Below are 44,211 nucleotides of genomic sequence, written 5' to 3'. Positions count from 1 at the left end.
TATAAAGGTAATGCGGAAAAGTTTTTCAAACGTTGGTATTTTTGGGCTACTCATTCTAAACTTAAACCTATTATTAAAGTCGCTAAGATGCTTTATAAAAACATTAAATACATCCTTACCTACTTCGCTCATCGAATCACAAACGCTGGTTCGGAAAGTATTAATTCAAGTATTCAGAAAATTAAATCGAATGCAAGAGGCTTCAGAAATTTCGATTTCTTCCGCGTCGCTATTCTCTTTCATTTAGGCGGTTTGGACGTTTACCCATGATTTTTCCTGAAGGGCCATTTCCGTATAGGCATTCATTGGCTATTGTTTCCCAAAAATCTGAATTAGCAAAATTGTCTTTTCGAGTAGAATCAAAGTATTCCCTAAATTCTTCAGAAAATCTTGTTTTGTTTTGTTGAAGTAAGCGCTCAGTAGGCATGAGCGGTGGAAGATCTCCAGTAAACCCTTCCTGGGAAAAGATTTCTTGAAGTATTCGCCTATCTCGATGTTGTGGAAATGATAACATCCACGAGTAACCTACATTCTTTCGATAATTGTTTTTTGGAGGCAGGAAAAATATAAATCCTTTGCTAGACTTGTTTACCCAAATTTGAGTCTTTTCCCATAGATCATTTAAACGACTGAATTCACTGACAATGCCTAAGATATTTCTCATATTTGCATGAAAATGATTGTCTGGCTCCGGGTATCCATATGAGGCAGCACACGTAAGCCATAATAGTCCAAAGAATGGAGGGGGAGCTTTGCTATCTGTATCCCATTCTTTTTCCGCTAATGAGCAAGCAAATGAGCAGAAGGATTTTTTTTGTCCACTGGACATTTCGAATGTAATGGATTGAATAAAAGTGTTCGCGACTAAATTTTCTTCTGAACTTGCATCAACTAATGAGGCAAGAAAATACATAGACGAGGGGATTCTTAATATCTGTTTTGTTGGTCTTTCAGAGTCTGATATTGCAAAAATTGCATTGCATAGTGTATCATTCCAATCGTAATAAGAATAACTTTGCCAGTTCATTTATTAAAACGTCAAAATATAGAAAATTACCAACTATGAAAAGAATCTTTTAGAGTAAATAGCAATTAACGTATTTTTTATTATCCAAGTATGTCAAATTGGGTTTTGTTTTGATTTTTCTCTTGATATCTTTCAAGCGACATAAAGAATAATTAAACCGGTATGAAGACGAGAGTGGCTGTGGTCGATCTATTTTGTGGAATAGGAGGATTAGCTTTAGGGTTGAAGAATTCTGGGCTCGACATTGTTGCCGGTATAGATTCGGACGAATCGTGCCGCTATGCGTTCGAACAAAATATTAAGAGTTTATTCTTAAATAGAGATTTATCTTTGGCTTCTTCTGAGGAAGTAAAAAATTTATTTCCTTCCGACTCAACGGCAGTGTTAGTTGGATGTGCTCCTTGCCAACCTTTTTCCAAGCATTCGAACAAAATCGCCGATAGAAAATCCGATGAAAGATGGAATTTACTAAAGAGCTTTAAGGAACTCGTTAAAGAAATACAACCAACTATTGTTTCAATGGAGAATGTCCCAGAGTTGGTCAAAGCGGAGATATTTGAAGAATTTGTAAATGCGCTGGAAGAGAACAGTTATTTTGTTTCTTGGGATATTCTTTGTTCAGCACATTACGGAGTTCCCCAAATGAGAAAGCGTTTAGTTTTAATTGCTTCGAAGCTAGGAAAGATTCCCCTACCTGTCTCAACTTACAAAGAGCATCAATTTCGGACGGTTCGTGACGCGATAGGGGGGCGTTCTCTGAAAAATAAATGGAAAAATGATGCACTTCACGTTCCTGGAAAACTTTCTAATATAAATCTAAAGAGGATACAAGTTTCAACTCCTGGTGGAAGTTGGAAGGATTGGCCCGCTTATTTGAAGTTGCCATGTCACCAACGCGCATCGGGGAAATCTTATTCTGCAGTATATGGTCGTTTGGAATGGGATCTACCAGCGCCGACCATAACAACCCAGTTTCATACTTATGGAACGGGAAGGTTTGGTCATCCTGAGGAAGATCGAGCTTTAACTCTACGGGAAGGTGCATTACTGCAAACTTTTCCAAAGACATTTAAGTTTCTTCCGACTGGTCAGAAGCCTATGGTCGGTACGCTGGGGCGGCACATTGGAAATGCTGTTCCGGTAAAGTTAGCATATGCAATTGGTAAAACTATTCTGAAGCATTTAACTGATTATGATAAAATTTAGTATATTGAACTTCCCGAAAAAACGAACATGGTTATGCAGAATTTTTCTTTCGTAACTCGACCGGACTCAGATAGCCTAAAGCCGAGTTGTCTTCTCTGTAGTGTTATAGTATTCACCTAATAGTTAGGTAAAAATCAGTGGTCCCGATACTTCTGAAAGAGAAAATGATATTTACTACCAATTTTGATGTATATATCCCATATGGTGGACCATCAGCAAATCCTTAGTCTGTCCAAAACCAGATAGTATGTTTTGTCCGAAATCAGATAATGAATTCGCCCTCTATCATTTCAATCACAGCCAAGTAAATTATAAAAAAACAGAAGAATGAACTTTCCCGGTAAAAACGATAACGTCTAAAATGTTTCACACATGGCTATTTCTCTTTTTGGATGAGCTATGAATAAAACAACACTTTAAATTATGCAGCCTGTACTTGCAAAAAATTTAGTTATAGCGTTTTTCTTTTCGGAAAATGCATGAATTTTTACAAAAATATTTGACAAAGAATTCACCAAGAGTCTAATAATAGTATGAGTCTTAATGTCCTAAAGCTCCATTTAAAACCTGGAAAAGTTTATAGGCGCAGTGACTTACTTCCTTATTCAAATAGTATAGATCGAGAATTAAAACAACTTGTTAAAGAAGGGTTTTTAAGAAAGCTTAACACTGGACTCTATTCACGACCTAAACCAAGTAAGTTCGGAGAAGTCCCTACTGAATTACCTCTTTTAGTTGAAAAATATCTTAAAACTAAAGACTTTCTTGTGGTCGACCATAATTCTTTGAATGGAATAGGTTTAGGATTAACACAGTTATATAACGAATTTACTGTCTATAACCAAAAAAGGCACGGCAGAGTTGAGCTTGGGGGTATGAAGTTCAATTTCAAACGCAGATCCGGTTATCCGTCTTCCCCAAGCTCGGAATTTCTTCTCGTTGAGTTTATGAACGAACGTAAGACTCTTGCAGAGCATTCGGAAAATTTACCAAAATATCTTCAAAACAAACTCCAATCCCTCAATAAGGCGAAATTAAAAAAATACGCTGAGAGTTTTGGAAAAGTTGCAGTTAAAAAAGAACTCGAACAATTATTATCAAATACGTGATTAAACCCTTTATCCATGAAGATAAGAATTGGAAAGAGCTAATTCAAATAGTATCTGATTCCAAGAAAATTTTACCTACATTAATTGAAAAAGACTACTGGATTATGCATACCCTTTGGTCTTTATCTAACTCCGCTCTAAGCTACTTTATGAAAGGGGGAACTTCACTTTCAAAAGCATATCGAGTTATTGATCGTTTTTCCGAAGATATTGATTTATTAATAGAAGATGAATCTTTACAATCTCAAACGGCAAGAAAAGATACTTCGCCAAGAAATGTAGAAAAAAGAAGACAATTCTTTGACGGACTTACAACTAGAATTCAAGTTCCTGGGGCAGTAAATATTGAACGTCGCAAAGACTTTGATAGTGATCATCTGATTAATGCCGGAATTGTTATATTATACAATTCTTCCAACCAAATCGAAGGCGTTAAGTCAGGAATACTTCTTGAAATAGGTTTTGATAAAATAGAACCTTGGGAAGAAAAAAATATTTCATCGTGGATCATTGACCATTTAGAAAAAAATGAACAATTAAATGATTTTTTCGATAACCGAGCCGTAAACGTAAGATGCTATCGTCCAGAATATACTTTTGTTGAAAAACTGCAAGCAATCTCTACTAAATATCGTCAATTAGCAGAGGGATTAGATATTTCGAACTTTGCACGACATTATTATGATGTGCATAAACTCCTTGAACTACCGAATATTCAAAAATTTATTGGTTCAGAAAAATACATTGAGCATAAAAATAATCGTTTTAAATCTAAGGACGAAAAAGATTTAACCAAGAATGAAGCTTTCCTCTTAAGCGATCCGTATATGTATAAGCAAATTGAGGATCGATACGAAAATACTAAAGCCCTCTATTATGGGAAAATACCATTATTACAAGAAATCATTGCAGGTTTAAAACCATATCTATCAAAAATGTAATGTTTCTATCTTTTTTCATCTTAAGCAGATAATTTTAAAAATCTTTTACTGTTAAAAAACTCTTCGGTCTCCTATCTATTTCGTAAGTTTAATAAATGTTCGATTTCCATAATTGAATGTTTTGTGTAAATATTTCAAATCAACGAGGCAATCTGTTCCTATCAAAATAGTCGAACTCATTATCCGCTTTCGGACAGATTAAAAAACCAAATGAGTTTACAACCCTGTAGAAAAACAGGTTATCCTCCAGCTAAATCTTTACCAATTCCTCTCCAATCTCTTCCGATTCTTCTCAAAACAACGAGCCCAAAGGTCCGTTTCAAATCTGTGTAACTTAGCCCTATTATTTCTAAAACACAAATCCCAACTTGAAAACTCCCTTTCTGGATTCGTGAAATCAGTTCTTAACATTCTCAAATAGTTTCTGCGAGCAGCGACAGTCCAGTTCTTTGGAAAAGTTTGTAGAAACGAAGGATCCAAATCCCGAGCATAACAATTCAATCGGTTTGTTTCCAAATGAACCATTCTAAGCTGAACAGAACTGATCGGATCATAAAGCTCATCCTTTCTAACAAATTGATTCAGGGACTCTGAGATAAACTCAACTCTTCCATCACCTGTTAGAATTCTCGTCACTTTGTTAATCAGACTCGCTGAATCCATTGCTCTAAATTTCCAATGAGGATCTTTCTCAATCTTAATATACTTAAATTGAGTTATGAATGTAAGGAGACTCTTACAAGAGCTTTCGGCTGCTTTACCCCAAGAAACCCAAACATCGGGTTTTCTTTTTTCCCGAAGGAAATATTCATATTTAATATTAAGATTCTGAGATAAGGTCTGAGATAACCATCTTGGGAAAATTCTACTTTCTTCTTCCGTTTGGTCGTTCGAGAATGTATCCATATTTCTCTCCCTTGAATTTGAGAATGTCAGCAGCCATGTGGACAATCTCCTCTTCCGTAAAGTATCGTTTCAGTTTCGCTAAGGGAGAAATCACAAGACAGATATTCTTGAACTCATGTTCTCCACCTTTACGCAGAGGAAGAATGTGTTCATTGAGTGCATCCACTGGATAAACATCCCTTCCGGTAAGAAAACACTTCCCTTTTTGGGATTTTAGAATCTTGTAAAAATCCTCTGCTCGAAACCTGTATTTCAGAATACGACTCTTTTTCTTCATTTGAGTCTCTCCACCAATCCATTGCTTTGCTTCTCCTTGAAATTCGTATATAGCAGATACGGAAATTCTTGAGCCTTCTTCTTAATTCCAAAATCAATAGACCGGTTATACGAGGCTTGGTTGATCCTTCGTTTCTCGATCAATTTTAACTTGAGCCATTTTCTAAGAATCAACATGGCAGAAATTTTGTGAATATTGAGTAAGTTGCAAACTTCGGAAACAGAATAGTAGGATCCATTTTCTTTCCCGTCAGCAATCAAATTCCAGATCTTAGAAGCAGTTTTCTGATGCTTCAATTCCTTCCTTCTCTGAATAGGAGTTCTGCTTTGATCCGACCAAAAAGTATTGTGAGCTTTCATTTCCTTTAAGAGAAGTGAGTTCACATCCTTTAAGGAAGCTGGAGAATTGAGTAAAGAAAATCCTCATTGAAAAACGACATTGTCTTTTGAACTCTCAGTTTCCGGAAAATATTCAAATTCCTGGACTAAAGAATTGAGCCAATTTTTGGAACCCAAATCGTTCTTTCTCAGCGCATATCCCTTCCTTCCGATCCCAACTGCTGGACCTAACGGCCCTCGGGGATCGGAACCAAAGGATGATCTACCCATCTCCCTCTCACCACCAACATCATCAACTTCCCCAGCAAGCACACTTTCATTCTCACAAATCACATCCAAACCAAACACATGAGCATTCTTTAAAAAACTAAACTCATTCAGATAACGAGTTGAATTCTCAGGACGGATGTAACAGTAAGAAGCAAAAGCAGATTTGAGTTTCCGACAAGAACTATCGGAGATAAAATGCGAACCAAGTATCATTTTAAAAACGTTTGTATTTGTTTACTCAGTCAACGGAGATCGGCTTTATATAAAAAAAGGTGTTATCAGCAATCTTGTGCAAATGACTTTCTTTAAAACGAAACCAATCCTAACTCAAGCTTAATCCCTCCCGAATCTTTGCGGGAAGAATTACGACTTCCGGAAAACATTTCTCGAACAATCCATTCGAATCGGATATTTGCGATTTTTGTTTTTTCATAAAAAATATCCGATCTAATTCAAGAGATTACAAGTTCAATTCTCGGATACGCTTCTAAGTTTCATTTAAACAAACGTGAATTCGAACGGTTGAAAGTTTGGGCGAATCCGGCCTTAACGGCCGGACCGCGCTTTCTGCTTTGATCAACAAATTGACGGATCGCTTGAAAAACTAAATTTTTTTGTCGTTCCAATTTGTTGATCTCCCTTCAATCGCTTTCGCATTGGCATTCACTTTAAACAAGAGTCACTTTTCCGTGTTTGTAATCCACGATCACGTTTTGGCCGTCGGAAAACTTTCCATCCAAGATGTAGCGGCTGAGCGCGTTACCTACCTCTCTTTGGATCAAACGTTTGAGAGGTCTTGCTCCATACTCCGCGTCAAAACCGGCTCTGGAAACATAGTCCTTCAGTTCGTTCGTGAACCGAACGTTCAAACCGTTCTCTCCCGCTTTTTGTTTCAATCCTTCCAACTGAATCTCCGCAATCTTATGAATTACGGAATCCGTAATCGAATGGAATAGAATCACTTCGTCGATTCGATTTAAGAACTCAGGCTTGAAGTGTTTTTTCAAACGTTGTTCGACCAATCGCTCTTTCTCTTCGGAACTGTATTCGGAAGAACCCAAAACGTCCGATCCGATATTGGAAGTAAGAATAATCACCGTGTTCTTAAAATCCACGTTACGCCCCTTTCCATCGGTCAATCTACCCTCGTCCAAAATCTGAAGAAAGATATTGAATACGTCCGGATTCGCCTTTTCGACTTCGTCGAAGAGAATCAAAGAATACGGTCTTCTCCTTACGGCTTCGGTGAGTTGTCCTCCTTCGTCGTATCCGACGTAACCGGGGGGAGCGCCGATCAGTCGCGCTACGGAGTGTGCCTCCATATATTCGCTCATATCGATCCGATGCATCGCGTTCACATCGTCAAACAGGAATTCGGCGAGAGCCTTTGCGGTTTCCGTCTTCCCAACTCCCGTCGGTCCGAGGAATAGGAAGGTTCCAATCGGACGTTTCGGATCCGCGATTCCGGCCCTTGATCTTTGTATCGCTTCTGATACGAGTCTGAGTGCGTGATCCTGTCCGATGACCTTTGTCTTCAAAACGTCCTCCATCAGGAGAAGTTTTGCTCTTTCTCCTTGAAGCATTTTGGAGACTGGAATTCCGGTCCAACGAGAGACGATATTTGCAATGTCTTCTTCGGAGACTTCCTCTTTCAAAAGTCGAGACGCGCCTTCCTGTTTTTTTAACTCTTCATTTGCGACTTCAAATTCCTTCTGAAGATCGACTAACTTTCCGTATCGGATTTCCGCGACTCGGTTGATTTCCCCTCTTCTTTCCGCGTCCGCTTCCAAGTTCTTGTATTTTTCAATCTCTTCCTTGATTTGTTTCAAGCGCCCGATTTTGGATTTTTCCAAATCCCATCTCGCTTTTAAGGTTTGAAAATTTTGTTCTTGTTCCGAAAGATCTTTCTCGAGAATTTTCAATCTTTCTTTCGAAGCGGGATCTTGTTCCTTTTTCAAAGCCTCCCTTTCGATCTTTAAGGATTGAATCCTTTTGCTCGCACGATCCAATTCTTCCGGCATGGAATCGATCTCGATTCTCATCTTAGAAGACGCCTCGTCGATCAAATCCACGGCCTTATCGGGAAGAAAACGATCCGCGATGTATCGATTGGAAAGTGTGGCCGCCGCGATCAAAGCGCCATCAAGTATTCTAATTCCGTGATGGAGTTCGTAACGTCCTTTAAGTCCCCGCAAAATCGTAACCGTTTCTTCCACGGAAGGTTCCTTTACGTAAACGGGTTGAAATCTTCTTTCCAAGGCTGCGTCTTTTTCTATGTATTTCTGGTATTCTTTGAGAGTGGTGGCGCCGATACAACGGAGTTCCCCTCTGGCAAGCATCGGTTTGAGCATATTAGAAGCGTCTAATGCACCTTCCGTCGCTCCGGCGCCGACTAACGTATGAATCTCGTCTATAAACAGAATGACTTCTCCGTCCGAGGCCTTGACCTCGTCTAAAAGCGCCTTCAACCTGTCTTCGAATTCTCCCCTGTATTTGGCGCCCGCGATCATGGAACCGAGATCCAAGGTATAAATGGTTTTATTTTTGATTCCTTCCGGAACCTCTCCTTGAACGATCTTATTCGCAAGCCCCTCCACGATCGCGGTTTTACCCACACCGGGTTCACCGATGAGAACCGGATTGTTTTTAGTTCTTCTGGAAAGGACTTGAATCGTTCTTCGAATTTCTTCGTCCCTTCCGATAACCGGATCGAGTTTTCCTTGTTTAGCGAGTTCGTTTAGATTTTTTGCATATTTTGCGAGTGCGTCCGTTTTGCCTTCCGGTGAATCGTCCATGATCGTTTTTCCCTTTCTATTTTCCAAAGTGATCTTGAGTAGTTTAGAATATTCTAATCCTAATTTTAAAAATTCTTCCTTCAGAGGTCCCGCTCCGTTTTTCATGAGCCCCAGAAGAACATGGTCCGTGGATAAATATTCGTCCTTGAGTTCTTTGCGAATTTCTTCCGCGGCTTTTAAGAGTGAAACCGCCGAGCGTGAAAATCCTACTTCGGTAGAAGCTGTTCCTCCGATTTTTGGAAGCCGTCTCAGCGCATCCTCGGTCCTGCCGAGAAAAAATTGCGGATTCAGATTGAGTTTTGAAATCAAAAGCGGAACGAGTCCGTCTGTCTGCGCCAAAACTTCCCTGAGAATATGTTCCTCGCCGATTTCCGGATTTCCCGATTTTTCCGCAGAAACCTGCGCATTTTGTAAGGCTTCGTTCAATTTTCCGGTAAGTTTATCTAGTTTCATTTTCCGATTCTCCAAAGGGAGTATTTACTTTCTCAATTTAGACCCTTCAATCTTGAAAATTTCTCATTTTTTCTGCCATATTGACACTACCTAATACCCTGACATCTGACTCCTATCCACTGATTCCTAATATGCTGATCCCTAACATTTATGTCCCATTTTTTACGAAATCCGTCGCTTTTCCTTTGACAGAGAGGGGTTTGGGCAGTGTTTTGCAAGAAAACATCATGAATCAGGAAACCCCTAAGGAAAGCTGGAAATCCAGAACCGGACTCATCCTCACCGTGGCGAGCGGGGCCATCGGACTCGGAAATTTCATCCGATTCCCAGGACAAGCCGTCGCAAACGGCGGAGGCGCCTTTATGGTTCCCTACATCATCAGCTTCATTCTGGTCGGAATTCCGGTCTGTATCACGGAATGGATCATGGGAAGAATGGGAGGTCGCACCGGTCATAGCGCTCCTTTTTTATTCAAGAGTTTCTTATCCGGATTTCCCCTCAGAATCGTCGGAGCCATCGGAATTACGATCCCGATTCTCATATACGTATATTACGTTTTCATTGAAGCCTGGTGCCTCGCCTACTCTTTTGAATTTTTGACCGGACAAATTCGGTTCAATGCGAGCGGACAAGTACCGGAGTCCCAAATCATTCAGGCGGCGGGCAATTATTATTTGGATCTGACCGGGGCCAGACAAAACGGGGACGCGGTTTCCGGTAAAATCTTTTACGCTACGATCGCTTGTTTCGCTCTCAACTTCGCTTTAGTCTACCGCGGAATTTCCAAGGGAATCGAAACCTTCGCTAAAATCGCGGTTCCTTTGATGTTGGTCTCTTCGGCGGTCATTCTCGTTCGGGTCCTTACGTTAGACGACATCGAGTTAGGTCTCGGGAAGATGTGGAATCCGGATTGGTCCGCACTTTTAAAGTCGGAGGTTTGGATCGCCGCGGCGGGTCAGATCTTTTTTACTTTGTCGGCGGGTTTCGGGATCGCACTCGTCTTTTCGAGTTATCTCAAACGGGATAACGACGTAGTTCTCTCTTCTCTTTCCGCCGCTTCCTTAAACGAATTCGTGGAAGTTGCGATCGGAGGAATGGTTACGATCCCTGTCGCCTTTTTATTCTTAGGCCCTTCGATCAACGACTTCGGTATGTTCGGAATGGGATTTATCGCGCTTCCGTCCGTTTTTTCTTTGATGCCGGGCGGACAATGGTTCGGTGCCATTTGGTTCTTCGTTCTTTTTCTCGCGGCGATCACTTCTTCGGTTACGATGTTACAACCGGGAATTATCTTTTTGGAAGAATCCTTCGGACTCAGAAGACGAACTTCCTGTTCGATCTTATTTTTATTCACCGCGAGTCTTTGTTTTCCGATTCTTTACTTCAATCAAAACTTTCAAGCTCTCGAACTCGCGGACTTTTGGATCGGTACGATTTTGATCTTTATTCTCGCGAGCATTCAAATTTTCATCTTCGGTTGGAAGGTCGGAGCTAAAAAAGGTCTTGAAGAAGGAAACGAAGGTTCCCATCTCGAACTTCCTAAATTCTTTTGGTTCGTGATTCAGTACGTCACTCCTGCGTTTTTGCTCGTTGTATTTATCGCCTTCCTCATCCAAAATCTTCCCGGTCATTTTGAAAGAATGAGCGTTGACACGATGGTCTCCCAAGCGATCGCAAAGGGAATTTCCGTAGAAACGGCTCGTATGAAAGCGCTGATTTCCAGATCCGTTTTTTTCGGAATCCTGCTCGTTTTCAGTTTGATTGTGCTTCTCGTACACTATGCTTTGGAGTACAAGGAAAAGAGAGTACATTCGAAATGATGTTCTTAGCGCAAGAAAGTCTGAATGGGCAGGGAATTTCGATCATGATCCTTTCCCTGTTTTTAGTGGCCGGTCTTTCCGTATTTTGCATTTTCAAACTTTTTAAAACTCGAAACCATTGAACCGTACTTTAGAATACTTTGATAAACTTTCTTCGATCTGGGACGACTTCGAACCCAGAAAAGGACAGATCCAACTTTCTCAAAAAATAGAAGATTCCCTCTTTAACGGAACTCATTTGATCGCCGAAGCCGGAACCGGAGTCGGTAAGTCGCTTGCGTATTTGATTCCCGCGGCCCTCGCCTCGATCGAAAGAGAAGAACCCGTCGTCATTTCCACAGAAACAAAATCCCTACAACAACAGCTTCTCTTAAAAGACATTCCGATGGTTTCCAAAATTTTAGGAACGGATCTAAAAGCGGAAGTCGCAATGGGAGCGTCCAATTACGTTTGCAAACGAAAGATGAATCACGTGTTGCGAGACGGAACCTTCGGCCCGGAAATGATTCCACATCTGGATTCTTTCAACCGATGGATTAAAACCACCGAGTCCGGAAGAAAGCAGGAATTTACAGGAACGGCTTCGTATGATTTTTGGAGCCGAGTTACGAGAGAAGCGGATAACTGCCTCGGAAGAAATTGTCCCAACTTCTCTCATTCTTATTATTTTTTAGAAAGGGAGAAGTGGAAACGTTGTAACATTTTGATCGTCAATCATCACCTTTTGGCGGCGCATATCGCGAGCGATTTCAACATTCTTCCCGAATTCAGTCGCGTGATTTTGGACGAGGCGCATAACTTTCCGGATATCATCGGTTCTTCCTTTCGTCAGGAAATTCGTTCTCAGGAAATTCAAAAACTTCTGCAACAAATTTGGCTCCCGAATAAAAACACGGGGATTGCGGTTTCGATCGGTTCGAGCGCCCTGAAAGAACTCGCGGCAAAGGCTGGAGAGGCTCTGACCGTTTTTTTCAACGCGCTTTCCGGAGAAGTCCCTTTGAATTTTTACAGTCCTCAAAGGATCAAAAGACCTCTGAAGTTGGATCGGGGTGCGTTTGCCGCGATACTCGCCGAGATCGCCGAAATTCTCCAGAAACACCTTTCCAAACTGTCCAAGGACAGCGAGGACGTCGCCGAAAAGGAATCCGCTCTCGTCTTAGAGATGTTAGCCGGTAGGACGAACGAAATCGCGACGGGTCTCGAAACCTTTCGCCAAGTGGACGATCCGAGTCTCGTATATTGGATAGAACCTCCCGATCAAAATTCGAAGGAAATATATTACAAAATTTGCATGGAACCGTTGAGTCCGGACGAGATCATCCGAGACTTGTTCGTTTCCAGAATGCAATCGGTCGTTTTCACTTCCGCAACTCTTTCCACTTCCGGAAGCGATTTTAAATACTTTCAAAAAAAAATCGGCAATCTCCCGACTTCCAATTTTACCGTTCTTTCTCCCTTTCCGTATCAGAAAAACGCGCTTCTGTACGTTCCGAGAGAAATCCGGGATCCGGTAGGAGATCCGGACGGTTATCACGCCGATCTTGCGAAACAAATTCTCTGGCTGATCGAACTGACTCGCGGAAACACATTCGTACTTTTTACTTCTTTTAAGTCTTTGAAACTGGTTTACGAGGCGATTCGTCCCCACACGGATCTTCCCCTTTTCTCTCAATCCGATCTTGGACCGGACGGAGCCAAACAGATGTATCTCGAAACTCCCGACAGCGTTCTTTTCGGAGTTTCCACGTTTTGGCAGGGAATCGATATTCGAGGAGACAAACTCAAATCGGTGATTATCGCAAAACTTCCGTTTCAGGTTCCGAACGATCCGGTTTTGGAAACCAAGAGCGAAAAGTTAAAAGAGTCCGGCGGAAATCCGTTCGCCGAGTTACAACTTCCGTACGCTTGTACGGTTCTCAAACAAGGATTCGGTCGTTTGATTCGCTCCGGAACCGACACGGGGATCGTTTCCATTTTGGACCCGAGAATGTTCACAAAAACGTACGGAAAGGATCTTTTGCGTTCCCTTCCTCCCGCCAAACTGATTCAGAATCGGGAAGATTTGAGAAGAGAATTCGTCAATCTGCCGAAATAAATAGAAGACGCATTTCTATTTTTTGAGAACGCAGATGAATTTTACATTTCGATTTTTTTTAATTCTCCTCTTTTGGATTCCGGTTCAAAATTCATTCTCTTTTGAGAGTAAAGATTTTACGGACACGGTGATCGACTGGAAGAAAGGAGAGGTTCAGAAAATTCTTTCCTTCAAACTTCCGAAACTGACCTACTCCGTGGAGGATCGGGATTGGGGTGCGGAAAACACCGCAAAAAATCTGACCGAAGCGAGAAAGAAAGCTTCCTCAAAAGCGGAAGAAGAATTGAGGAAATTTCTTTTTCGAAAGATAGATACCCTCAAATTGGATTCCGAATTTACTCTGCGTGAAAAGATCAAAGAAGACTCGATGTTTCGAGAGATCTTCAATCAGATCTACGAAATCGAGCCGATTTTTTCCAACGTCGACTTTATCGAAAATCAGGCGGTCGCCAAGGGTCTCGTTCAATTCAAAGGGAAACGGGGAATTTTGAATTACGTTTTCCTTTCCTTCGAGTCTGAAAATTTTCCGGAATATCCGGCTCCGACGTTAACGGCCGAATTCACTTCCCTGATCGTGGACGCGAGGCATCTGAAGTTGGATACGGCCCTCTTCCCCGAAATTCTTTCGGAAGAAGGAAACAGTCTTTATTCTCCTCATTTCGTTTCCAAGGAGAATGTGGTGAAAAGCGGTTACGTGAGTTATATGAAAACGCCGGAAGAAGCGTTTCGTTCTCGGATAGCCGGAACCAAACCGTATTTCGTTACCGCGTTAAGCGTCACAGGTCATTATCCGGTGAACCCTGTGATTGCGGGTGAAGACGCGAGAAAACTCCTTGCCTCTCCGAAAACCAAAACGGCCTTGAAAAATTGCAGAGTGATCATTCTGAAAGATAAATGAGCATTCTAAAAATCTAATATTTTGTAAGAGAACCGGACTTGCCTTTAGTTAACGTGAGTTCGAGATAACAAATGCGAAAGCGATTGTATGTTGCGATCCATAGAGAGCAACTCTTTAGTTTCCATTCGTCCCGATTTTCTTACGCCGAACTCAAGTTAGTTGCGACTTATTCGATTTTAGGGTTTAGGACTTTACATCACTCTAACTCTCGAACCCAACTCAGAATCTTTGAAAGTAACGAAAAAACCAAAGGAGCTTCATACTGAGTCCATTCCACCGGAATTTCTTCCGCAGAATACGAATGCATCCCGTTGCACTCCAGCTTCGCTCGAATCTCTTCAAGAATCGGTCGTTTTTTTTCGGAAAGTTGATAACGAAAATATCTACCACAATCTCCCATTCCTCTGTGTTTGATAAAAGCTATAAACTCTTTTGTCTCCGGCTTATAAAACCGAACGATATGTTGGCTCTCAAAACCGGTCATACGAACCCCATCCGAAACCGCTTCAAAATTATAAGCGGTAAAAGTAAGTACTTTCGTTTTTGCCGGAATCGTTCTTTCATCATAGAGGAAATACACAAAACTATGATTGTAGACGGATACGTCACACACCAGCTCGCCCAAAAATTCTCCTTCGGAAAGCCGAAAGAATCGAATCGGTGAATCACTGCTATACTCCGCTAACCGATGAAAATCGATCAAACCGTCCTCGCCTAACGAGAGATTGTATTCGCAATCTTTCGGAAGTTGTCTTCGCAAAGAATTCAACGCATCCGCGCAAATTTCTTCCGGGTGTTTTTCTTTGTCTTCCGGAGAACGAGCATAATAATCGCAGTCTCCGGGCCAAACGATGGATGATCTCGTAAATCCGGAGTGGAAGGAATTTCTTTCCTGTTGTTTGAAAAGAATCTTGTTTCCTCCGATAAAGTAAAACGCAAAGGAGAGAGATATTACGCAGAAAAGCGCGATCAAAGAGAAAAGAAAACGTTTGAATCGCAATAGATAGGAAATCATTTTTCTAAATTGTACCTCTTAAATAAAATATCTCCGGCGCCATATTTCTGTAAAAAAACGGAATCTTCCAATATCCGCCTTTTTAAGATTCGATTCTAAGGTAGAAAGAATCGCTTAAGACCCCATAACCAACGCCACAAATCAAGTGAAACAAAAAAGATTCAATACGGCAATTTTGCAAGCGTTTCAAGCGGCTAAGAGTTAGGTTTTAGCGCTTAGGACTTTACAACCTGTTATCGCAATTTCTGTGAAAATTTCGAAGAGAACGAGGCTTTTTACTTGAAAAAAGTATGTTTTTCTAATATTAGAAAAGTCTCCCGATCTTCCTACCAATTTCGCGACCTGAAACGCGACCCGTAGAGAGCGAAATAGAGTTTAACCTTTCGCGACCCAAAATTAGGGAAACTCAACACAACGCTTCCTAAGCGGCGCGTTGTGGGGCGTAAGTTTCACAGAAGATTTGTCGTAATTCCGACAGATTTATTTTCAGATCCAGTACTTGTGATCGTTAGATTAACCGTGAGCGGCAACGAGCTCGCTGAAAACCTCTTCCGCCTTCTTGAAGTTTTCCGAAAAAAGATACGCAAATCCCAAGTCGATCAATTCCTGCATTGAAAGGGATTTTCGCTTTGCTTCCATTTTGGGAATACTCGCGATCTTTTCGGAGAATTCTTTTTTCTTTTCGTCGAAGGTGGGAAGTTCCTCGTAACCGGGAATTTTTTCGAGAACCGATTTCGCCTCGTCGAACTTTCCCATATAAACGAGAGCAAGTCCCAATGCACCCATAACGTCTCTTTCTTCCGAAAGACGTTTCGCATTCTCCGCAAAAACCTGAACCGCTTCTTTGTAGTTTCTAAGATGATAATTGGAAAAAAATTCCGCCTTACAAAAGAAATCGTCGGAAAAACGGGACTTGTAAACGGAGATCAAATCCAAAACCGTTTTGAAATCCACCGCGTCCTCGCTTACGAGAATTCCGGTTCTAAGCGAGGAACACGCGATCGGAACGGAAACGGATTTAAAATACGAGTGAAACTTTTTTGCGGACTCGCGGGATTTTCCCGCTTCTTTCAAAAGATATGCTTCCAAAAGCGGAGTTAAAACGGAGGAACCTTTGAGAAAAAAATTGATTTCGTGATCGGAGCCGGATTCAAACCCCGCAATTCCGCTCAGATGATTTAAAAAAACGTGATTCGGATTCTTTTTTGCGATCGCGATTACTTCTTCGTAAGAACCCGTTTCGAATAATTCCCAAGCGGTTTCTTCGATGGAAGACGGATTGGATACTGCTAAATTCTGACCCATACGATACCTCTCTCTTACTTATCGGATGGGTCTTGGGAAAATTCTCGAAAAAAATCAGGGATATAATCTTTCCATCATCCTCGGAAACGGAATACATTCCCGGACATGCTGGAGCCCGCAAATCCAAGCGATCATCCTTTCCGAACCGAGCCCGAAACCCGAATGCGGAACCGATCCGTATTTTCTCAAATCCAAATACCAATCATAGGATTCCACGGGGAGCTTTTCTTCTTCGAGTCTTTGAACGATGTTCTCGTAGTTCTCTTCCCTCTCCGATCCTCCGATGATTTCCCCCACTCCGTCCGGCGCGATTAAATCCGCGTTCAAAACGGTCTTAGAATCCTCCGGATTCACCTTCATATAAAACGCCTTCGCTTCCCTCGGATATTTTTGGATGAATACCGGACCTCCGAATTCGGTCGTTAGCATCTGTTCCCTTTCGGAATTGATATCGTCTCCCCAAACGATATCTTCTCCCTTGGACCTGAGAATTTCGAGGGCCTTTGTATAATCGATCACCGGAAAATCTTTTTCAAGATAGGCGAGTAGCGGCGCCGGATCTCTTTCCAACACTTTCAAATCTTGTAATGAACTTTGAACGGTCTCTCTCACGATCGTCTTTACGAAGTCCTCTTGCAGCTTTAGATTTTCTGCATGTCCCGCAAAGGCGACTTCCGCCTCGACCATCCAGAATTCGGTGAGATGCCTCCTGGTCTTACTCTTCTCCGCGCGAAAGGTCGGTCCGTAACAAAAGACTTTGTTGTGCGCAAATATCGCGGTTTCCAAATAGAGTTGTCCGGTTTGAGCGAGATACGCGTTGCCTAGATCGAAATATTCCGTGGAAAACAAAGTTCCTGCGCTTTCTCCCACCGAACCGGTAAGGATCGGAGTATCGATCAGCAAAAAATCCCTTTCGTGAAAGTATTTTCGGACGGCAAAGGAAAGATTGTCCCTCACTCTAAGAATCGCCAACTGTTTGGAAGAACGCAGCCAGAGATGTCTCTGAGAAATTAAAAAATCGATCCCGTGTTCCTTCGGAGTGATCGGATAGTTTTCTGATTCTCCGACGACTCGAATCTGATCCATGACGAGTTCGAATCCGATCGGAGATTTTTCGTTTCGAACCAGTTTGCCCGTAACGGCAACGGACGTTTCCTGACGAAGACGTTTTACGGTTTGAAAAATTTCTTCTCCGAGAATTTCTTTTTCCGCGAGAACCTGCAAAATTTTGCCGCCGTTTCTCAGAGAGATAAACTGCCTAGCGTTACTTCCCCGGATTCCGTGAACCCAACCTTGGACGACGACCTTACGATCCACGTATTTTTCCAATTCATGATTACTGACGATCGGTGTTTCAGACATGGACTCATTTTACGCTTTCGGTTTCACCGAAAAGGATATTTTTTACCTGACAGAGAGGAGGTTTCTTAAATCCTGAGAAGTATGAATCCGGTTCTCTTAGATGGAAAAAAACTCTCTGAAAAAATTAGGGACGGAATTCGTTCCGAGATCGAAGAACGAAAAACAAAAAATCTTAGAATTCCAAAACTCACCACGATCCTAGTAGGCAACAACCCCGCTTCCGAAACCTACGTTGGGATGAAAGTCAAGGCCTGTCATAGTGTGGGAATGGGTTCGGAGATGATCCGTTTGGGAGAACAAACCACAACGGAAGAATTATTAACCGTCATCGATCGACTGAACGCCGACTCGAACGTGGACGGAATTTTACTCCAACATCCTTCTCCTCCTCAAATCGACGAAAGAGCGGCCTTTGATCGGATCGCGCTTCACAAGGATGTGGACGGAGTTACCACTCTTTCTTTTGGAAAACTTTCCATGGGAGTGGAAACGTATCTCCCCTGCACTCCGTACGGGATGGTTCTTCTACTCAAAGAATACGGAATCGACGTTGCGGGAAAAAATGCGGTTGTTGTGGGACGTTCTCCGATTTTGGGAAAGCCGATGGCGATGTTACTCACCGAGATGAATGCGACCGTCACACTCTGTCATTCTAAAACCGTCAATCTTCCCGAGATCGTTCGCAAAGCGGATATCATCGTCGGAGCGGTCGGTAAACCGGAGTTCATCAAGGCCGATTGGATTTCCAAAGGCGCGATTCTTTTGGACGCGGGTTACAATCCCGGCAACGTAGGTGATATCGAAATTTCCAAAGCGAAGGATGTTTCGTCTTTTTACACTCCTGTGCCCGGCGGAGTCGGCCCGATGACGATCGCCGTTCTACTATTACAGACCCTTTATTCCTCAAAAGAACACTTTACACCACCGGTAAAGTGAAAACGATGTTTCCAGATGGCGCTCAGTTTTGACGAATGTTTTCAAACTTATCCCGAGCTTCACGGCCCGAGCGATCTCGACGAATTTTGGTCCGAAGCGATTCGGGACTTAAAAAACTTTCCGATTAAAAAACAATCCAAGGCTCTTCTCAAGGGTTCGATTATCAAGGAAACCATCTATGATATTTCCTTTCAATCCTGGCAAAACGCAACCTTAAACGGAACCCTGGTTATTCCTCGAAAACGTGGAGACCTTCCCGTGGTCGTTTACTTTCACGACTACGGCAAGGAAAGACCCGCAATCATCAAAGGACTCACGGAAACGGGAGTCGCTCAACTCATCGTCGATCTAAGAGGTCACGGTTCTCAGTTGGTTCGTCCTCTACTGAAAGAGGGAGAAGTCGCCGATCCCGATTGGACTCCCGGTTACTTCTCGAAAGGTTTGGACGGAAAAGATGCTTTCTATATGAAGGGATTGTATCTCGACGTGATTCGTTCGGTTGAATTTTTAAGACTGACCGACGGGATCGATGGAGACAAGATCATCCTCGCGGGAAAATCGATGGGGGCTTCTCTTGCGGCGTTCGGAGCCGCGTTTACGAATCGGATCAAGGGATTGATTTTGGAAACTCCTAATTTTTGTCATATAGACGATCTCCAACTCAAACTCGAAAAGAGTTGGATGAAGGAAATTACCGAACAACTCAACAGTTCCAAAACCAAAAAAACGGCGATGAAGAAAAGTTTAGCATATTATGATAGTATAAACTTCTCCAAAAAGATCAAAATTCCGACTTTGGTTTCGGTCGGTATGGACGATAAAATTTCCCATCCTAAATCCGTTTTCGCCTTTTTCAATCATCTGAATTGCGACAAAAGGATGCAAGTTTATCCCACGGAAGGAAACGATGCCGGTTTGAAAGACGAAAAACAGAACGGCGCCAATCTGGAATTTGTGAGGGAAATTTTCTTTCCCGAATGATCGAGGTTCAGTTTTACAATTCCCTTACGGGTAAAAAAGAAAAATTCTCTCCCGCAGATCCGCACCGAGTAACCGTGTATTCCTGCGGTCCCACGGTTTACAACTTCGCTCATATCGGAAACCTACGCGCTTTTCTTTTCGTGGACGTTTTACGCAGATCCCTTAAACTTTTGGGATACGGAGTGGATATGACCATGAACATCACGGACATAGACGACAAGATCATCCGTGATTCCATCGCTTCCCAAAAAAGCGTCCAGGATTTTACCGCGCCTTGGACGGAAGCCTTCTTCGAAGATTTAAAAACCGTTTCCGTCGAAACCTTGGAACACTATCCCAAAGCGACGGACTCCATTTCCGAAATGATCGAGATCGTCCAAAAGTTGCAAGAGAAAGGACTCGTTTATGAAAAAGACGAAAGTCTTTATTTCTCCATTCAAAAGTTTAAGGGTTACGGAAAACTCAGTAAAATCGACACGACCGGAATGAAAACCGGAACCCGTTACGACACCGACGAATACGAAAAAGAGGACGTACGAGACTTCGTCCTTTGGAAAAGTCCGAAACTGGAAGGGGAAACCTGTTGGAATACGTTAGTCGGAACCGGACGTCCCGGCTGGCATTTGGAATGTTCCGCGATGATCCGAAAGGTTTACGGAAGCGGAGTGGACATTCATACGGGTGGTGTGGATCTATTGTTTCCCCATCACGAGAACGAAATCGCACAATCCGAAGGCGCCTTTCCCGAAGAATCCTTTGTAAAAACCTGGCTTCATAGCGAACACCTTCTCGTGGACGGTCAAAAGATGTCCAAGAGTAAGGGTAACTTTTACACGTTACGCGATCTTGTTCGGCAGGGTCTGGATCCGAAAGCGATTCGTTTTCTTTTGATCTCGGCGCACTACCGTTCCAAGTTGAATTTTTCCACCGATCGAATCTCCGAGGCTTCCTCGAATATCCGAAAAATCCAAAACTGTTTGGATCGTTTGTTGGATCTGAAATCGGACGTAAAAATCTCCGATCCTTTCGAGTTTAAGTTTACTTCCGAAAGTGTTCTGCAATGGAAAAAAGAATTTGAAGAATCCATAGCCGACGACTTAAACGTTTCCAAGGCCTTGGCCGTAGCATTTGAATCGATCAAACAGATAAACTCTCTTTTGGATTCGGGCAAAGCGGATTCCTTACAGATCCAAGAATACATTCAACTTTTGGCATATTATGATCGTGTTTTCGGAGTTCTCGATTTCGAGCCCAAAAAAGATCTGATCGATTCCGAAATCGATTCCCTTATGGAGGAAAGACAGACCGCCAGAAAGAATAAGGATTTTGCGAGATCCGACGCGATCAGAGATCAACTTTTGGCGCAGGGCATTTTGATCGAGGATACGAAAGACGGAATCCGCTGGAGGAGAAAATAGCCAGACCGGAATACATCTTCGGAAAGCGGACTCTGATCGAACTCACGGAGGCCCATTTCGGCAAGGAACATTCTTTTCCTTTTATCGAGTTGTACGTGAAGGAAAATCCGGGAACGGACATTGTCGAAAAAATATTAAACCGACTTCCTTCTTTCGTAAAAGTCCACCGGGTTACGAGCGCAAAACTGGATTCTCTCGTTCCGGGAAGGAATCATCAGGGAATCGTCGCTCTCAAAAGTCCTTCCAAAGGGCAAACAGCGGATAAGAAAAATCTGGAAGAAATCCTTTTTGAAAAACCGGGAACCTTTCTGATTCTGGATCGAATCCAAGATCCGGGAAACCTCGGAAATATTTTGAGGACCGCCGAATGTTTCGGAGTCACCAACATCATTCTTCCCGAAAGAGAATCGGCTGGAATTACGGCCGTAGTCGAAAAAGTTTCTTCGGGAGCGCTTTCGTTTTTAAAAATTTTCACGGTTAAAAATCTCGCAAACACTTTAGAACTCTTAAAGGAAAACGGTTACTGGATCGTTTCCACGAGCGATCGAGGAAACGAAGACTGGTCCAAACTTCCGGAGCCGAAGGAACTGGCGATCCTCATGGGAAACGAGGGTGAAGGTGTCAAAAGAATCCTTTTGGAAAAATCGGATTTTGTCCTGAGAATTCCGATGCACGGAAATCTTTCCTCTTTGAACGTCACCGTTGCGACCGGGATCGTTTTGGATCGGATCGTAAACCGCAGGTAATTCTTTCGAACCCTTTGTTTCTTTCGTGAAAGAAGTCCGAAAAGGAATCTCAATAAAATCCAAAAGCTAAAATCCGTAAATCCATTAAAGGATTTTGCACTCAAATTGCAGATCGTGGTATTTTAGTAAGTTATAATTCATTGATAAACGTTTTTCGAAACGAATTTTAATTTCAATCCGTCTTCGAATCTGATTCCGAACCTCCGTTCGCTTACAATCCGAAAGAACTCGCCTGATTTTAGAATTATCTCTTGCATTTTCTAATTTTTTGTTTTCTCTTGGGAGACATGAAACCCTTTCGAATTCCTTCCCAATTTTTCGTAATCCTCCTTTGCCTCGGCTTCTTTTCCTCGTGCAACAATTCATCTTGGAATAAGCTCAAAGAAAAACTCAATCTTACAAAAAAGAAAAATATGACGGAAGAAATCCTGGAAACTTTGACCCTCCTATTTTGGGGAGAATTCAATCATGAACTCTATAAGTTCCTTCCGATTCCTCTAGTCGTTTCCAAAAATCAATTCACTGCGGATCAATTCGCGGTAGCCACACCCGAGGTTAAGGATAACAAACCCAAAATCGTTTTGGTCCACGGCTGGGACTTTAAGGAAAAGAACATCAATCCTCCCACGGACAAATTCACGAAGGTAAGCAATTTAAGGGAAACCTGGGACGACGTTTTGGAAATGTATTCTCAAAATCTTTCCGGAGTTCAATCTTCTTACGAACTTTATACCTTTACGTATCGAACCTCGGATTATGTGGAAAACAACGGAAGGAGACTCATCGATAAGCTGAACGGCATTTTTACTCCGGACGACAAGGTCATTCTACTCGCACATTCCATGGGAGGGCTCGTCGGCAGATCCGCCCTTTATCACGCAAACAACACGAACGACGTGATCGACTTCATAGTAACTCTGGGAACTCCTTATTTGGGTTCGCCTTTTGCGTCTCCGAGTTATCAGGGAAATTTCGGAACGTTAGGCGATTTGATCGCGTTTATGACCGAAAGCGAAGGAGGAAAAGATCTGGCTTATACGAACGCGTTAGGCACATCTTATCAGGTTCCGATTCCGAGCGAACACATCGGCGGGGCTTTCAATCCGTATCTGGAACGGCTACTCGCGGAATCTTCGAAGGATTCGAAAGTAACCGTGTTTTACGGAGAAATGAGCGTTTGTAACGAACATCCCGGTTCGAATGCGATTTATACCGTCGGCTGTAACTTTTTATCGAACGGAAGCCCGAGTTTTTTTGGTAAAAACGACGGAATCGTAACTTCTACGAGCGGTAAAATGTCCTCCAAATTATCGGCGGCAAAACGATTCTCGAAAGATTTCGATCACGCGCAGCTTTCGTTTCGCGATCATTTAAATAAGGCATCTCGAAACGCGTTTTTCAACGAGGTTTTGACGATCATCAACGCCTTATAAGAATTAGAACAAATTAAATTAGAAAATTATTTTATTATAGTTATTGAAAATTATTTCCCCATCGGTTTCCGTTATATTGAAATGAACGATTGAAGCGGTTTTATTAATCTCCGCCATGAAATTTTCCAAAAGCTCATATTTTATTTCATAGTAATCCGCAAGTAATAAAAAACAACTTAAGTAATACATTTAATATTTATAATATACTTAAGTATCGTTACTTTTATTTAAACTAAAACATAAAATGAATTAAATTCAGTATTTTCACTTGCATTTTATTCGTTCCTTCGTTTTATTTTGAAACATATGCAACTCGTTAAATTTACTTTTAAACTTTTTATATTTTTTCTTTGTTTCGGTCCGTTCTTTTCGTGCAACAGTTCAATCGAAAGAAAAAATAAAACCGAAGAGATCCTAAAAAATATCGGCGTTACCTTTTGGGACGAGTTCAATCACGAACTCTACAAGTTCATTCCGATTCCGGAGGTCGTTTCAAAAAGTCACATTTCGCCGGATCAATTCGTGATTGCCGCTCCGTATTTAAAGACAAACAAACCGAAGATCGTTTTGATTCACGGTTGGGACTTTGAAGAAAGGAATTTCGAACTTCCCACGAGCAAACGTAAGAAAGTTGCAAATATTAGAAAAATCTGGGACGATGCCTTAGAGATGTATTCCCAAAATCTTTCGGAAGTTCAAACCTCTTACGAACTTTATACTTTTACCTATCGAACCTCGGACTACGTGGAAAACAACGGAAGAAGACTCATCGATAAACTCAACGCCGTTTTTACTCCGGACGACAAGGTCATTCTACTCGCACATTCCATGGGAGGGCTCGTAGGTCGATCCGCTCTTTATCACGTAAACAATACGAACGATGTAATCGACTTCATAGTCGGCCTCGGCGCTCCTTACTTAGGTTCCCCTTTTGCATCCGCGACCTATCGGGAACAAATGGGAAGAACGTTAGACGAGCTTGTCGGTTTTGTAACTGGAACATCGGGCGGAAGGGATATGGCTTATACGAACGCACTCGGCACACCTTATAAGGTTCCGGATAACGAAAGTATCCTCGAAGCTTCCAATCCGTATTTAGAACGACTTCTTGCGGAATCCTCTAAGGATTCTAGAGTTACCGCCTTTTACGGAGAAATGAGCGTCTGCAACGAACATCCCGGATCGGGAATCGTTTTTGTCATCGGCTGCGATATTTTGAAGGACGGAAACCCGAGTTTTGCGAATAAGAACGACGGAATCGTTACTTCCACAAGCGGAAAGATGTCCTCCAAATTACCGGCTGAAAGACAATTTTCTAAGGATTTGGATCACTATCAATTATCGTTTAGCAGTCACGCAAATACGGTTTCTAGAAACGCTTATTTCAACGAAGTTCTAACCGTTATCAACGCTTTGTAAACGGCTTAAATCCCGGATCAATTCGTAGGAAGCACAACGTCTCCTCGAATGAGAACGTTGAACTTTCAAGATTAATTCGACATTTGTTGATGATGAGTAGTGGAGATTTTATCTACAAAAACAAGGCGAAATTTCCTCCGAAAAAGGAAACAGATCGAAACATCTTATGGACTTTTGCCTTTTTTTCTAAACTTGCATACCATACCCGATCAAAAATTAGTATATAACGATTTAATCATGTCTCTGGTCTTCCCGCCGAAAAACCAAGCCCCGGATACTCGAATTATATACTCGTCTCAAAATCATATTCGAAGATTATGATACTATTTCGGGTAAAAATTATAACCTCACGAACGGAGAAGGAGGAAGCTGGAATGAATACCTCTATCTTTGGAAGGACAAACCGAACGAAAAGTGCAGCGGCGCCGTCAATCCAAACGAACGGAAATTCCCATTTCCTTCATAGCTCGTTTGGTTTCTCGAATGGAATATTCTCCGAAGTGAAAGATAGAGGCCGCAAGAACCGCGTCCGCTTTTCCTCGTAGGATGGCTTCCACCATGTGTTCGGGATTTCCCGCGCCCCCGGATGCGATGATCGGAATTTCAAGCGACGAGGAAAAATTTTTCAACAGATTGATATCGAATCCGTTTCGAGTTCCGTCCCGGTCCATAGACGTAAGAAGAATTTCACCGGCGCCTTTTTCAGCGGCTTCCTGAGCCCAGTCGAGCGCTTCCCTTCCGGTTTCCGTTCTTCCTCCGTGTAAAAAAATCTCGTATCGGTCTCTTTCCTTTTGAAACTTCACGTCGATCGCGCAGACGATACACTGGGACCCGTAAATTTCGGAGGAATGTGTGAGAAAGTCCGGATTTTGAAAAGCGGCCGTATTGATCGATATTTTATCCGCGCCTTTTTCCAAAACTGCTTTTACGTCGTCCACGGTCCTGATCCCTCCTCCGACCGTAAACGGGATAAAAATTTTTTCCGCGATTTTCTCCACGAGATGAAGAAGAATTTCCCTTCGATCGGAAGAGGCGGTAATGTCCAAAAAACAAAGTTCATCCGCTAAATTCTCCTCGTAGATCGCGGCTGATTCGACAGGATCGCCTGCGTCCACGAGATTGACAAAGTTCACTCCCTTGACCACCCTTCCGTTCTTGATGTCCAAACAGGGAATGACTCTTGCCGTCAAATCGCTCATTCTATCTTTTCCGGAAATTGAATATTTAAATTTTCTAATTTAGAAATCGCTTGTGCAACTCCGAAAAGTTTCCCCTCTTCGAAGTGAGGAGCCGTGATCTGTAGTCCGATCGGAAGTCCTTTCTCGTCCTTTCCCATAGGAACGCTAATCGCGGGAAGTCCGGCTAAGTTTACGCTCGTAGTCCACATGTCGGCTTTGTACATCTGAACCGGATCTTTGCTTTTTTCTCCGACCTTAAAGGCGGTCGTAGGAGAAGTAGGTTGTAGGATAAAATCCGTTTTGGAAAAGAAAGACGCGTATTCTTTACGAATAAGCGCCCTGGCTTTTTGTGCGGTTCCGTAATACGCATCATAGTAACCCGCTGAAAGAGAAAACGTTCCCAAAAGAATTCTTCGTTTTACTTCCGGCCCGAATCCTTCGGTTCTGGAATCCACGAAAAGATCTTCGAGTTTTCCGGTTTTATCCTTTCTGGATCCGAAACGAATCCCGTCGAAACGGGAAAGATTGGAAGAACATTCCGCCGTAGCGATGATGTAATAGATCGGAATCGCAAAGCCGAACTTGGAAAAGTCGAGTTCAACGAGTGTTGCCCCCTTCTCTTTCAATTGGGAAAGAACTTTCTCGTAAGCTTTTACGACTTCGGGTTGAATTTCCGAAGTCATTTGAATCACGCCGACTTTCAATCCTTTGAAATCGGGAACTGAAACGTCAGTAGCCGAAAATCCGGGACGATGGACCGAAGTGGAATCTCTCACGTCCTTTCCGGAAATCACGGAATACAAATCGATACAACCTTGTAGATCTCTCGAAAAAGGTCCGATCTGATCGAGGCTCGAAGCGTAAGCCACCAGTCCGTAACGGGAAACGGTTCCATACGTGGGTTTGAGTCCGTAGATTCCGCAAAGAGAAGCGGGTTGTCGAACGGATCCTCCCGTGTCGGAACCGAGAGCCAACGGAACCATAGAAGCCGCAACCGCCGCCGCCGAACCGCCGCTCGAACCGCCCGGAATTCTGTCCAAATCGAACGGGTTACGAGTCGTCTGAAACGCGGAATTTTCCGTGGAACTTCCCATCGCAAACTCGTCCATGTTCGTTCTTGGAAACAATACGAATCCTTTTTCGAGCAATTTTTCGACCGCGGTCGCGTTGAATGGAGATTTATAATTTTCTAATATTCTTGAGGAACAGGAAGTGATCGAATCTTGGATACAAATATTGTCCTTGATCGCAACCGGCATTCCGTCGAATTCCGAAAGCGATTTTCCGGCCTTTCTGCGTTTGTCGCTTTCCGTTGCCGCGTCCAAAATTCTTTTTTCGTCCAAGGACAAAAACGCTTTTACCGAACCGTCCACTTCTCGGATCCGATCAATACAGGCCGTTGTAAGTTCGGTCGCGGAAATTTTTCCAGCGCCTAAGGAGGATTTGAGTTCCGTATAAGATTTTTTTAATATTTCGTTCATGTTTCGATCACCTTAGGAACGACGAAATATCCGTTTTGAAAAGAAGGGGCGAATTTTTCGATTTCTTCGCGGGAAAGATGTTTGCCTATAAGATCCGGACGAATCGCATTCTCATGTTGAAAATAAATCTCGTCCTCTCCGATCGAACTTACGTCCAGACCCTTGACTTGGTCCACGTATTCCAAAATTTTGTTAAAGTCGGCCAAGGCGGCTTCTTTTTCCTCCGGACGGATTTTCAAACGCGAGAGTTCGGCGATTTTCTGCAAAGAATCTTCGTTCAGGTTCATGATTCTCCCCTTGGGACAAGACTGTTTTAGTATGCGTTTTTGTCCATGATTCCTTTAAAAGGAGTCAGTAGAATAATCTTGAGATCAAGCCAGAGCGACCAGTTCTCGATATAATAGATGTCCGCCGCGATCCTATCCTCGATCGACGTGTCTCCCCGAAGTCCTTTGACCTGGGCAAGTCCCGTGATTCCCGCTTTGACCGCGTGTCTTCTCATATAATGTCTATGATCGTTTTTAAATTTTTCCACAAAATGAGGGCGTTCCGGTCTCGGACCTACGACGGACATATCCCCGAAAAGAACGTTGAAAAACTGAGGGGTTTCATCCAAAGAAAGTTTTCGGAGAATTTTTCCCACACTCGTGACTCTCGGATCGTTTTGAACCGTCCATGTCGTTTCCGACTGATTTTTGGCCTGAACGACCATAGTCCTAAACTTGATCATCTTGAACTTCCGATTGTCCAGTCCCACTCTTTCCTGATAATAAAAAACGGGGCCGCGAGAAGTCAGTTTTACGAGCAAGGCCATCGCAAGATAAAACGGGGAAAAAAACAAAATGAAAATAAGGGAAAAAACAAGATCGAAAATCCTTTTGACGAATTTGTTATAACCCAATCGGATCGGAATGTTTCGGATCGAAATGACGGGAAGTCCTTCCATCTCCTCCACTCTTCCACGAGCCTTGATGAACTCCTGAAATCCGGGAACGATCTTGAGATCGATTCCTTCGTGATCGCAGGCGTCCAGAACCTCTTTCAAATAATCCCCTTCGGAAGGTTCGAGAGTGTAAACGACCAAGTCCGGTCTTTCTTCCTCCAAGATCCGAGAAATCTTTTCGATCTTGCCGATCACTTTCATGTCCTTACGAATCGGTTTTATCGTCTTTGTCTGAACGAATCCTAAGATCTTATAACCGTAAATTCCGTGTTTGATAACCGCGTCATTGAAACGTTTCGAAGTTTCGGAAACGCCTACGACCAATACGCTTCTTAGGTTGTAACCCTTTTTACGAAGTGTTCGCAACACGATCCTCGCGGTATAATGAAGAAAACTCGACGTCAGGGTGTTGATCGTTGCAAACGCAAGAATCACGTATCTCGAAAATCGTTCGCTTCCCAAATCTCCCCTAAAGAAAAATAAAACCGCGAGTACGAATACTAGATTGAGAAACACACCGCCTACGATCGTCAAGAATTCGTCGATAAACGAAAGTCCCCTTCTAGGATGATAGAGATCGATCGCAATGAACACGATGACTTGAAAGAACGCCAAAAGCAAAAACAAAAAGATATAACTTTCCACGTCCACGTAACGGCGATCCGTTCCGTTTTCGTCGATAATATAAAACCGGAATACGAACGCGAGCGCCCCGCTGAATAATGCATTCACAAAATCTAAACCTGTGAATATCAGTTTGAAGGTTTGGCTTCTTTCCTTTAACATATCAAGGGTTCTCCGAAGTAATTCCCGTGGCGTCTCCCGCTTGAAAAGGACGTTTTCTAAACCGAAACAAACGAACTCTTGTCAGCTCCGAAGAATCCTGCTGGCCCAGAGTAAAGTCCGTGATCGAGATCGAGAAGAATATCGATTGATCGTAAAAGGAAACGAGTCCGTCCGTTCTTCCTCCGGGAACCGCGCGTAGATCCATACTGTATCCGAGTCTGAAGTTTGCGGTATGAAGATTGTATTTGATCGTTCCCATAAAACGATTGATGTTTAACGCGGTGTTCTGTTTCGCCCCGTTCCCGTTGACTCCGGTTCCGTCGAGCAGATCCCTTTGAAGAGACGTTCTTTCCAAGTTGAGAGTCGAGACGGAAGTGGTGGGATCGTTTCCGGAATAGAACGTATCGTACGTATTTCCGACCTGATTTGTATATCTCCAGGGTTGGCTCACTCTGGAATCCAGCTCCGCTTCGATTCCCAAAAATCTCGTAAAATCGACGTTAGCTTTTACGAACACACGATAACCGTCCAAGATCGGACTGTTGTAGACGTGATACCAAGTTCCTCCCAATTCCAATTCCCGGATCAACCGAATCAAAGGCAGAGTAAAACCTCCCATCTTGTAAGAAGCGGTCAAACTGTTGTAAAGAGGTTTTGCTTTGGGAGTATGATGAACGTAATCGTTGCTTAAGAATAAACCGGAATAAAAACTTCTTTTCTTTTCGAGCAAGGAAACTCGCTTCGGACTGAATCCGTCCAAAAAGTCGAAGTATCCCGAAAATCTCGCAATCGTAAAATACCATCTTTCCGAATCTGTGGGTTGCGGCTTGTAATCCGAAGAAAAGGTTCTTAGGTCCCGTATGGTTCGGATCGACATTTCGAAATTCTCCAGAGCGTAACTTTCCAAAGAAACTTCGAGCTCGTGTTGTCTCGTTTTAGCGAGAACCGGATCTTGTAACTCCGGCTTATAAACTTCCATTTTTCGGTAAGTCGTATTAAAAAATAGAAGCGGAATTCCGAATCTCAAGTTGGAGGAAGTCCTCAAATATTCGTAGGATTCCCTCGCGAGAAACCGTTCCAGAGAAGTGAACGAGTTATCCGTAACCCCCGTGACGGCGCTATTGTTTCGGACCGTAGCGGATTGTTTTTTTGCCCCGAAAAAAGCGTTCGGAGTAAAGGTAAGATAACTTCCGAAATTCAAAGTGGTCCGTAGACCCGATTCGCCTTGGGTAAAATACTGAGTTCTAAAAACGTTTTCCTTGTAACTTCCCCATGGATCTTGAAAGGAACCTTCGAGTGTGGGAATTTTCAGATTCTCTCGGGTCGGAACTCCGTAGTATCTGAGAATTACGTTGTTCAGAAAAACGTCCCAATAAACCGAAGAGTTGAAATACGGAATCCTTCCGATTTCCGAAGAATTTCGGATCGTAGTCGTAGGTACCGTGTCCACGGTCGGAAAGTATCCGGACTTGTCCGCGGGATTGAGAATGTAATACAGAAGATTTCGTTTCATCCCTACGTTGATGGAAAGATCCCCTCTGTTTTCGGTGTAATCCAATTTCCATTCCAAAGTGTTTCGAACAAAACCCATACGAACGTTCCTAGCCGTATAAAGAGATTGTAAAGTGTTTGCGGGCTCGTAACGGTTTCCGTACTCGTATTCGAAAAGCCTATCGGTATAATTTTCGTACTGTAAGCTGATGTTTCGGGTAACGTCCTTTTCGGTGTTGTTCATCTTGGAGTTTACGAGAATCCTGCCCTTCCACCAAGGTTCGGTATCGGGCCCGATATTTCTAAGAGGAGCGTTCGGGTTTGCGGAAAAAAGGGCGCCGCGATCCACTTGATTGGTGACAGTAGTCGTACCGACTCCGAAATTGTGAAAACGATCCTCGTAGGCTGTGGTCGTCTGATAGTTTCTATGATTGGCGTAGCCGATATCGATCAGATAATTCAAAGCGGGACTTTGATTCCACATCTCCATGTGAAAAGCCTGTCCCGTCTTTTCGTAAAAATCCGCCCGAAACTTATAACCCATCGGAGCAAGGGGGAAGGAAGGAATCGCAGACCATTGATACGAACTCTGCAGAAACATTCCCTGCGTGTTGTTCTTACCCGCCTGGGCGATCCATCCGTTTCCTAAATTACTGTTGTATAAAAACGGAAGCCAAAGAACGGTCGTACCTCCGACCTGATAACGAACGTTAGTCGCCATTACCGTCTTATCTTCGTAGATATAAAGTCTGTTTACCTTAAAGGAATAATGCGGTTTTTCCGCGTTGCAGATCGTAAAATAACCCATCTCGAGCGCATAACGTTTGTCGTCTAGTTTTTTGAGTTTCTCTCCGATAAAGTGGGCCGGAGAGAAGGTTCCTTTCGTTTTATAGACGACCCCCTTTTCCAAACGAAAGTCGTAGATGAACTTATCCCCTTCTACGACGGCTCTACCGTCCTTATAAATAATCCCGCCTTCCGCGTAGATCTCCTGTCTTTCGCTGTCCACGGTGATCGTTTCCGCTTCGAGAGAACCCGAACGAAGTTTCAGACGAACCCTCCCGCGAAGAACCAATACGCCGGACTTATTCTTATCCACTTGAAGGAGCTCCCCTTCCGACGCGTTTTCAATCGAAATCGGAAGCGCCTTTTTCGTCTGGGGAAGTTGAGTCATCGGATCCACAGCGACCGGAACCGATTCTTCCAAAGCGGCGCGCAGACGTTTTCTTTTGATGAAAAGGGATCCGTCTCGGGTCAGTCCAAGGGAAAGTAAAAGATCGTCCACTTCCCGATCGGGAAGACTATCGATGGATTTTCCGAGGAGTCTGTTTTTGGCTCTGAGTATGGCGAGTTTTTTATCGTCCCCGGAAGAAGAAGGGCTTGGACCGCCGGTTCCGCCCGTAATAAAACGCAACATCTGTTCTTCCGTTTGCGCCAAGATAGGAATCCCAAACAAGAGGAAAGATAAAATCAGAATCAGACGGAGACGCATTCCGGTACCGGTGTCAGGTTATTCCCGTGAATTGGATTTTCATCTAATAAATTTAGTGAAAACGAGAACTCCGACCCCCAATAAAATTCTGTATACCCCGAAAGAGCCGAAGGAATGTTTTTGTAGATAACGTAAAAACCAACGAATCACAAGAGTACAAAGAAGAAACGAAACCGAAAATCCGAAGGCTAAAACAGGAATCGTATCCCCGTTCAAAATGGAACGATACTTAAGCAATTTATAAATTCCCGCAGCAAGAAGAACCGGAACCGCAAGGAAAAAGGAGAACTCCGCGCTGCTCTTCGTATCCTTTCCTAAAAAGCGGGCGGTAATGATCGTCGCGGCCGATCTGGAAACTCCGGGAATTAATGCGACACACTGAAAAATTCCTATAAGGATTGCGTCCTGAAAACCTACGGGTTTTCTTTCGGAACCGTTTTGTTTTTTATGAAAGAACCATTCGGCGATTAGGATGAGAACTCCTCCGAAAATCCAAGCGCTCGCGAGAATATCCAAAAGGTCCGACCTTGCTTTGATCGTATCCAAAAATTTCTTGGCAACAAAACCCGCGGCTAAAATCGGAAAGGCTCCGATCGCAATCTGAAGTAAAAAATAAAACCCCTGCGGATCGGAATTTTGTTTTGTGACGTACCGGAAGGAAGAAACGATCTGCGATCCGAATTTTTCCCGATACAAAAATAAAACGGAAAGAATGGCTCCGCTCTGAATGAAAATATCGAAAAGATCGTCGAATTCCATTCCGAAATTCTCTTCGCTAAAAGGAAAGAAGGAGCTGAATAAGAACAGGTGCCCCGTGGAAGACACCGGTAGAAATTCCGTGATCGCCTCAATGATACTTCTCAGAAAGGCGTTCAGATAAGGATTCAAAGGAGATTACTGCCCGGTCGTTTTCGGGGTTTCCGTTTTAGGAGCTGTAGTTGTTCCTGCGGGATCTTTTTTATCGGTTTCGCCGCCGATTTTTTTCTTCAAAAAAGCGTCCAGATCGAACTTATCGTTGTGTTTGATCGAAACTTGTTCTTTGATTCTTTCCAAAACCTTGGGAAGAATCTCCTGCGACTTGTCTTTTTTCAACTTCGCTCTCGCAAAAAGAATACAACGATCGATCGGAAGAGAACTGATTTGCGGCTCCTTGGAACGAAGTTTCTGACATTCTTCCATCGCTTCCTCTTCCGAAATCTTAATCTTACTTTCTACGAGGTGCATCACATAAAGCTGAGATACGATCTGCATTTCCTGAAACTTTAGGATTTTTTTGATGTCGTCGCGTTTTGTGAAACCTTCTTTTTCGGCCGCGATGGTCGTGATCATCATGTCTCTGTACTGATCGTAAAAATTTTTCTTTTGAAATTGATAGTTCAGAGCTCTCATCTGCTCCGGAACTTCGGCGATATCTTTAGAAATGAATTCGAGAAGATTTTCCTTTTCGATATTTTGAACGCGACTCATCGCGTCGATGGCTACGTTATAAGTATCTTCAAAAGTGTTTACGGTGATCTTGTTTCCGTCCAGAGTTTCGATCACTTCGGAGTTATCTCCGCAACTCGCAAAAAAAGCGGTGAAAAGAGCAATAAAAAAGAGAATACTGTTTTTTTTCATCGGACTTAGGGTTCCTGTTGCAAAGGATAGGATTCGGGGTTGTATCGTCTATACTTTTTTGGAAGGTAACATTGACGAAAGAAGAAAGATCAAAGTATCCAATTTTTCCTTCTCCGATTTTTTCCCGGTTTGAAAAATCAGCACATTCGGTTCTCTCGGATTCAGAGTCAGTCCGGTCTTAACAGAGATTAGTTGAATGATTTTTGTATGATCTCCTTTAAAATATAAACCGGATTTCATTTTAATTTCATCCTTCATTTCGGCTACGGATTCGAAACCGAGATTGGATGCAAGAGTTCGAATCTTTTCCAAAAGGATAAAGGTTCTTGTATCCTCCGGAGGTTCTCCGAAACGATCCACCATCTCTCCACAAACCTCGTCGATCTCTTCCAGGTCCCTTGCACCTTCGAACTTTTTGTAGAATTCAATCTTCTGTCTTGTATCCGCAATGTATGTTTCCGGAATGAAAAAGTTGGTGTTCAAGGTCACGGAAGTTCTCACTTCCACCGCGACTTCTTCTCCTTTAATTCTCGCGATCGCGTCTTCGAGCATTCGAACGTAAAGATCAAATCCGACTTCCATGATGTCTCCGGACTGTTCCTTTCCGAGCAGATTTCCCGCGCCTCGAATTTCAAGATCCCGCATCGCCACCTTAAAACCGGAACCCAACTCCTGATATTCGTAAATCGTATTCAGTCTTTTTTCGGCTTGTTCGGTAACGACTCGATCCTTCGGAAGGAGCATATACGCGAACGCTTTTCTATCGCTTCGACCCACCCTTCCCCGAATCTGATACAACTGAGAAAGGCCGAACAGATCCGCGCGTTTTACGAAAAGAGTGTTTACGTTCGGCATATCGATTCCGGATTCGATGATCGTGGTTGTGACCAAAATGTCGTATTTACGGTTGTAAAAATCCAAAAGGGTTTCTTCGATTTCGTCTTCCGTCATTTGTCCGTGTAAGATTCCGATGGAAACCTCGGGGACGATTTCACTCAGATACTTGGTTTCCTGTTCGATGGTTTCCACCCGGTTGTAGAGATAAAAAACCTGACCGTCCCTTTGAATTTCGTTTCGGATCGCGTCCGCGATCAGGTCCTCGTCCTCTTCGAGAACGTAGGTTTCGACCGACTGACGGTTCTTAGGCGGAGTGGCTATGATGGAAAGTTCCCGGATTCCGGTCAGGGCCATGTGGAGAGTCCTCGGAATCGGAGTCGCCGTCAGAGTCAAAACGTCCACGAGATTCTTAAACTTCTTGATCGTTTCCTTGTGATTGACTCCGAATCTTTGTTCCTCGTCGATGATGAGAAGTCCCAGATTTTTCGGTTTTATCTTCGAAGAAAGAATGGCGTGCGTCCCGATGACCATGTCCACCTTTCCCGCGGTAAAATCCGCCAAAATATCACGAACTTCAGCCGGGGTTTTAAACCGGGAAACGAGTTCCACACGAACGGGATAATTTTCAAAACGATTCTTAAATGTATTATAATGTTGTAATGCTAAAATCGTGGTCGGAGCGAGCATCATGATCTGACGCCCCGCCATAGCCACCTTAAACGCCGCACGAATAGCGACTTCGGTTTTTCCGTAACCCACGTCTCCGCAGACGAGACGATCCATCGGCCTCGGAGATTCCAGATCTTTTTTGACCGAATCGATCGCTTCGATCTGATCGGGAGTTTCCTCGTATTCGAATTCCGCTTCGAATTCTTCCTGATAGATCGTATCCGGAGGAAACGCGTATCCTTGTAGCTTGAGTCGGTTGGAATACATCTGAACCAAATCTTCCGCAAGAGCCTCGACGGCTTTTTGAACCCGATCCTTGGTCTTTTTCCAAGTACTCTTTCCTAGGCTGTCCAGACGAGGAGATTCGGTTCCTCCGATATATCTCTGAACCAGGGAAATCTGATCCAAGGGAACGAACAAAGAATCTCCGCCCGCATATTCCAATTTCAGAAAGTCCCTTTCCTTACCGCCCGCGCTTGTCCTTTCGATTTTTAGAAACTTACCTACCCCGTGGTGGATATGAACGACGTGGTCCCCTTCTTTTAAATCGATAAAACTCTGGAGGGCCTTGCTGTTTTGTTTTTTAAAACGGGTCTTACGTTTGTATTCCCTTCCGAAAATGTCGTTTTCGGAAAGAATTAGAATTTTCTGATTTTCTAATATAAATCCGTTTCTGAGTTCGGAAAGCACGAGAAAAGCGTCTTCTTTGTGTTTACCCAGATGAAAGGGCACAGGCTCCGTCGAGTCTTCGTTTAACAAAACGATTCCTTCCTTTTCAAAAAGGCCCTGTAGTCTTTTGGTCTGAGCCTCGAAGGAAGAGGTCAAAACGATCTTCCAACCCCCTTCCGTTCTTAACTCCGAAATTTTTTCGCGGACTTCTCGGATCTTCCCCCTAAACGCGGGAGCTTCCTTTAAAAAAGAAACGGGATCGTTTTCGTTTCGAGGCGGAAGCCCCACAAAGGAAAGACCGATCGACTCGAAAAGGACCCTATGCTCCTCTCCGAAGGACAAAAGTTTTTCGGGAGGGGCGCAGAGAATTTCCCGGGAACGTTTTTCAAAAAGAGAAACGTATTCCCTTTCGAGATGGAGCATTCTTTCCTTAACTTCGTTGGGGGACGGAAAAAGTAAAACCGGAGGTTCGGGAAAATAAGAAAGAATTCCGTGATTTTCCCGAACCAAAGGAACGAGTTCTTCGTAATAAATTCCGTACCCGATTTCCGGAATTTCGGGAAGATGTAAGGAAGAATCCGCAGACTTTAGAATATTCTGATATTCTTTTTTTTGTTCGTCCGAAAGGACGTACTCGTCCGCGGGAAGGATAACGGCCTTATTCAGATCGGCCATGGATCTCTGACTGTCGGAATCGAAGGTACGGATCGATTCGATCTCTTCCCCGAAAAGATCGATCCGCACGGGTTCCGAGGAATACGAAGAATAAATGTCCAGGATTCCTCCCTTGAGACTGAATTCTCCGAAGGTTTCGCAAACGTCGGCGCGTTTGTAACCTAGGTCGATCAATTGAATGAGCAGACTTTCCAGATCGATCTCTTTGCCTTTTTCCAAAGTGATCGCCCTTCCCTGCATCGTTTGAATCGGGGGAAGGGTTTTTAAAAAACCGGCAACGGACGTAAAGATAAGAGCCGGTTCTCCGCTTAAAATTTTTGCGATCGCCTTGATTCGTTCCCGTTTCATCTCCGCGGGATAACGTAAGTATTCGTAAGGAAGAACTTCCTGACCGGGAAGATAGACGAGATCGGAAACTGGAAGAAAACTCAAGGATTCCCTGTATAAAAATTCCGCGGCGGTGTTGTTTTCCGAAACGACCACGATCGTTTGATTCAATTTTTGAAATAAAGAAGAAGCTAATATGGAATGACTTCCTGCCACGACCGAATACACGTTACCCGTAACGGATAAGTTTACGGATAAATTCTCATCGGCTTTTGAGGAACCTAACTTCGCGGAAGGAACCTTCTCCCTCGTTTTTAAGGAACCGGGTTTTGCCAAAGAAGAATTTTTGTTATCGGCGGAGGTTTTGGATTCTTTTTTGGAAGTTCCCTTTGTTTTCGAACCGGAATTCTTTTTAGAGTCCGATTCGAACCGGAAGAACAATTCTTTTCCGATGATCTGTAAAAGATCCTTCATGCAGACGTCACCCTCAAGGTCAGGTTGTCGATCAAACGTACGGGGCCGATAAAAACGGCGACCGCAAGAAGGATGTTTCCTTCCGGAATTTCCAAAGGTTCCAGAGTATCCGCATTCAAAATTTCTAAATAATCCAAACGAATCTTGGAGGAAGAATCGAGGACGTCTTTCATAATATCCCGAACAAGAACCAGATCTTTGATTCCGGAAAGAATCTGACTTTCCCCGAGTCTGAGCGCCCTGGAAACCAAAAGAGACTCTTCCTTTTCGTCTTCGCTCAATCGCGCGTTACGCGAGCTGAGAGCGAGCCCTTTTTCAGAACGAATCGTTTCACAACCGACTACTTCCACCGGAAACGCAAGAGCTTTACAAAACTCCCGAATGAGAAGATATTGTTGATAATCTTTTTTACCGAAAAACGCAAGGTCCGGTTCCACGAAATGAAAGAGTCTCGAAATCACAAGAAGCACACCTTCAAAATGACCGGGCCTGGAAACCGCGCATAAGTTTTTCATTAAATTAGGAATCTTTAATACTATATCCGGAATACCTCCCGGATACATCGTTTCCTTATCGGGTAAAAAAACGAGATCCACGTTTTTAGATTCGCAGATTTTAAGATCCCCTTCCGTATTAACCGGATATTTCGCATAATCTTCCGGATCGTTGAACTGCGCCGGATTTACGAAAATGGAAACGACGATTTTATCCGCTCTGGATAGGCATTGATCGAACAAGGCCGCGTGACCTTCGTGGAGATAACCCATCGTAGGCACAAAACCAACTTTTTTACCCTCGGTCTTCCACTTACGGACCTGGGACGAGACTTCTTCCGGAGTTTTACATACAATCATAATATTCAAATTCGATTAAGTTCTAATTTTCACGGAGGTTCCGTGTTCTTCGTCCAGTCCTTCGAATTCGGAAAGGACTTTGACGTGAGGATAAAGATCCCGGAGAGATTCTTTCGAAACCTCCTGCCAAGTGACCCGTTTTAAAAACGTGGCAACACCCAAGGAGGAATAAATTCTCGCAGCCCCCGCCGTGGGCAGGATATGATTGGTTCCGCTGATATAATCCCCCATCGCAACGGGAGAATAATTTCCCAAAAATACGGAACCGGCGTGTTTGATCCTTTTGAGGTCTTCCTTATAATTTTTCGTCTGAATCTCCAAATGTTCCGGAGCGAACAGGTCGGAAAACGCAAAACATTCTTCTAAATTAGGAAAAACGAATATTCTTCCGTGGTCTTCGACGGACTTTCGTTTTATTTCGGCGCGTTTGGGCCTTTCCAAAAGCGCCTTCTCGACTTCAAAACGGACTTTTTCGGCAAAGGATAAAGAATCCGTGCAAAGGATCGCAACCGAATCCTCTCCGTGTTCGGCTTGGGATAAAAGATCCGCGGCGACCCAGATCGGATTTGCAAAGTCGTCCGCGATGATCAGGACCTCGCTCGGACCGGCCGGGCTGTCGATCCCAATCACACCTTCCCCGCTTAAAAAAACTTTGGCCGCGGTCACAAACTTATTTCCGGGACCGATCACAAATTCGGAAGAGGGAATACTTTCGGTTCCGTAAGAAACGGCGGCGATTCCCTGCGCTCCCCCTGCGAGAATGATTCTATCCGCGCCAGCGATCTTTGCCGCAGCCACAAGTCCGTCAGGTAAAACTCCTTGCTGAGGAGGAGTTACGATCTGAATATTTTTTACCCCGGCGAGTTTTGCGGGAATCACTCCCATGAGAATCGTGGAAGGGTACAAAGCCTTTCCACCGGGAGCGTAAACGGAAACGGATTCCACGGGAGTATGACGGATTCCGAGACGATTTCCGTGTATTAGAATTTCCTTATCTTCAGGAATTTGAATCTGATGAAAGGTTTTGATATTTTCCGCGGCCTTACCGAGGGCGATCTCCAGAGAAGAATCGATCTTCGGGTTCGACTGAGAAAGATCGACAACGAAGGAATCCGGGACGACTCCGTCGAATTTCCGTGTGTATTCCCGGAGAGCGACATCTCCCCGATGTTTTACGTCTTCGAGGATCGGTTTTACGAGAGCTAAAGTGGCGCTCAGATCCTCTCTGGCGCGTTTTAAAACCGGGTCCAAAACCGACCGACTTTTTAAATCGACTTGCAGAATTTGTATCGCCATCGAAAAACCAGAATTTCCGAAAGAACTGTTCCTGCATCTGAAATTTATTCAAAAAACAATTGCCCGGGAGAAGAATTCGTTCAATTTACGCCTTGTTATGAAACTCATTTCTCTCAACTGCAACGGGATCCGATCCTCTCTCGAAAAAGGACTTGGCGATTATATCCGGGAAACAAAACCGGACTTTATCTGTTTTCAAGAAACCAAAGCGATGCAGGATCAGGTTTCTCCTTCTCTCTGGGAAGAAGGCGGTTATACTCCCTTGTTTCACAGCGCCGAAAAAAAGGGATATAGCGGAGTCGCGATACTTTATAAAAAACCTCCTCAGAAAATCACGATCGGAATCGGAGATTCTTTTTTTGATAAGGAAGGACGAAGTATCTATTTGGAATATCCGAACTTTGCACTCTGGAATTTATATTTTCCTTCCGGAACCACGGGCGACGTGCGCCAGGCCGCAAAGATGAAATTCCTGGACCTTTTTCAAAAGGAAGCCGCTAAAAGAAAAAAGAAACAACCCAATATCGTCGTATGTGGAGACGTAAATATCGCCCACACTCCGCAAGACATTCACGATCCGAAAGGAAACGCGAAGAACAGCGGATTCCTGCCCGAGGAAAGAGAATGGTTGAGCGGATTTTTAGGCCAGGGTTGGGTGGATACGTTTCGTTATCTTTATCCGGAAAAACAGGAGTATTCCTGGTGGACCTTTCGCGCCGGAGCCCGCGCCAAAAACAAGGGATGGAGAATCGACTATTTTTTTGTTACGGAAGAATTGAAGAAAAACGTAAAGAGCCAATCCATTTACAGGGACAAACCTCTTTCGGATCACGCACCTCTCGAATTTGAAATCAAACTCTGAAGATTAAAATCTAAGTCGATCCTTGATTCGATTCAACGTTGGCTTGGCAATTTGAATTCCTCAACCCTTCGGAGAGTTTTACAATCGACTAACGGCTATTTTGCGAATTTGGGTCAGCTATCTTTCGTCGGATATTATAACCTTGCATGGAACTTAGATCTCCTTCCGCTTCCAAACGACCGCTTTGAATCAAAGTACGAATCCGCCATTCAAAGAACTCATCGCTCAAATCGAGACTGTACTGATGATACAAACAGTTTCCCACGATTCGCACGGCTCTTTTCCAGTTTTCAGAAACGAAGGAAAGAACGTAGTTATCATAAAAATCGACCGGAAGATAACCTATCTTGTCGCCTTCATATCTGCGAATCTCATCGGATCTATCTTGAATCCGATCGAATTCTTTGGCATACTCGTCCTTCTTTGCAATGGAAAGCAAAACTCGATTTTCAAATCGTTGCACGAATCCTTGATCCTCCAACGTAGCTCCGGTCGGATCTTGTTCGGAAGAAATATTTACAATTGCAACGGGGAGATGAATTTCTTGCAAATATCGGCACGCCATTCGTAAGAAGATCCGGTCGTGGTTCATATCGGTGTACCAAAGAACAATCGTTTGAATTCGCAAGGCATCGATTTTCTTCCTGACCTTTCTCCAATCTTTGTCGGGAGAGTCCCAGACTTCCTCGTAACAGTAGATCTGTTTAAAATAAAGACTTCGTTTTCGCCAATCGAAGAGAGGACCGTGAACCAATTCGGTGTCACCGATAGAAACTACGAAACCTGGTATTCCGTATTCCGTAAAGATGCGTTTGAGATTCCCGCCCCGATGATCCCCTAGGACAATGTGGAGATAGGACCCATTCAAGCACTCAAACCGCTTTTTTGGGAGGAAACTCGGGAATTTTCCAGTCCTTAAGATCGACTGGAAACTTAGGAAGAAATTTCTTAATCAATCCGATCGCGTCGGATTCAAACAGAAGCACGTTATCCGTCATTCGCTCCTGGGACTTGGAGCGAACGATTTTATTTTCGGTGATCGTCCCGTGTAATAAAATCGGATCTTTCCAAAACGGAATTCGAACTTCCAAAGTCGCGGGCTCTCCGATAGAATCCGAGTTAAAACGTCCTAGATTGAGACTCATGGACGTGCCTTCCCAGCCTCCGATCTCAGCGGAATAATTTCCGGTCTTACTATGAACTTCCAAAGGAATACGAACCGATTTTACGGATTCCTTCACTGAATCTTTGAGATCTTCGATCATTTTTTCGAGCATTTATCCCCCCCTTTCTAAGGAGAAAAGAACATTATTTTGTCCCATTGTATTTTCCCATGAATTGTTGTGCGGTGCAACAATAAAACAACATCGGTTGTATGTATTTAGCAATTCTGCTTTTCTAAGTAAAACAGACGAATTCTTCGTTTTTTTCATCTTTTCTACGATTTCTGAATTTTTCGTATTTTAGACTTAAAATTCACGGAAGGACCAACCCATTTGATCCTTCTATTAATTTCATCGTTCCATTTTCGGCAAAAGAGAATCTGCTTTTAAGAGCGATTTAAAAATTAGCAAAAGTATTTTCAGCGAACGGTTAAACTCCGCTCCGTTATGGATAAAATCGGAGAAATTTTAACCCTGACATCTAATTGTGGGAACTCTTACGTTTTTGTGAAACTAAAGTAGAACGCTTCCTACCATAACGTTACCCACAAATACTTGGATCGCAAGATAAATTTGTCGGAATTACGACAAATCCTTCGTGAAACTTATGCAACTCTCTCTAACTGCCGTTCTCAAAAATTGCGTCTGAACCGAAATTGTTAGTTTTTTTGAAGAAGGCTCCACATTTTAACGATTGAAACAAACTCTTCAGAATATTATTTTTATGCGTCCGAGTAGTAAAAGTTTTATCGCACTTTCAAAAGCGAAATCCCGCATTTCAAAACGACTTTTTCAGTATATTCTAAACTCCTAATTTTAAAAAAGTGAATATTTCCTTAGCCACCTGAGCAGGCGCCTCTAAGGGCAAAAAATGTCCTACCTTTCCGATTACCTTAAAAGAAACTCTGGAATAAAATTCGGATTCGAGTCCTTTGTATACGGAAGTAGAAATACATTCGTCCTTTTCTCCGGCCAGTACGAGTGTCGGAACGGAAATTTTATGAAAAACCAGTTCCCTGCTCGAATTCCAAAGAGCCCAATTTCCCGGAGTCAACAAACCTCTGTAATAACCGAGCGCCGTCGTAAGATGTTCGTGAACTTTTAGATTTTCCGAAACTTCCCGAAATCGATCTTCCGGAATTTTCCAACCGGGACTCCAATCCTCCCAAAGCCTCCGTAAAAGTTCGTTTTCCAACAATGCGGATTCGGGAATTCCGGCCCGAAGTTGAAAGAATAAGATATACCAGCTTCGAACGATCTGAGACGGATACACCAATAAATTCTTTAAATACGTAGGAATCGGAGGAGCCGAAAGAGCGACTAACGTGTCAATCGTTCCCGGTGAAAGATTTGCGAACGCATAAGAAGCGATTGCTCCCCAATCGTGACCTACGATCACTGTAGTTTTCGGATCGTGTTTGGATTTTAGGGATTCTACGATGAACTTCAGATCCCCTGCGAGCTCCGCAATGCTGACCGTGGTGGAAAAAGGAATATCGGAACCCGGTGAATATCCTCTCATGTAAGGAGCCACGCATGTAAAATCCCTTTCGGAAAAAATTTGCATCAGTTCCTTCATGGAGCCCGCGTCGTCCGGAAATCCGTGAAAGAAAAAGATCAGATTCTTTCCCTGACCCAAACTCAGGTATTTGTATTCTCTTTCTCCGTTTTTTAAAGTTGCGGTTTTGATTTCGGACATGAAAACTCCTGGCATAACAATGTCGTTTTGTGAACACAACGTTAGCGAGGAACTACATTTGTTTTTAAAAATCAAATGTCAAAGAAAATTATATCGAGCGATCCATAGATTAGTATGATTCTTGGACGTAAGACAGCTCGAAGTGTGATATTCTTGATTCGACGGAGTCAAGAAGGCCGATGGCAGATTGATCGCTCTCTTGGGGCTTAGACCCCGGTCCATAGATGAATCTAAATCGGCCACCGCAAACCAAAGTGTGGCGGCTTAACAAAGTCGACCGCGAATAGGAGTGCTGGTGATATCACCCGGCTTTGTTAAGACCTTCCGCCCTCTGTCATTTTAGGAGAAAAGAAATGAACAGTCAAGAAATCAAGTATGTAGGAATTGATTGCGGAAAGAAAAGTTTAGAGGTTGTTCGAATTAATTCGGAGAACTCGCTCGAACGTCGGCAATTCAGTACAACGGAAAGCGGTATTAGCAGTTTATTAAAATGGCTGACTTTAAATGATATTGTAGGTCTGGAAGCGGGCTCTCAATCTTTTAGAATTGCAAAATCAATTTTAAACAAAGGGATTCAAGTAATTGTCTTGAATCCCGGAGACTTAGCAACGATCTATCAATCTTTGAAAAAGACTGATAAAGAAGACAGTTTAAAAATAGCCAGGCTCATTCAACGTTATCCAATAGAAGAATTACCGGTTGTTCCGATTCCCACGGATGAAGAGGAAGATAATCGGCGATTGTGTACAGAGCATGAGAACTGGACAAGGCAACTGACGCAAGGTAAGAATCGACTTCACAGTTTATTCACTCAAGCCGGTTTGACTGAAATCACCAAAAAGCATTTACGAACAAAAGCATCCAGAGAAGTTTCTGTAGCTTTACTTCCTGATCGATACAAAAAGGAAGCGGAACGAATCTTAAAAGTTTTAGATTTAGTCGAACTAA

35 protein-coding genes and 1 pseudogene are annotated in these 44,211 nt (G+C 43.2%); 15 read left to right on the top strand and 21 right to left on the bottom strand.

Features of this window, described 5'->3' with window-relative positions; all coding sequences use genetic code 11:
- A partial coding sequence (locus LEP1GSC194_RS21320) for an ISL3 family transposase (protein WP_020773470.1) occupies positions 1-270 on the top strand: 270 nt, incomplete at its 5' end.
- On the opposite strand, the gene LEP1GSC194_RS09960 is transcribed toward LEP1GSC194_RS21320, so the two are convergent.
- Positions 230-1,027, bottom strand: coding sequence for a hypothetical protein (locus LEP1GSC194_RS09960; RefSeq protein WP_020773452.1), 798 nt, complete (start codon positions 1,025-1,027; stop codon positions 230-232). The two genes, LEP1GSC194_RS21320 and LEP1GSC194_RS09960, sit on opposite strands and share 41 nt — an antisense overlap.
- 162 nt (positions 1,028-1,189) lie before the next feature.
- Here LEP1GSC194_RS09960 and LEP1GSC194_RS09955 point away from each other — a divergent pair, with 162 nt between their 5' ends.
- From LEP1GSC194_RS09955 to LEP1GSC194_RS09945, 3 genes are all read left to right on the top strand, one after another.
- The gene (locus tag LEP1GSC194_RS09955) at positions 1,190-2,233 is read left to right on the top strand and encodes a DNA cytosine methyltransferase (protein ID WP_020773473.1); all 1,044 of its coding nucleotides are present in this window, start codon (positions 1,190-1,192) and stop codon (positions 2,231-2,233) included.
- Positions 2,234-2,766: 533 nt separating this feature from the next.
- Positions 2,767-3,342 carry a hypothetical protein gene (locus LEP1GSC194_RS09950; RefSeq protein WP_036042178.1) on the top strand — a complete coding sequence of 192 codons (576 nt, stop codon included), beginning with the start codon at positions 2,767-2,769 and terminating at the stop codon, positions 3,340-3,342.
- Positions 3,339-4,283, top strand: coding sequence for a nucleotidyl transferase AbiEii/AbiGii toxin family protein (locus LEP1GSC194_RS09945; RefSeq protein ID WP_017810221.1), 945 nt, complete (start codon positions 3,339-3,341; stop codon positions 4,281-4,283). Before LEP1GSC194_RS09950 ends, LEP1GSC194_RS09945 begins: the two co-directional genes overlap by 4 nt.
- A 239-nt stretch (positions 4,284-4,522) precedes the next feature.
- On the opposite strand, the pseudogene LEP1GSC194_RS09940 reads toward LEP1GSC194_RS09945, so the two are convergent.
- From LEP1GSC194_RS09940 to clpB, 4 genes and pseudogenes are all read right to left on the bottom strand, one after another.
- A pseudogene (locus LEP1GSC194_RS09940) lies at positions 4,523-5,189 on the bottom strand (hypothetical protein).
- Positions 5,149-5,466, bottom strand: a complete 318-nt coding sequence (locus tag LEP1GSC194_RS09935; protein WP_002132201.1) for an HNH endonuclease — start codon at positions 5,464-5,466, stop codon at positions 5,149-5,151. The pseudogene LEP1GSC194_RS09940 and the gene LEP1GSC194_RS09935 overlap by 41 nt, the downstream one beginning before the upstream one ends.
- Positions 5,467-5,888: 422 nt before the next feature.
- On the bottom strand, positions 5,889-6,287 hold the full coding sequence (locus LEP1GSC194_RS23715; protein ID WP_232424460.1) for a hypothetical protein: 399 nt from the start codon (positions 6,285-6,287) through the stop codon (positions 5,889-5,891).
- A gap of 455 nt (positions 6,288-6,742) precedes the next feature.
- The gene (clpB, locus tag LEP1GSC194_RS09925; RefSeq protein WP_017810227.1) at positions 6,743-9,322 is read right to left on the bottom strand and encodes an ATP-dependent chaperone ClpB; all 2,580 of its coding nucleotides are present in this window, start codon (positions 9,320-9,322) and stop codon (positions 6,743-6,745) included.
- 227 nt (positions 9,323-9,549) lie between these two features.
- On the opposite strand from clpB, the gene LEP1GSC194_RS09920 reads away from it, so the two are divergent.
- The 3 genes from LEP1GSC194_RS09920 (at position 9,550) to LEP1GSC194_RS09910 (ending at position 14,135) form a co-directional block, all read left to right on the top strand.
- Positions 9,550-11,142 (top strand): sodium-dependent transporter, encoded by a 1,593-nt coding sequence (locus LEP1GSC194_RS09920; RefSeq protein WP_020773460.1) that lies wholly within the window; start codon positions 9,550-9,552, stop codon positions 11,140-11,142.
- Positions 11,143-11,260: 118 nt separating this feature from the next.
- Positions 11,261-13,237 carry an ATP-dependent DNA helicase gene (locus tag LEP1GSC194_RS09915; RefSeq protein ID WP_020773456.1) on the top strand — a complete coding sequence of 659 codons (1,977 nt, stop codon included), beginning with the start codon at positions 11,261-11,263 and terminating at the stop codon, positions 13,235-13,237.
- A 34-nt stretch (positions 13,238-13,271) separates the two neighbouring features.
- Positions 13,272-14,135, top strand: coding sequence for a hypothetical protein (locus tag LEP1GSC194_RS09910; protein ID WP_020773449.1), 864 nt, complete (start codon positions 13,272-13,274; stop codon positions 14,133-14,135).
- A gap of 196 nt (positions 14,136-14,331) precedes the next feature.
- Here the strand turns inward: LEP1GSC194_RS09910 and LEP1GSC194_RS09905 are convergent, their stop codons facing one another.
- The 3 genes from LEP1GSC194_RS09905 to asnS form a co-directional block, all read right to left on the bottom strand.
- Positions 14,332-15,150 carry a DUF1176 domain-containing protein gene (locus LEP1GSC194_RS09905; protein ID WP_017810110.1) on the bottom strand — a complete coding sequence of 273 codons (819 nt, stop codon included), beginning with the start codon at positions 15,148-15,150 and terminating at the stop codon, positions 14,332-14,334.
- A gap of 513 nt (positions 15,151-15,663) precedes the next feature.
- On the bottom strand, positions 15,664-16,455 hold the full coding sequence (locus LEP1GSC194_RS09900) for a hypothetical protein (protein ID WP_020773469.1): 792 nt from the start codon (positions 16,453-16,455) through the stop codon (positions 15,664-15,666).
- Between the two features lie 54 nt (positions 16,456-16,509).
- Positions 16,510-17,817 carry an asparagine--tRNA ligase gene (asnS, locus tag LEP1GSC194_RS09895; RefSeq protein ID WP_020773476.1) on the bottom strand — a complete coding sequence of 436 codons (1,308 nt, stop codon included), beginning with the start codon at positions 17,815-17,817 and terminating at the stop codon, positions 16,510-16,512.
- Positions 17,818-17,898: 81 nt separating this feature from the next.
- On the opposite strand from asnS, the gene folD reads away from it, so the two are divergent.
- The 6 genes from folD to LEP1GSC194_RS09865 all read left to right on the top strand — a co-directional run bounded on the left by folD (position 17,899) and on the right by LEP1GSC194_RS09865 (position 24,750).
- Positions 17,899-18,753, top strand: a complete 855-nt coding sequence (gene folD / locus LEP1GSC194_RS09890; protein WP_020773465.1) for a bifunctional methylenetetrahydrofolate dehydrogenase/methenyltetrahydrofolate cyclohydrolase FolD — start codon at positions 17,899-17,901, stop codon at positions 18,751-18,753.
- Between the two features lie 15 nt (positions 18,754-18,768).
- Entirely contained in the window at positions 18,769-19,734 is a 966-nt protein-coding gene (locus LEP1GSC194_RS09885; protein ID WP_020773474.1) for an acetylxylan esterase, read from the top strand.
- Positions 19,731-21,152 carry a cysteine--tRNA ligase gene (cysS, locus tag LEP1GSC194_RS09880; RefSeq protein WP_020773464.1) on the top strand — a complete coding sequence of 474 codons (1,422 nt, stop codon included), beginning with the start codon at positions 19,731-19,733 and terminating at the stop codon, positions 21,150-21,152. Before LEP1GSC194_RS09885 ends, cysS begins: the two co-directional genes overlap by 4 nt.
- A complete protein-coding gene (gene rlmB / locus LEP1GSC194_RS09875; RefSeq protein WP_036042176.1) occupies positions 21,137-21,898 on the top strand; it encodes a 23S rRNA (guanosine(2251)-2'-O)-methyltransferase RlmB in 762 nt (253 codons plus the stop codon). Before cysS ends, rlmB begins: the two co-directional genes overlap by 16 nt.
- 287 nt (positions 21,899-22,185) lie before the next feature.
- Positions 22,186-23,331 carry an esterase/lipase family protein gene (locus tag LEP1GSC194_RS09870; protein ID WP_081605077.1) on the top strand — a complete coding sequence of 382 codons (1,146 nt, stop codon included), beginning with the start codon at positions 22,186-22,188 and terminating at the stop codon, positions 23,329-23,331.
- Positions 23,332-23,637: 306 nt separating this feature from the next.
- Positions 23,638-24,750, top strand: coding sequence for an alpha/beta hydrolase (locus LEP1GSC194_RS09865; protein WP_020773475.1), 1,113 nt, complete (start codon positions 23,638-23,640; stop codon positions 24,748-24,750).
- A gap of 428 nt (positions 24,751-25,178) precedes the next feature.
- Here LEP1GSC194_RS09865 and hisF read toward each other — a convergent pair whose 3' ends face one another.
- Genes hisF through hisD form a run of 10 tightly spaced genes read right to left on the bottom strand, consistent with a single transcriptional unit; the run spans position 25,179 to position 39,539 of the window.
- Positions 25,179-25,949 carry an imidazole glycerol phosphate synthase subunit HisF gene (hisF, locus tag LEP1GSC194_RS09860; RefSeq protein ID WP_020773450.1) on the bottom strand — a complete coding sequence of 257 codons (771 nt, stop codon included), beginning with the start codon at positions 25,947-25,949 and terminating at the stop codon, positions 25,179-25,181.
- On the bottom strand, positions 25,946-27,409 hold the full coding sequence (gene gatA, locus LEP1GSC194_RS09855) for an Asp-tRNA(Asn)/Glu-tRNA(Gln) amidotransferase subunit GatA (protein WP_020773466.1): 1,464 nt from the start codon (positions 27,407-27,409) through the stop codon (positions 25,946-25,948). Before gatA ends, hisF begins: the two co-directional genes overlap by 4 nt.
- Entirely contained in the window at positions 27,406-27,696 is a 291-nt protein-coding gene (gatC, locus tag LEP1GSC194_RS09850) for an Asp-tRNA(Asn)/Glu-tRNA(Gln) amidotransferase subunit GatC (RefSeq protein ID WP_020773478.1), read from the bottom strand. Before gatC ends, gatA begins: the two co-directional genes overlap by 4 nt.
- A 26-nt stretch (positions 27,697-27,722) precedes the next feature.
- A complete protein-coding gene (locus tag LEP1GSC194_RS09845) occupies positions 27,723-29,138 on the bottom strand; it encodes an undecaprenyl-phosphate glucose phosphotransferase (protein ID WP_020773454.1) in 1,416 nt (471 codons plus the stop codon).
- Between the two features lies 1 nt (position 29,139).
- Positions 29,140-32,121 carry an LPS-assembly protein LptD gene (locus LEP1GSC194_RS09840; RefSeq protein ID WP_020773472.1) on the bottom strand — a complete coding sequence of 994 codons (2,982 nt, stop codon included), beginning with the start codon at positions 32,119-32,121 and terminating at the stop codon, positions 29,140-29,142.
- 39 nt (positions 32,122-32,160) lie between these two features.
- Positions 32,161-33,009, bottom strand: a complete 849-nt coding sequence (locus LEP1GSC194_RS09835; RefSeq protein WP_020773453.1) for an undecaprenyl-diphosphate phosphatase — start codon at positions 33,007-33,009, stop codon at positions 32,161-32,163.
- Between the two features lie 6 nt (positions 33,010-33,015).
- Positions 33,016-33,738: a lipoprotein LipL31 gene (locus LEP1GSC194_RS09830; RefSeq protein WP_020773455.1), complete on the bottom strand. Its 723-nt coding sequence runs from the start codon at positions 33,736-33,738 to the stop codon at positions 33,016-33,018.
- A 48-nt stretch (positions 33,739-33,786) separates the two neighbouring features.
- The gene (gene mfd / locus LEP1GSC194_RS09825; protein WP_020773471.1) at positions 33,787-37,389 is read right to left on the bottom strand and encodes a transcription-repair coupling factor; all 3,603 of its coding nucleotides are present in this window, start codon (positions 37,387-37,389) and stop codon (positions 33,787-33,789) included.
- Positions 37,386-38,243 (bottom strand): pantoate--beta-alanine ligase, encoded by an 858-nt coding sequence (panC, locus tag LEP1GSC194_RS09820; protein ID WP_017809684.1) that lies wholly within the window; start codon positions 38,241-38,243, stop codon positions 37,386-37,388. The genes mfd and panC overlap by 4 nt, the downstream gene beginning before the upstream one ends.
- Before the next feature lie 15 nt (positions 38,244-38,258).
- Positions 38,259-39,539, bottom strand: a complete 1,281-nt coding sequence (hisD, locus tag LEP1GSC194_RS09815) for a histidinol dehydrogenase (protein ID WP_017809683.1) — start codon at positions 39,537-39,539, stop codon at positions 38,259-38,261.
- Positions 39,540-39,636: 97 nt separating this feature from the next.
- Here hisD and LEP1GSC194_RS09810 point away from each other — a divergent pair, with 97 nt between their 5' ends.
- Entirely contained in the window at positions 39,637-40,401 is a 765-nt protein-coding gene (locus LEP1GSC194_RS09810) for an exodeoxyribonuclease III (RefSeq protein WP_020773458.1), read from the top strand.
- An 88-nt stretch (positions 40,402-40,489) separates the two neighbouring features.
- Here the strand turns inward: LEP1GSC194_RS09810 and LEP1GSC194_RS09805 are convergent, their stop codons facing one another.
- The 3 genes from LEP1GSC194_RS09805 to LEP1GSC194_RS09795 all read right to left on the bottom strand — a co-directional run bounded on the left by LEP1GSC194_RS09805 (position 40,490) and on the right by LEP1GSC194_RS09795 (position 43,263).
- A complete protein-coding gene (locus LEP1GSC194_RS09805) occupies positions 40,490-41,269 on the bottom strand; it encodes a DUF3658 domain-containing protein (protein WP_036042172.1) in 780 nt (259 codons plus the stop codon).
- Positions 41,270-41,273: 4 nt separating this feature from the next.
- Complete coding sequence (locus tag LEP1GSC194_RS09800; protein ID WP_020773468.1) at positions 41,274-41,678, bottom strand: hypothetical protein; 405 nt, start codon at positions 41,676-41,678, stop codon at positions 41,274-41,276.
- Positions 41,679-42,366: 688 nt separating this feature from the next.
- The gene (locus LEP1GSC194_RS09795; RefSeq protein ID WP_020773462.1) at positions 42,367-43,263 is read right to left on the bottom strand and encodes an alpha/beta fold hydrolase; all 897 of its coding nucleotides are present in this window, start codon (positions 43,261-43,263) and stop codon (positions 42,367-42,369) included.
- Between the two features lie 353 nt (positions 43,264-43,616).
- On the opposite strand from LEP1GSC194_RS09795, the gene LEP1GSC194_RS09790 reads away from it, so the two are divergent.
- Positions 43,617-44,211, top strand: a 595-nt coding sequence (locus LEP1GSC194_RS09790) for an IS110 family transposase (RefSeq protein WP_036040806.1), incomplete at its 3' end; no start/stop codon positions are given.

This window comes from Leptospira alstonii serovar Sichuan str. 79601, assembly GCF_000347175.1.
Classification (GTDB): Bacteria; Spirochaetota; Leptospiria; order Leptospirales; family Leptospiraceae; genus Leptospira; species Leptospira alstonii.
Note: the sequence above shows the minus strand (reverse complement) of the source record. Positions and strands in the feature narration are given on the sequence as shown.

Bases quoted from the DNA above. Each gene is read 5' to 3' on its own strand.
- LEP1GSC194_RS09905 (WP_017810110.1), bottom strand. From the start codon at position 15,150: ATGATTTCCTATCTATTGCGATTCAAACGTTTTCTTTTCTCTTTGATC.
- LEP1GSC194_RS09845 (WP_020773454.1), bottom strand. From the start codon at position 29,138: ATGTTAAAGGAAAGAAGCCAAACCTTCAAACTGATATTCACAGGTTTA.
- LEP1GSC194_RS09885 (WP_020773474.1), top strand. From the start codon at position 18,769: ATGGCGCTCAGTTTTGACGAATGTTTTCAAACTTATCCCGAGCTTCAC.
- LEP1GSC194_RS09830 (WP_020773455.1), bottom strand. From the start codon at position 33,738: ATGAAAAAAAACAGTATTCTCTTTTTTATTGCTCTTTTCACCGCTTTT.
- LEP1GSC194_RS09865 (WP_020773475.1), top strand. From the start codon at position 23,638: ATGCAACTCGTTAAATTTACTTTTAAACTTTTTATATTTTTTCTTTGT.
- LEP1GSC194_RS09955 (WP_020773473.1), top strand. From the start codon at position 1,190: ATGAAGACGAGAGTGGCTGTGGTCGATCTATTTTGTGGAATAGGAGGA.
- LEP1GSC194_RS09795 (WP_020773462.1), bottom strand. From the start codon at position 43,263: ATGTCCGAAATCAAAACCGCAACTTTAAAAAACGGAGAAAGAGAATAC.
- asnS (WP_020773476.1), bottom strand. From the start codon at position 17,817: ATGTCTGAAACACCGATCGTCAGTAATCATGAATTGGAAAAATACGTG.
- LEP1GSC194_RS09870 (WP_081605077.1), top strand. From the start codon at position 22,186: ATGAAACCCTTTCGAATTCCTTCCCAATTTTTCGTAATCCTCCTTTGC.
- LEP1GSC194_RS09900 (WP_020773469.1), bottom strand. From the start codon at position 16,455: ATGGGTCAGAATTTAGCAGTATCCAATCCGTCTTCCATCGAAGAAACC.
- panC (WP_017809684.1), bottom strand. From the start codon at position 38,243: ATGATTGTATGTAAAACTCCGGAAGAAGTCTCGTCCCAGGTCCGTAAG.
- LEP1GSC194_RS09950 (WP_036042178.1), top strand. From the start codon at position 2,767: ATGAGTCTTAATGTCCTAAAGCTCCATTTAAAACCTGGAAAAGTTTAT.
- cysS (WP_020773464.1), top strand. From the start codon at position 19,731: ATGATCGAGGTTCAGTTTTACAATTCCCTTACGGGTAAAAAAGAAAAA.
- LEP1GSC194_RS09800 (WP_020773468.1), bottom strand. From the start codon at position 41,678: ATGCTCGAAAAAATGATCGAAGATCTCAAAGATTCAGTGAAGGAATCC.
- LEP1GSC194_RS09960 (WP_020773452.1), bottom strand. From the start codon at position 1,027: ATGAACTGGCAAAGTTATTCTTATTACGATTGGAATGATACACTATGC.
- mfd (WP_020773471.1), bottom strand. From the start codon at position 37,389: ATGAAGGATCTTTTACAGATCATCGGAAAAGAATTGTTCTTCCGGTTC.
- folD (WP_020773465.1), top strand. From the start codon at position 17,899: ATGAATCCGGTTCTCTTAGATGGAAAAAAACTCTCTGAAAAAATTAGG.
- gatC (WP_020773478.1), bottom strand. From the start codon at position 27,696: ATGAACCTGAACGAAGATTCTTTGCAGAAAATCGCCGAACTCTCGCGT.
- LEP1GSC194_RS09935 (WP_002132201.1), bottom strand. From the start codon at position 5,466: ATGAAGAAAAAGAGTCGTATTCTGAAATACAGGTTTCGAGCAGAGGAT.
- hisF (WP_020773450.1), bottom strand. From the start codon at position 25,949: ATGAGCGATTTGACGGCAAGAGTCATTCCCTGTTTGGACATCAAGAAC.
- hisD (WP_017809683.1), bottom strand. From the start codon at position 39,539: ATGGCGATACAAATTCTGCAAGTCGATTTAAAAAGTCGGTCGGTTTTG.
- clpB (WP_017810227.1), bottom strand. From the start codon at position 9,322: ATGAAACTAGATAAACTTACCGGAAAATTGAACGAAGCCTTACAAAAT.
- LEP1GSC194_RS09920 (WP_020773460.1), top strand. From the start codon at position 9,550: ATGAATCAGGAAACCCCTAAGGAAAGCTGGAAATCCAGAACCGGACTC.
- LEP1GSC194_RS09840 (WP_020773472.1), bottom strand. From the start codon at position 32,121: ATGCGTCTCCGTCTGATTCTGATTTTATCTTTCCTCTTGTTTGGGATT.
- LEP1GSC194_RS09810 (WP_020773458.1), top strand. From the start codon at position 39,637: ATGAAACTCATTTCTCTCAACTGCAACGGGATCCGATCCTCTCTCGAA.
- gatA (WP_020773466.1), bottom strand. From the start codon at position 27,409: ATGAACGAAATATTAAAAAAATCTTATACGGAACTCAAATCCTCCTTA.
- LEP1GSC194_RS09910 (WP_020773449.1), top strand. From the start codon at position 13,272: ATGAATTTTACATTTCGATTTTTTTTAATTCTCCTCTTTTGGATTCCG.
- LEP1GSC194_RS23715 (WP_232424460.1), bottom strand. From the start codon at position 6,287: ATGATACTTGGTTCGCATTTTATCTCCGATAGTTCTTGTCGGAAACTC.